The organism is Pseudohongiella nitratireducens, from assembly GCF_001642735.1.
Taxonomy (GTDB): domain Bacteria; phylum Pseudomonadota; class Gammaproteobacteria; order Pseudomonadales; family Pseudohongiellaceae; genus Pseudohongiella; species Pseudohongiella nitratireducens.
Genome location: NZ_LWHM01000016.1, coordinates 1 through 57,671, shown reverse-complemented (window position 1 = coordinate 57,671; position 57,671 = coordinate 1). Strand labels below are relative to the sequence as shown.

At 51.3% G+C, this 57,671-nt stretch carries 53 protein-coding genes, 1 other RNA gene, 1 pseudogene and 1 riboswitch (1 of these 56 running past the window's edge); of the genes and pseudogenes, 23 read left to right on the top strand and 32 right to left on the bottom strand.

The annotated features are described in order from the left end of the window. Positions 1–437, bottom strand: partial view of a TonB-dependent receptor domain-containing protein gene (locus tag PSCS_RS05640; RefSeq protein WP_068810817.1) — the 5' portion only. The gene continues 1,396 nt to the left of window position 1, outside the view; only the first 437 of its 1,833 coding nucleotides appear in the window; it begins with the start codon at positions 435–437; the stop codon falls past the left edge of the window. A gap of 91 nt (positions 438–528) precedes the next feature. Further along, positions 529–758, bottom strand: a riboswitch (cobalamin riboswitch). 254 nt (positions 759–1,012) lie between these two features. Between PSCS_RS05640 and PSCS_RS05635 the strand changes: the two genes are divergently transcribed. Further along, a complete protein-coding gene (locus tag PSCS_RS05635) occupies positions 1,013–2,824 on the top strand; it encodes a hypothetical protein (protein ID WP_229694644.1) in 1,812 nt (603 codons plus the stop codon). On the opposite strand, the gene PSCS_RS05630 is transcribed toward PSCS_RS05635, so the two are convergent. Next, positions 2,810–3,430 (bottom strand): glutathione S-transferase family protein, encoded by a 621-nt coding sequence (locus PSCS_RS05630; protein WP_317621785.1) that lies wholly within the window; start codon positions 3,428–3,430, stop codon positions 2,810–2,812. The two genes, PSCS_RS05635 and PSCS_RS05630, sit on opposite strands and share 15 nt — an antisense overlap. Before the next feature lie 41 nt (positions 3,431–3,471). After that, positions 3,472–5,283 (bottom strand): sensor histidine kinase, encoded by a 1,812-nt coding sequence (locus tag PSCS_RS05625; protein ID WP_068810816.1) that lies wholly within the window; start codon positions 5,281–5,283, stop codon positions 3,472–3,474. A 251-nt stretch (positions 5,284–5,534) separates the two neighbouring features. On the opposite strand from PSCS_RS05625, the gene PSCS_RS05620 reads away from it, so the two are divergent. Beyond that, positions 5,535–6,188, top strand: coding sequence for a response regulator (locus PSCS_RS05620; RefSeq protein WP_068810815.1), 654 nt, complete (start codon positions 5,535–5,537; stop codon positions 6,186–6,188). 196 nt (positions 6,189–6,384) lie between these two features. Continuing rightward, complete coding sequence (locus tag PSCS_RS05615; protein ID WP_068810814.1) at positions 6,385–8,523, top strand: TonB-dependent receptor plug domain-containing protein; 2,139 nt, start codon at positions 6,385–6,387, stop codon at positions 8,521–8,523. 65 nt (positions 8,524–8,588) lie between these two features. On the opposite strand, the gene PSCS_RS05610 is transcribed toward PSCS_RS05615, so the two are convergent. From PSCS_RS05610 to PSCS_RS05570, 9 genes are all read right to left on the bottom strand, one after another. Further along, positions 8,589–10,544, bottom strand: coding sequence for a NosR/NirI family protein (locus PSCS_RS05610; protein ID WP_068810813.1), 1,956 nt, complete (start codon positions 10,542–10,544; stop codon positions 8,589–8,591). Between the two features lie 78 nt (positions 10,545–10,622). After that, complete coding sequence (locus PSCS_RS05605; protein ID WP_068810812.1) at positions 10,623–11,606, bottom strand: calcium/sodium antiporter; 984 nt, start codon at positions 11,604–11,606, stop codon at positions 10,623–10,625. Positions 11,607–11,649: 43 nt separating this feature from the next. Beyond that, positions 11,650–12,054 (bottom strand): GtrA family protein, encoded by a 405-nt coding sequence (locus tag PSCS_RS05600; RefSeq protein WP_068810811.1) that lies wholly within the window; start codon positions 12,052–12,054, stop codon positions 11,650–11,652. Next, positions 12,051–13,337: an NAD(P)/FAD-dependent oxidoreductase gene (locus PSCS_RS05595; protein WP_068810810.1), complete on the bottom strand. Its 1,287-nt coding sequence runs from the start codon at positions 13,335–13,337 to the stop codon at positions 12,051–12,053. Before PSCS_RS05595 ends, PSCS_RS05600 begins: the two co-directional genes overlap by 4 nt. Continuing rightward, positions 13,338–14,270, bottom strand: coding sequence for an NAD-dependent epimerase/dehydratase family protein (locus tag PSCS_RS05590; RefSeq protein ID WP_068810809.1), 933 nt, complete (start codon positions 14,268–14,270; stop codon positions 13,338–13,340). Between the two features lie 76 nt (positions 14,271–14,346). Beyond that, on the bottom strand, positions 14,347–15,783 hold the full coding sequence (locus tag PSCS_RS05585) for a hypothetical protein (RefSeq protein WP_157885633.1): 1,437 nt from the start codon (positions 15,781–15,783) through the stop codon (positions 14,347–14,349). A gap of 290 nt (positions 15,784–16,073) precedes the next feature. Further along, positions 16,074–16,841, bottom strand: coding sequence for an SDR family NAD(P)-dependent oxidoreductase (locus PSCS_RS05580; protein WP_068810807.1), 768 nt, complete (start codon positions 16,839–16,841; stop codon positions 16,074–16,076). 21 nt (positions 16,842–16,862) lie between these two features. Continuing rightward, complete coding sequence (locus PSCS_RS05575) at positions 16,863–18,164, bottom strand: FAD-binding oxidoreductase (RefSeq protein WP_068810806.1); 1,302 nt, start codon at positions 18,162–18,164, stop codon at positions 16,863–16,865. Next, on the bottom strand, positions 18,161–19,639 hold the full coding sequence (locus PSCS_RS05570) for a UbiA family prenyltransferase (RefSeq protein WP_082866506.1): 1,479 nt from the start codon (positions 19,637–19,639) through the stop codon (positions 18,161–18,163). The genes PSCS_RS05575 and PSCS_RS05570 overlap by 4 nt, the downstream gene beginning before the upstream one ends. A 329-nt stretch (positions 19,640–19,968) precedes the next feature. On the opposite strand from PSCS_RS05570, the gene PSCS_RS05565 reads away from it, so the two are divergent. Next, positions 19,969–20,598, top strand: coding sequence for a helix-turn-helix transcriptional regulator (locus tag PSCS_RS05565; protein ID WP_082869571.1), 630 nt, complete (start codon positions 19,969–19,971; stop codon positions 20,596–20,598). Between the two features lie 88 nt (positions 20,599–20,686). Further along, positions 20,687–21,283 carry a YhgN family NAAT transporter gene (locus PSCS_RS05560; RefSeq protein WP_068810804.1) on the top strand — a complete coding sequence of 199 codons (597 nt, stop codon included), beginning with the start codon at positions 20,687–20,689 and terminating at the stop codon, positions 21,281–21,283. On the opposite strand, the gene PSCS_RS05555 is transcribed toward PSCS_RS05560, so the two are convergent. The 3 genes from PSCS_RS05555 to PSCS_RS05545 all read right to left on the bottom strand — a co-directional run bounded on the left by PSCS_RS05555 (position 21,277) and on the right by PSCS_RS05545 (position 24,090). Next, positions 21,277–22,806 (bottom strand): alanine/glycine:cation symporter family protein, encoded by a 1,530-nt coding sequence (locus tag PSCS_RS05555; RefSeq protein WP_068810803.1) that lies wholly within the window; start codon positions 22,804–22,806, stop codon positions 21,277–21,279. The two genes, PSCS_RS05560 and PSCS_RS05555, sit on opposite strands and share 7 nt — an antisense overlap. 84 nt (positions 22,807–22,890) lie before the next feature. Then, entirely contained in the window at positions 22,891–23,319 is a 429-nt protein-coding gene (locus PSCS_RS05550; RefSeq protein ID WP_068810802.1) for a hotdog fold thioesterase, read from the bottom strand. Positions 23,320–23,400: 81 nt separating this feature from the next. Next, complete coding sequence (locus tag PSCS_RS05545; protein ID WP_068810801.1) at positions 23,401–24,090, bottom strand: response regulator transcription factor; 690 nt, start codon at positions 24,088–24,090, stop codon at positions 23,401–23,403. Positions 24,091–24,423: 333 nt separating this feature from the next. Here PSCS_RS05545 and PSCS_RS05540 point away from each other — a divergent pair, with 333 nt between their 5' ends. After that, positions 24,424–24,909: an AtaL-like protein gene (locus tag PSCS_RS05540; protein WP_068810800.1), complete on the top strand. Its 486-nt coding sequence runs from the start codon at positions 24,424–24,426 to the stop codon at positions 24,907–24,909. A gap of 2 nt (positions 24,910–24,911) precedes the next feature. On the opposite strand, the gene PSCS_RS05535 is transcribed toward PSCS_RS05540, so the two are convergent. The 3 genes from PSCS_RS05535 to PSCS_RS05525 form a co-directional block, all read right to left on the bottom strand. Next, on the bottom strand, positions 24,912–25,535 hold the full coding sequence (locus PSCS_RS05535; protein ID WP_068810799.1) for a TVP38/TMEM64 family protein: 624 nt from the start codon (positions 25,533–25,535) through the stop codon (positions 24,912–24,914). A 1-nt stretch (position 25,536) separates the two neighbouring features. Beyond that, positions 25,537–26,160: a class I SAM-dependent methyltransferase gene (locus PSCS_RS05530; RefSeq protein WP_068810798.1), complete on the bottom strand. Its 624-nt coding sequence runs from the start codon at positions 26,158–26,160 to the stop codon at positions 25,537–25,539. Positions 26,161–26,254: 94 nt separating this feature from the next. Then, positions 26,255–27,274 carry an aldo/keto reductase gene (locus PSCS_RS05525; RefSeq protein ID WP_068810797.1) on the bottom strand — a complete coding sequence of 340 codons (1,020 nt, stop codon included), beginning with the start codon at positions 27,272–27,274 and terminating at the stop codon, positions 26,255–26,257. 222 nt (positions 27,275–27,496) lie between these two features. Here PSCS_RS05525 and yghU point away from each other — a divergent pair, with 222 nt between their 5' ends. The 4 genes from yghU to rmuC all read left to right on the top strand — a co-directional run bounded on the left by yghU (position 27,497) and on the right by rmuC (position 32,158). After that, positions 27,497–28,360: a glutathione-dependent disulfide-bond oxidoreductase gene (gene yghU / locus PSCS_RS05520; RefSeq protein WP_068810796.1), complete on the top strand. Its 864-nt coding sequence runs from the start codon at positions 27,497–27,499 to the stop codon at positions 28,358–28,360. Between the two features lie 216 nt (positions 28,361–28,576). Next, entirely contained in the window at positions 28,577–29,953 is a 1,377-nt protein-coding gene (locus tag PSCS_RS05515) for a PAS domain-containing protein (protein WP_068810795.1), read from the top strand. A gap of 32 nt (positions 29,954–29,985) precedes the next feature. Continuing rightward, positions 29,986–30,561: a DUF2058 domain-containing protein gene (locus PSCS_RS05510; protein ID WP_068810794.1), complete on the top strand. Its 576-nt coding sequence runs from the start codon at positions 29,986–29,988 to the stop codon at positions 30,559–30,561. A 40-nt stretch (positions 30,562–30,601) separates the two neighbouring features. Beyond that, positions 30,602–32,158, top strand: coding sequence for a DNA recombination protein RmuC (rmuC, locus tag PSCS_RS05505; RefSeq protein WP_229694643.1), 1,557 nt, complete (start codon positions 30,602–30,604; stop codon positions 32,156–32,158). Between the two features lie 69 nt (positions 32,159–32,227). On the opposite strand, the gene PSCS_RS05500 is transcribed toward rmuC, so the two are convergent. From PSCS_RS05500 to smpB, 4 genes are all read right to left on the bottom strand, one after another. Continuing rightward, positions 32,228–33,862, bottom strand: a complete 1,635-nt coding sequence (locus tag PSCS_RS05500) for a BCCT family transporter (protein WP_068810793.1) — start codon at positions 33,860–33,862, stop codon at positions 32,228–32,230. Positions 33,863–34,043: 181 nt separating this feature from the next. Next, positions 34,044–34,407, bottom strand: a transfer-messenger RNA (tmRNA) gene (gene ssrA / locus PSCS_RS05495). A gap of 144 nt (positions 34,408–34,551) precedes the next feature. Further along, complete coding sequence (locus PSCS_RS05490) at positions 34,552–35,235, bottom strand: HAD family hydrolase (protein WP_068810792.1); 684 nt, start codon at positions 35,233–35,235, stop codon at positions 34,552–34,554. A gap of 70 nt (positions 35,236–35,305) precedes the next feature. Further along, positions 35,306–35,788 (bottom strand): SsrA-binding protein SmpB, encoded by a 483-nt coding sequence (smpB, locus tag PSCS_RS05485; protein WP_068810791.1) that lies wholly within the window; start codon positions 35,786–35,788, stop codon positions 35,306–35,308. Between the two features lie 98 nt (positions 35,789–35,886). Between smpB and PSCS_RS05480 the strand changes: the two genes are divergently transcribed. The 6 genes from PSCS_RS05480 to PSCS_RS05455 all read left to right on the top strand — a co-directional run bounded on the left by PSCS_RS05480 (position 35,887) and on the right by PSCS_RS05455 (position 40,142). Then, on the top strand, positions 35,887–37,323 hold the full coding sequence (locus PSCS_RS05480; RefSeq protein ID WP_068810790.1) for a sodium-dependent transporter: 1,437 nt from the start codon (positions 35,887–35,889) through the stop codon (positions 37,321–37,323). Between the two features lie 44 nt (positions 37,324–37,367). Beyond that, complete coding sequence (locus tag PSCS_RS05475) at positions 37,368–37,799, top strand: type II toxin-antitoxin system RatA family toxin (protein WP_068810789.1); 432 nt, start codon at positions 37,368–37,370, stop codon at positions 37,797–37,799. Beyond that, entirely contained in the window at positions 37,792–38,121 is a 330-nt protein-coding gene (locus PSCS_RS05470; protein ID WP_229694642.1) for an RnfH family protein, read from the top strand. Before PSCS_RS05475 ends, PSCS_RS05470 begins: the two co-directional genes overlap by 8 nt. Before the next feature lie 56 nt (positions 38,122–38,177). Then, complete coding sequence (locus PSCS_RS05465; protein ID WP_229694641.1) at positions 38,178–38,486, top strand: cory-CC-star protein; 309 nt, start codon at positions 38,178–38,180, stop codon at positions 38,484–38,486. After that, positions 38,477–39,466, top strand: a complete 990-nt coding sequence (locus PSCS_RS05460) for an ArsA family ATPase (protein WP_068810788.1) — start codon at positions 38,477–38,479, stop codon at positions 39,464–39,466. Before PSCS_RS05465 ends, PSCS_RS05460 begins: the two co-directional genes overlap by 10 nt. A gap of 148 nt (positions 39,467–39,614) precedes the next feature. After that, positions 39,615–40,142 carry a hypothetical protein gene (locus PSCS_RS05455; RefSeq protein WP_068810787.1) on the top strand — a complete coding sequence of 176 codons (528 nt, stop codon included), beginning with the start codon at positions 39,615–39,617 and terminating at the stop codon, positions 40,140–40,142. Positions 40,143–40,213: 71 nt separating this feature from the next. Here PSCS_RS05455 and PSCS_RS05450 read toward each other — a convergent pair whose 3' ends face one another. Together PSCS_RS05450 and PSCS_RS15525 are read right to left on the bottom strand one after the other, a co-directional pair. Further along, a complete protein-coding gene (locus tag PSCS_RS05450; RefSeq protein ID WP_068810786.1) occupies positions 40,214–40,672 on the bottom strand; it encodes a Fur family transcriptional regulator in 459 nt (152 codons plus the stop codon). 15 nt (positions 40,673–40,687) lie between these two features. Continuing rightward, a pseudogene (locus PSCS_RS15525) lies at positions 40,688–41,113 on the bottom strand (outer membrane protein assembly factor BamE); the annotation flags it as partial. Between the two features lie 150 nt (positions 41,114–41,263). On the opposite strand from PSCS_RS15525, the gene fur reads away from it, so the two are divergent. Next, the gene (gene fur, locus PSCS_RS05440; RefSeq protein ID WP_068810784.1) at positions 41,264–41,686 is read left to right on the top strand and encodes a ferric iron uptake transcriptional regulator; all 423 of its coding nucleotides are present in this window, start codon (positions 41,264–41,266) and stop codon (positions 41,684–41,686) included. Between the two features lie 30 nt (positions 41,687–41,716). Here the strand turns inward: fur and recN are convergent, their stop codons facing one another. Next, entirely contained in the window at positions 41,717–43,411 is a 1,695-nt protein-coding gene (gene recN, locus PSCS_RS05435) for a DNA repair protein RecN (RefSeq protein WP_068810783.1), read from the bottom strand. Between the two features lie 177 nt (positions 43,412–43,588). On the opposite strand from recN, the gene grpE reads away from it, so the two are divergent. The 3 genes from grpE (at position 43,589) to dnaJ (ending at position 47,452) form a co-directional block, all read left to right on the top strand. Then, complete coding sequence (gene grpE / locus PSCS_RS05430) at positions 43,589–44,263, top strand: nucleotide exchange factor GrpE (RefSeq protein WP_068810782.1); 675 nt, start codon at positions 43,589–43,591, stop codon at positions 44,261–44,263. Between the two features lie 115 nt (positions 44,264–44,378). Continuing rightward, complete coding sequence (gene dnaK, locus PSCS_RS05425) at positions 44,379–46,310, top strand: molecular chaperone DnaK (protein WP_068810781.1); 1,932 nt, start codon at positions 44,379–44,381, stop codon at positions 46,308–46,310. A 20-nt stretch (positions 46,311–46,330) separates the two neighbouring features. Next, a complete protein-coding gene (dnaJ, locus tag PSCS_RS05420; RefSeq protein ID WP_068810780.1) occupies positions 46,331–47,452 on the top strand; it encodes a molecular chaperone DnaJ in 1,122 nt (373 codons plus the stop codon). Positions 47,453–47,554: 102 nt separating this feature from the next. On the opposite strand, the gene PSCS_RS05415 is transcribed toward dnaJ, so the two are convergent. From PSCS_RS05415 to hemJ, 5 genes are read right to left on the bottom strand one after another with little or no spacing between them, the layout of a single operon-like run. Beyond that, entirely contained in the window at positions 47,555–48,550 is a 996-nt protein-coding gene (locus tag PSCS_RS05415; protein ID WP_068810779.1) for an adenosine kinase, read from the bottom strand. A 25-nt stretch (positions 48,551–48,575) separates the two neighbouring features. After that, complete coding sequence (gene hemL, locus PSCS_RS05410; RefSeq protein ID WP_068810778.1) at positions 48,576–49,883, bottom strand: glutamate-1-semialdehyde 2,1-aminomutase; 1,308 nt, start codon at positions 49,881–49,883, stop codon at positions 48,576–48,578. A 12-nt stretch (positions 49,884–49,895) separates the two neighbouring features. Beyond that, positions 49,896–50,603: a thiamine phosphate synthase gene (gene thiE / locus PSCS_RS05405; protein ID WP_068810777.1), complete on the bottom strand. Its 708-nt coding sequence runs from the start codon at positions 50,601–50,603 to the stop codon at positions 49,896–49,898. A 53-nt stretch (positions 50,604–50,656) separates the two neighbouring features. After that, positions 50,657–51,430 carry a bifunctional hydroxymethylpyrimidine kinase/phosphomethylpyrimidine kinase gene (gene thiD, locus PSCS_RS05400; protein WP_068810776.1) on the bottom strand — a complete coding sequence of 258 codons (774 nt, stop codon included), beginning with the start codon at positions 51,428–51,430 and terminating at the stop codon, positions 50,657–50,659. Next, the gene (gene hemJ / locus PSCS_RS05395) at positions 51,430–51,852 is read right to left on the bottom strand and encodes a protoporphyrinogen oxidase HemJ (RefSeq protein WP_068810775.1); all 423 of its coding nucleotides are present in this window, start codon (positions 51,850–51,852) and stop codon (positions 51,430–51,432) included. The genes thiD and hemJ overlap by 1 nt, the downstream gene beginning before the upstream one ends. A 213-nt stretch (positions 51,853–52,065) precedes the next feature. Between hemJ and argC the strand changes: the two genes are divergently transcribed. Together argC and erpA are read left to right on the top strand one after the other, a co-directional pair. Then, the gene (gene argC / locus PSCS_RS05390) at positions 52,066–53,103 is read left to right on the top strand and encodes an N-acetyl-gamma-glutamyl-phosphate reductase (protein ID WP_068810774.1); all 1,038 of its coding nucleotides are present in this window, start codon (positions 52,066–52,068) and stop codon (positions 53,101–53,103) included. 16 nt (positions 53,104–53,119) lie between these two features. Continuing rightward, on the top strand, positions 53,120–53,473 hold the full coding sequence (gene erpA / locus PSCS_RS05385) for an iron-sulfur cluster insertion protein ErpA (RefSeq protein ID WP_068810773.1): 354 nt from the start codon (positions 53,120–53,122) through the stop codon (positions 53,471–53,473). A gap of 47 nt (positions 53,474–53,520) precedes the next feature. Here erpA and PSCS_RS05380 read toward each other — a convergent pair whose 3' ends face one another. Together PSCS_RS05380 and PSCS_RS05375 are read right to left on the bottom strand one after the other, a co-directional pair. Then, entirely contained in the window at positions 53,521–54,684 is a 1,164-nt protein-coding gene (locus PSCS_RS05380; RefSeq protein WP_068810772.1) for an anhydro-N-acetylmuramic acid kinase, read from the bottom strand. Continuing rightward, positions 54,681–56,075, bottom strand: coding sequence for a peptidoglycan DD-metalloendopeptidase family protein (locus PSCS_RS05375; RefSeq protein ID WP_068810771.1), 1,395 nt, complete (start codon positions 56,073–56,075; stop codon positions 54,681–54,683). Before PSCS_RS05375 ends, PSCS_RS05380 begins: the two co-directional genes overlap by 4 nt. Before the next feature lie 224 nt (positions 56,076–56,299). On the opposite strand from PSCS_RS05375, the gene tyrS reads away from it, so the two are divergent. Next, positions 56,300–57,589 carry a tyrosine--tRNA ligase gene (gene tyrS / locus PSCS_RS05370; protein ID WP_068810770.1) on the top strand — a complete coding sequence of 430 codons (1,290 nt, stop codon included), beginning with the start codon at positions 56,300–56,302 and terminating at the stop codon, positions 57,587–57,589. Positions 57,590–57,671: the final 82 nt, after the last annotated feature.

Sequence of the window (57,671 nt, the reverse complement as noted above, 5' to 3'; positions counted from 1 at the left end):
GCATCAGCGCCGTAGAGACTGGATTGAGGCCCTCTGGTCACTTCAATACGCTCTACCTGTGACAGTGGAATATTTTCCAGTCTCGCGGCACCTTCACTGGCCGTATTGATGCGGACGCCGTCCAGCAACACCAGTGTGTGGTCAGATTCAGCTCCACGTGTAAATAGACTGGTTTGTGCTCCCATCAGACCGGTACGGGCCAGCTGCAGGCCAGGTACCGCCTGCAGGACGCTGAACATATCCGGTGCGGCGCTGGCAATCAATGTCTCGCGATCAATCACAGTGACTGATTTCATGACATCGCTGTATGGCTGGGCAATGCGGTTTGCATTGACGATAACGGTAGTAAGCGATTGTTGATTTGCAGGGGATTGTGCGCTGGCCTGCATGGCCAGCAACGATGCTGTCAGTGCTGACAGCATGAACTGTGTTTTCATGTTGTTTCTCCCGGTGCGTTCTCACCCGAATGCACGGTCTGTGGTTGTATATGCGAACTGAACAGCTTTGCTTTGCAGGCGTTGCTGGACAGTGCATCTGAAGCTTCAGGCCGGTCTCCGGGCTTGCAGGGACGTGACAGAGTCACGGCCGTTGACTTCCTTCCCGTTCTAGGAACAGTGGATTAACAGTCAACGTCTTCCTGCTTACCGTTGCGGGGGCAGCGTCGGAATTTGTCACAGCATGACTTGCTGGGCAGCACCGACTTCCCGTTTCATTCCCTGTATTTAAGTGCAGGGAGCACCTGAGGCGCGTGCACAATAGGCGATGTCAGGTCTCAAGTCAATTTACAGATAGCCTGATCAGAGTCGTCGTCGCCGGGTGATGCCTGTATACTCCGAGACGCCGTTAACAATTTTTAACGCCCGAATTTCAAGAAACAGAGGTAGTTGTGCTTGAACGCTGGTTTCATCTACGCCAATCCTGGTCTGGCCGCCCAAGGCCACCGCGAAACGGTATACAGTTAAACCGGGACGATACTGAGCGAATTGATCAGTTGGCCCGGAGTGTACGCCGGGTGAGAGTATCGCGCAGCTTATTAGGTATTGCCTGGACGGCAGGCCCGGTTACTGGCCTGGGGTTGTATGGAGGCTATTTCATTGCCTATGGGCAAGCCCCGACAACCCAGCAACTGATTTACTTTATCACTTTCACTGTGTGCAGCGGTTTGCTTGGTCTGATCGCGAAGGTTGTGTATGACAGTGTCTGGGGATATACCTCGGAAAGAGCGCAACGACATGTAGATGAAGCAGTTGATAAACTGGGCGACTTGATTCTTTCTTCGCGTGATCTGTTGATTCAGACAATGGATGGGGAGACCCGCGAACGGGAAGCGGCCCAGCAACTGTTAATGCGGGTTAACTTGCCCACCTCTGCAGTGATCAGTGCCACCACTTCCATTACGGGGAATAAATCTTTTGGTCGTGTCCTCGCTAAAATAGACAGTTATCGCAGGGCGGGACTGTTTTCGCGTATCGGAGACATGCATCAGCAGTACGACGGGATGTTTAATGACGTAGTCTCCGAGCTGGAGATTGCACCGCAAATTCTGGACTCACTAAAGATGCGTTACAGCGGAGATATTGCCCGGCTTCGCCATGGGGTGCCCAGAACGGAGCATTTCATTTCGCGTGTACTGGCAGCCATCGAGCAGGATAATTTGTTGCTGATCACCATGCAGGACGTTGAATCCATGTTGGTGCTGGCTTTTGAATTAATCAATGGCCGTGAAATCCCTTTGCTGATTTTTGATTACCGCGGGCGCTGGCGTCTGGCCAAGGCACTGGATCGCATGGAGCGCAAACGGAGCCGCTACCGTATCGCTCAGGCTGCTGCCAGCAACCGTATTCGTGGTCTGGCTTCCTGGCTGGTAGAGATAGATGCGCTGGGGTATGAGGATGTGCCGGAAGGTGTTGGGGCTGGCGTGCTGAGTGAGCGTGTGGGCACTACGATTGATCAGTTGGCAGATGAATTGTTCAGTCTTGTCGAGAGCGCAGAAAACGGTGATCCGGGTATCTCGGCTGAATTGAGACAGCAGGCAGAGTATATGACAAATGCGCTGAGCCTGTACCGTGAGGCGCTGGAGTCTTACCGCCGGATCGGTGAGTATCATGCCGAGTTCCTTGAGGCAGCAGAAAACTGGAATACTCTGCTTGATGAGCTGCAGCCTGATATGGAGGAATTAAAAATCGGACCGCGTGGTCGTGGTATCCATATTCGTGAAAAAGTCATCACACTGGATGAAGATGAGCGTAAGGAAGTCGCGACTCACTTGACCCGCTACATGCGCTCGCAGCACCTGGAAACGCATGAAAATAAAAACCTGTTTGAGCGCAGAAGCGGTCAGGAAAACCCTCTGACGTTTGATGGTGCCCGTCAGCTGGCTATTGAGGTAGCTCTGGCGCTGGAGCCCTATATCCACCTGTCCTTACCCGAAGTCCAGCGGGGTATCGGTGCAACGTTAGCCAGCTACCTGGGAGATCTTGAGCCAGGCATGAGTGCCAGTGAGAAACGACGTCTCGGGGAGGCGATGGCAAATGATGTGGAAGAAGATAGCAGCCAGGCAGCAGAGCACCTGGCCGTGGCTCTGGTCAGGCATTACCGGGTTAATCTGAGCGATACGGCTTGCCAGTTCCTGTTTCAGACTTATGGTGCCAGGCAATCGGTCCTGGATATATTGAGTCAGTATCAGGCTGATGATGGCGGACCCCAGCAGAGCATGCTCACGATTCGGCCACCTAACCTGCCAAGCCCGCAGCGACGCTGGTACCGGGCTCTGGCAAGAGCCCGGCGCCTGGTGGAACAGGAAAATAATTCAGGCAGTTATTGATGGACGCTGATTGACCCGTTCATACCAGGCCAGCAGGTTGCTCTGATCATCCTGTATCTTCTGCTGAATCACCTTGTTGAAATCCAGCACACACACTGCGCTGATATCGGCAGCGGTGAACTGTTCTCCGCACAAAAAACGTCGACCTTCAAGTTGCTGATCGAGGAAGGCAAAGAATTTTTCAGCATCAGATTTGCAGGCTTCGCCCCATGCCTGATTGGGGGTCATGCGGTCTTTGAAATACCCCGTCAGGTGCTGAAATGCCATACCTGTTGGCATCATGTAGAAAAAATCTATCCAGCGGTTCCATTGCTCAATCAGGGCAATCTCTTTGGCACTTTCCCCCAGCAGTCTGGGTGTTTCCGGGTAGGCCGCTTCCAGATATCGGCAAATCGCCATGGTCTCGGAAATACAGGTGCCATCTTCCAGTTCAAGTACTGGCACCTTTTTCATGGGGTTTCGCTGTCGAAATTCTGGTGTCAGGTTTTCACCGGTCTGCAAGTTGACTTCAATATACTCTACCTGCTCCGTCAGACCCTTTTCTGCGATGAATACCCTGACCCGCCGTGGGTTCGGTGCGACACGCGTTTCGTAAAGCTTCATCATATGTATCCCCCTGTATGATGACAGTTTGTTGGTTGAGCGTTTTATTGTTCTGTTGTCGGGTTGACCTGTTGTCTGTTGCCTCGGGCGTGGCACCAGAAGTAAAGGCGTGTAATCGTTCCATTCGCCGAGCCGTGCCACTCGATATCTGCCTGGATTTCTTCCGCCCTTGAACGCAAGTGCTGTAGTCCGTTGCCAGGCGCTGCCTCCTCATCAAGTCCACAGCCGTTATCCCTGACTTCAATGCTGATGGCATCTTCGTTATGCGTCACGTTAAAGGTGACATGACTGGCCTGAGCATGCCTGATAATGTTGCTGACCAGTTCTTTACAGATTCGGTTCACATTAAACGCTGTTTCACTGGCAACAACAACCTGGTAGTTTCCCGGCTGATGTTGCCAGTGAAACTGGTGCCCGGAACCTTCCAGCCGCAGTGCTGACTCTTCACGAATGTCGGCGAGCAATGTTGCCAGTGGCTGGTCTGGTGTATTGGCTTTGGAGACAGTCTGACGAAGACTCTCCAGTGTTGCGCGCGCCATATTGGCTACCGGATTTCCCGGGTCAGCGTGAATGATCGACAGCAGCCTTGAGCCTACATCATCATGTAAGTCCCGGTAGATACGCATCCTTTCAGAAGAAGCGGCTTCTGACAGCTCAAGCTTGCGTCGCTCTTCGAAACTTTGCGTGATGATCTTGCGACTTTCCGCGACTTTCTTCTCCAGATCCTTATTCAGGATTTCTGCTGTATCCAGTGCTTGCGAGAACCGTCTCAGCAACACCCAGGCGAAGACCAGCAACAACACAGGTATCCCGAAATGCCCGAAATTCAGTGTTCTGTCCCAGCCTGAACCGTCCCCGAAAAACATCTGGAAGGCATTCAAAGCGAACAGCACTACCTGTGCGGAAACAGCGGTTGTTACGATAATTGATTCTGTTTGACGGGAACGAATCGCCATTCCCGCTACGCGCGCCATTACCAGGGCAAGCACCAGAACGCCGACCAGGTGAATCAGGTAGGCGCTGATCCAGAACCACTGCAATGGGATCAGGTTGTGGGTCAGTACAGCCAGGACTGTCCAGGCCACGAATAGCCGCTCCCGGCCGGGAATTCTGACACTGGCCAGTCGGCCAAGAAATCCATAAAGGCACAAAGTACAAATGTCCATGGCACTGTGAACCAGAGGGATCCAGGTTTCAAATGAGAAGGGGTTGTACAGTATGACCGTATGCGATGCCGCGAAAGCCCAACTGAAACACACCCCGCTGAACCATAAATAAATGGAATCCTTGCGGCGCATCATCCACAGCAGTAGCGTAAAGGTACCAACGGTGAACGCAAAGGCCAGCAGGATGCGATTGATTTCAACCTGCATAAACAAACGTGACTCATAACGCTTCTGTAACTCATTGGCCGGGCCCAGAATGACAGGGGCCAGATTGGCTCCCCAGGAAGAACCATGAAGCTCAATGAGCACTTCGTTGGGGCTGTCTTGTTGTGCCGGGATAATGGCTAACAGGGGATGATTCCAGGCAATAGTGGTTCGGTTATTGCGAAAGCCATTGCCTGCGATCTCGGTGCGGTTGAAATAAACAGTCAGTGCCCGGTTGTAACGCCACAGGAACAAGGCCTGTGTGTTATCTGTTGCAAAAGCGTTTTCCGGGAGTATTAGGCGCAACCACAGACTGCCTCCACCTGAGATATGTGCCAGCTCATCCGGGTTCAGGTCGCCACTCATCAGTGGTAACGTGATTTCCCGCCAGTTGCTATCCAGGCCTGAGATCTCTGAGACACTGGAGTCAGCCCCTGTTGTCAGTTGTGCCTGGGTCAACTCGATAATGTCGCTCTGGTTGATCACATCGGATTGTGATTGGGCTGTTGTAAAACCACAAAAGGCGAAAGCCCAAAGTGTTAGAGAGAAACAAATATAAATACGGGATGGGCGCACTGCGGGACAGTTCCGGGTAATATTATTCTTGATGTTGCGTGTTCCCCTCAATCTGGGGGTATACATTCATTTATGCATTGTCTACAGTCTGGCCAAAATTGCAATGATGTCATGGTTTTGGGTATTACCAGTTTTGAGGGTTTGCTAATGGAGTCAACTCGATGTGGTCGACAGACAACGCGTTTGCGCTAGTGGTCGAGGATAATCCGGAAACTCGGCAGTGGCTGACCACCTGTGTGAAGACAGCGTTCAGCGAACTGAGTGTCGTAGAAGCGGGAACGCTGGCGCAGGCGATGGAGAAAATCCCTCTCTATGAACTCAGCATGGCGCTGGTGGATCTGGGGCTGCCTGATGGCAGTGGCCTGGATGTTATCCGAACCTTACAGAATGAGCAGCCTGACTGTTATGTCGTGGTCGCCACAATCTATGATGACGACCGAAACCTGTTCACCGCGCTGAAGGCCGGTGCCAGAGGGTACATCCTCAAAGATCAGGATAGAGACCGGATTGTCAGCTATTTACAGGGTATCCGTAAGGATCAGCCGCCTTTGTCCCCGGCATCGTCCCAGCGTCTGATCAATCATTTTAATAATAAAGGCAATGCCCGGCGTGAGGTGCGACTCACTCCCAGGGAAGAGGAGGTGCTTTGCCTGATCGCTAAAGGTTACAGTGTAGATGAGGCAGCAGACCTTCTCTCGTTATCCGCTGATACGGTAAAAGGCTATGTCAAAAGTGTTTATGCCAAACTGGGCGTGTCCAATCGCTCAGAAGTGACACTTGAGGCGATTCGGCTGGGCATCATAGAGACCGAATAAGCGCAGTATTGGAATCACCCGGGTAAGGCAATGCCGGTGCGATAAGCAGTGCTTTTTATGCGTCTAATCGCTTTTCTCGATCGCCCTGATAGCATTTGTTGCAAATAATGACAAAAACAGCCGGTTCCGCGTTTGCCTGAATAGGCGTTTTCGCCTATTTTTATCGGTTTATTCAAATAATAATGAGTCACGTTCCATGAGATTGTCTGTATTTACCTCGGCCCTGGTGGTTTCAGGGCTGCTAGCCTCTGCTTCTGTGTTAAGTCATGCACAGCAAACCAATGAAAACGACTCCACCGTTGTCTATTCTGCCGAATACTTCGAACAGTGGGCGCCAGTCACGGCGCTGGACATGCTGAACCGGATTCCAGGTGTGGGTTCTGCTACTGGTGGCAACTTTGCCAGCAATAACAGCGGACGTGGCCTGGGGGGTGGTGGTGGCAACCAGATTCTGATTGATGGCAAGCGGGTTGCAGGTAAAAGCAACGAAGCCAACAGCCAGTTACAACGAATCGCTGCCGATAAAGTTCGTCATATTGAATTGATTCGTGGTACATCAGCAGACCTGGACGTGCGTGGCGATCAGGTCGTCAATATTGTTCTGACAGAAGCACTGGCCAGTCGCACCTATGCTTATGAAGTGAATACTGACCGTTACATGGATGGTCATGTTCAGCCCGGTGGTAAATTTTCGGTCAATGGCACTGAGGGGAGCTTCAATTATTTATTGAGTGCAGAACTGGAACCCCGGCACGATTATCGGCCGAGCTGGGAAAACAGTATCCTTGCTGATGGTTCACCCAATGACAGAATTAAAGAAGAGCGGGTTCGTGACCAGTATTCCAAAATTGTTTCTGCAAATCTCTCTTATCTGATAACAGATAGTAGCAGTGCGCGTTTGAATCTGCTGTTTGAAAATCATGACAACACGGTAGATATAGACCGTAGCATCACTGATTTGACGGGTAGTGCGCCCAGTACGCGCATAGAGCGGGAAGAAACACCGTCAGATGACCATAACTGGGAAATCGGTGGTGACTATGAGTTGAGATTCGACAACGATCACTTGTTCAAGCTTCTCTTTATTGCCAGTGAGGAAGTCGACAATAGCGAGCGTGAACGGTTTGTGCTGCAATCTGATGGTTCTGAAGAGAAGAATCTGTTTGTCGGTTCTGACTCCACACAAGAAGAGCAAATTGTCCGCACCTCCTATTCCATGGGCTTGTTTGATGGTCAGGATATTGAGTTTGGTGTGGAGCGCGCACAGACAACCCTCGACTCCAGTTTGCGACTCGGCCAGCCAGGTTCGGGGCCAGCCAGTGATAATCATGGTGGCCTAACGCCTGTGAACCTGAGTCTTGCTGACTCGGTTGTCGAAGAAATTCGCTATGAGCCGTTCCTGTTTCACAACTGGCAGTTAAGCCCGACGCTGGCACTGGAAAGCCAGTTTGTTTATGAGGCTTCTGAAATTACCCAAACCGGGGATGTATTTAACAAACGTGAGTTCAGTTTTGTTAAGCCTTCATTTGATTTGCGCTGGGATGTTCGTCCTGATGTTCAGCTTCGGGCTACGTTGGCAAAACGTGTATTGCAGCTTAGCTTTTCTGACTTTGTGGCATCCAGTGATACGCGCGACGATGACAACAACACCATGGCGGGCAATGCTAACCTGAGCCAGGAGCAAGTCTGGCGTTTGAACCTGGGCGGCGAGTATCGCCTGCCAAACGATGGTGGTGTTATCGACGGTATGGTCTGGTACATGCGCCACCTGGATGTGATTGAGCGTATTGATGTCACTCCGCCGGGAAGTTCAAACCTGCAGTCAGCCAATGGTAATATTGGTGATGGTGATATGTGGGGTCTGGAGCTCAATGGTAGCGTGCGGATGAACATGATCAACATGCCTAACCTGCTACTGACATCCAGCCTGCGTGTCCGTGACTCAGAAATTGAGGACCCCTTCACAGGTGAGACTCGTCGCTTCGAGAATTTTGAACGTGGCCGTCTGCAGCTTGGTTTCCGTCATGATATTCCATCCTGGCGTGTAAATTATGGCCTGAACTGGAACAACCGTTTCGAAGGTAATATTGAGCGGTACGATGTCAATAACGTCGAGAGTATGTATGGCGATCCGAACGTTACCGCATTCCTCGAGTTTGTTACCCGCAATGATATCCGTATCCGTTTTGATGCACGTAATGCGACTAACAATGATCAATGCCGTATACGTGAGCGCTATAACGGACGCATCGATACAGCCGCAATCACCGAGATTGAGGACTACTGTACGGATGCTGCCAGAGTGGTATCAATCAAGATAAATGGCACGTTCTGATAAATCATTTGCGCCATAATAAAAAGGCCGCTTCAAGCGGCCTTTTTATTGGGCGAAATGACAGGTTAGCCACCACGAACGATGACGCCTCTGTCTATCAAGCTGTCGACACTGTGTTTGCAAACCCCGGCTTTCTGGATCAGTTTGCTTTCACAGATATCACAACGAACGCATTCCTTGAAATCCACTTTCTCTTTTCGGATAGCACCTGTTGGACAGCTATGCTCACAAACTTTACAGACACTGCATTGCTCAACACGTTTAATTCGAGAGATGCTGATCAATGAAAGTACGCCCAGGGAAGCTCCCAGCGGACATACATATCGACAATAGAATCGTTTTACAGGAATACAGGCAATTAATATCAACGCCAGTATTGCCCAAAGCAACACGGAAGAACTGTAGAAGAACAGTGTGCCAAACGGCTCAAAATACTGGAAGATACTGATCTGACTGTATACCACAGCCATAACCATCAGTAATGCCAGAATCAGGTACTTCAGCCAGATAGCTCTGTCGTGAATCCAGGCTGGCACTGTGCGCTGCCATTTTTTGGGAGTCAGGTAGCTGATAATGTCCTGCAATGCCCCAAAGGGGCAGACTGAGGAACAAAATACACGCCCCCAGATCACAGTTGTGATGATTGTGAAGGCGACTATCAGGAGCAGAGCACTGTTGCCGGTGAAAAGTGAAACCCCCTGATTCATGCCATTGATGATATGTGAGACAGACAGGAAGCCACCATCAATAAACCCCAGCCACACCAGCGTTGCGCTCAATGCTACCCAACGCAATGGCGCACTTTTGCGCCAGAAAGCCACCATGACCAGTCCAAGCAAAATACTCAATGGAACCAGCCGTGACCAGTCATTATCAGAGGTTAGCGGTGCTGAAAACGGCGATGGTACGGGCTCTCCCAGAGCAAGATTTCTCTGAACACCGCTAATGCTGACGTCTATCACAAGCGGGGACAGTTCGTTTTCAGGATCATAGGAAACGGAGAAGGGTTGAGCGAGGTCCAGGGTGTCTGGCAATACCATGGCGACCGAGAAATTGCCTTTACCGTTAAGCTTGCCGGCATCTGCTGAGCCAGCGTAGACGGATTGTCGACGATCCAGATCGAAAATGGCATCGCCCTGACGGATACTCAGTCGCTCCTGCCGGAAGGGGTCCGAGGCATCGCCGGAGATTCCCACCAGGAACAGCTTGCCCTGGTCAAAACGGCTGCTGGCGGCACGCTCTGCCTGGGAATAGGCTTCACTGCCAACCAGTATGTCACCCAGTATCTCGTCCCCCATGTAAGTCAATGACAAAGTCAGGGCGGTACCATCTGCATAGTCCAGCGTGCCCTGCTGCACCAGGTCGGCTGCAATCATTTCTTCCCAGCTCATGGGGTTGAGTTGAGCGCGTACGTTTTCCATGCTGTCATTCAGGGAGCGAATGCCACTTTCAGGCAGGTAAACAGAGGCCACTTCTCTTGCTGCATTATAGATTCCGCGTGTCGTTGCCCAACTGGTGATCGTGGCCCTTGAAACACCATCAACATCCCGACCGACCCGAAACTCTTCCTGCAGCGATTTGCCGCGGAACTGTGGCTGGAATGTCGGGGTATCGAGGAAGTCACCGCGGCTGGAGCGAAACGACTCATTGTAGTCCAGGACGAAAACAGCATTGATCGTGGCGTTGGTATCAAGGCCGACCAGGACATCAATCGTCGAGCTGTAACCTATTTCCTCGGGAGGGTAGTCGGAGGTCTGAAACGCGTAACCTAGTAATTCAGGCTCACTGCTGTTGCTGCTAACTTCGCCATAGGCGCGGATGACTGGCGGTTCCCCGGTTTTTTCGCTGAAGTGTTCAGCCTGGGGGAATACCCGTTTAAGCATGGACTCATCGACGACTCGTGTAAAAGGCGTTTGTGCGAAGGATGCGGCAGTGAGCAAACACAGCAAGAGTGCTATGCAAATGGTGGCGATACGGATAGATACCTTGCCGCGCGAGTCGGCAAGCAGGCAGGAAGACATGATTATTATTATTCCCCGGTCAATTGGCTATCATAAGAGCGTAATATGATGGCTAGCTGCCTGACCTGACTGTTGTCTTCAGCCTGTGAGCAAGGAGCTTACCAGCCGTCCAGTGTATAACAAATAGACCAGAATCAGAATGCCGCCTTCCCAGCGATTGATACGACCCTGTTTGCCCTTGAAGCCGAAACCAAACAGGAAGAGTGAAGCGGTCAGCCCGAGCATCAGGCCGACATCACGGTACAACACCGTCGCCTCAACATTCAGGGGCTGAATCACCCCGGCCAGCCCGACAACTGCCAACGTATTGAACAGGTTTGAACCCAGGATGTTGCCGACGGCCATATCATGTTCACCTTTGCGGGCGGCTATGATCGATGAGGCAAGTTCGGGTAGAGATGTACCGACGGCAACAATGGTCAGACCTATCACCAGATCGCTGACGCCAAGGCTTTGAGCAACACTCACGGCGCCCCATACCAGAGCCCGGGAGCTGGCGATAAGCATAATAAGACCGACCACTACCCAGAAGATGGACCGGCCCAGTGGCATCAGGTTCGAATACTCCTGATCCACTTCGATACCCAGCTCATCCTGCTTGCCTCTTTTTTGGTCTTTGAGGCTCTGTCTGATGGTCCAGCCCATGATGATGATGAACAGAATAAGCAGGAAAACGGCATTGCCGCGACTGATCGCCAGATTCCAGAGCACGGCAGCAATGGCGAGCGTAGCCAGTGTCAGCATGGGCAGGGTGCGGCGCAGGATGTCTGAGGTGACGGCAATTGGTGCCAGCACGGCTGTGGTACCGAGAATCAGCGCGATGTTGCTGATGTTGGAGCCGAAGGCATTGCCCAGTGCAATCCCGGGATTACCCTGGCTGGCTGCCAGTACAGATACCACCAGCTCAGGAGCCGAAGTGCCGAAGCCGATGATCAGGATACCGATTAACAGGCTGGGCAGGGAGAAATGTTTTGCTGTGTTAGCGGCGCCATTGACGAAACGGTTGGCACTCCATACCAGAACAACCAGTCCTACCAGAATGGCAACGACAGGTAACAACATGCAATTTCTCCTGCGACAGTCTCGATAATTTCAGACAGCTTTATCAGCTTTTAAAAGACCAGAACTTGTGACCAAGGTAACTGGTAAAAACGGGCACGATAATACCACAGGCGTGTGCAATTTCAGGTGTGAAATGCGTGACAGCCAGTGCTGGCAGAACCTGGTGCAGCATCCACAGGCTGACCGCCCAGGTTTGTACGATGGCGAGCAAGTTGACGAGGGTAAAAAACAGGATTGAACGATAAAGTGTTTGCGTACTGCCTTGAAACACCAGCAACCTGGCTAGTATAAAAGCTGTCACCATGCCGCTCAGATAAGCGGCAATGACAGCTGACGAGAATCCCATCCACTGGCTGTAAACGATGCGGCTAAAAAAGTTCACCAGCGCGGCAATGCCGCCTGTCAGCAGAAAGGCCAGGAACTGCCTTGACCAGAACAGCCGCATCATTGCACTGACTCTCTGGCCAGTTTCCTGCCGAAGTCGATGCTTTCAGAAATACCCCGGTCATGCGGGTAGTAGTAGGATGTGTCTGCAATCCACAAGCCGGGGATTTCGGTGCGGTAATCCGGTAAGTCACTCATGAATCCGGGGCGACAGACGGGTTGAGCGAATCGATAGCGGCTGACTTTCAGGTCAAGTACTTCACTTTCTGTGAGTTCAGGGTTAATTCTCAGGAAGTAACCGAGTACTTTTTCTCTGAAATGCTCATCGGATTTTTGGTATTCCGGGTGCTCTGCTGGCATATAAAAGGGTACATAAACAATATGATCGTATCCCATGGGACGCAGATTAGTGTATTCCACCAGGCCTGGGATATCCATGTCAGGATCATTGATGTTAAGCCAGAACTTGTCAGTTAATGGGCGTGCGAGTTTGGCAATGACACAGGCAACAGCAATATTGGGCAATGCCTGATACTGCTCCCGGGTGACTTGGGATAATCCAGGAGCAAGTTGGGCAATGAAAGGCAAAGGAATGGTGCTGATCACCTTGTCGTAAGCTTCCACCGTCTCATTTGCTGTACGTAAACCACATAGCCGGCCTGATTCAATCACGATTTCCTGAACAGGTCGTGACAGATGAATGTCCCCGCCGTTTTTCCGGATCTGCTCTGCCATCGCCTGTAAAATTGTCTCAGAGCCTCCTTCCAGGTAGCCGAGCTTTTCTCTCATCATGCTGTATCGGGATCGACCGACACGCTGGATGCGACTCCATATCCATGCTGCGGATAGGTTATCAGCATACTGATAGAACTTGTAATCAAATAATGTTTGCCAGCAAACATCCCAGGCTTCCTGGCCGATCCAGCGCTGTATCCAGGTTTTGGCATTCAACTGATCTAGCGGTCGCCAGTCTTTGCGCTTGGTGCTGAGGAAGGCATGCAGCCCATAGCGGATTTTTGCCATCAGGCTCAGCCCGTCAAACCTTAACAGTGCTATGGGGTTGCCCCAGTCCTGTATTTTATTGCGATACCAGTAGCCCATGCGGGTTTCTGTCCACTGCATTTTTTCGCTTAGGTCCAGCTCTTCAAGCAGTTCCAGTAAACCGGCATCAGAGGTACAGTGGAAGTGGTAATAACGCTCAATATCAATGCCATTAAAATCAAAGCTGGCGCTCATTCCACCCAGACGGTCGTCTGCTTCGTAGAGCGTCACCTGGTGCCCGTCACGGGCAAGTTGATAGGCGGCAGCCAGGCCCATTGGGCCGGCGCCGAGTACCGCTACTTTCATTTAAAACTCCAACTTGATCTGACCGTACTTCGGGTCATGAAAGGTTTCTTCAATTGCCGTGGCATAGGGGGTGGCTGTTACCCCGAAGATGCCTGGCCAATCAATAATCTCGAATTCATCCCGCGCCACCAGTGCCGCTAACTGCTGCGTGGTAAAGGGTGGGTTGCGGTCAAACACAGCCCATGTTGCTAACAGTCGATGGAACAAGCCATAGGGAATTTTGGTAATCAGGCAGCGTGCGCCGATGCAGCGACGTATCTGACGAATCATGTCGATGTAATCGATATGCTCCTGACCTGAGATATTGTATATCTCATGGAAGTCACGCTGCTCCATACAGGCAATGATAATGTCGCAGAAGTCACCAACGTATAGCGGCTGCCTGATATAGCGACCATGACCGGGAATGGGGAAAACTGGCACTTTTTGCATGAACCGGGACAGCCATCCCAGGTGTTTGCGATCGAACCAGCCAAACATCAGCGTCGGCCTGAGAATCGGGCAGGCGATACCACTGTCCAGCACTAGCTGCTCCTGCCTGCGTTTGCTTCTGGAGTAAAAATCGTCGGCAACTGATTCAACCACGCTGGAACTGATATGAACCAGGTAGGGGGGCTGCGTCGACTCATGAATCGTATCAAGAATATACTGGCTAGCCTGCACATTGTTGCGCTCAAAGTCCTGGTAGTCCAGGCCACCAATCTGTGCCTGGAGCATGACAACCACATCCGCGTCACTGATAAGCTGCTGCCACTGTCCCGGTTCGGCCAGGTCCGCGAAATGGCAGTGGATATCGGGCTGGACTTTTTTGAGAGTGGTCAGGTTGCCCTGATGTTTGTCGATCACATGAATGTTCGTGTAACCACGTCGGCTGAGTCTGGCGCAGAGATTCTGGCCGACCAGCCCGGCGCCGCCAGGCAGGACGATTTTCATGTGTGACTTTCCCTGTTCTTGTATTTTGTCAGACATATTCAATTGCAATGATTATTAATAAAAGTTGCCATTTGCATTATTCTCCGCCCGGCAGTGTGATATTCATGGTGCATTGACTTTGTTCACCATAAAACGCAAGCACGGAGCCCGGGTCTGCTGGCTTGATATAGCCTCTGAATCCCGATAGTCCAGCGGAATCATGAACTGCCGCTTCGACGTCCGGGCGGGGCTGGCCTGTTAGTGCAAAACCAACAATTCGTCCAAGCCGATCCGAAACAATAACGCGTGAAGGCACACTTTCTTCCGCAGGATTAAAAATCCAGCCACTGATACGCAGTGCGTCAGGTTCCCGCTCAATTGTCTCCAAACTGTCCAGGGCTCCCTGGCATTCTGGGATATCAGAAGGCGGGGCAAAGCGTCCCGCCCACTTTTCCCGCAGGTCTTGCAAAGGGTATTGACCAAAAACGGTCAGATCCAACGCCGTGGCCTTTTCAGCAATACTTAGCAGGCCAGCGTTCATGACATAGACATGATTAATTTGTTGAGCATCGGCTACACTCAGCTCTAAGGCTAATGCGGCAACCTGTCGGTCAAAGATTTTTTGATGCTGAGGCTGTAGCGCAGGTAGCTGGCGCCAGAAAAGCAGTGCACATATTAATACCACTCCCGCTGTTGCTACCTTTTTATTTCTTCTTGCAAACATGGATAAGGTAGGCAGATAAAGCAGTAGCAAAGCAGCCCAGGCCATCAGTGCAGGTGTGGTATAGCGAAATGAAACAGCTTGTGCAACACCGAAAACGACACGGCCTGTTCCGGTGCCTACCGCGGTTCCACCCAGATAAAGCAGATAACCGAGTAAGGCAAGGGTTACTGGGTTGGTGCGATACGCCCTGAGTTCTATCATTAATCGCAGTAAACTCAGCAATACCAAAATACTTCCACTGAGTCCGGCAGCAAGCAGGCCGTTTCGTCCTTCTCCAGCTAATGCAAAAAAAGGTGAGCCCAGATATAGAACCACATATTGTAAAAGCTGTAAGGGTTGATAGCGAAGAGTATCGGTGATGGAGGCATGGTTGTCAGGGGAGTGGTATTCGCCGAAGTAGAGCGCTACTCCTAGTATCGTGCTTGCTACCAGTATTCCTGAGCGTAACCAACTTGCGCGCATGAAAATGGCGGCCACAGTTAACAATGGAAGTGCCAGCACACCATTGGCCATCGTGAACAGGCTCAGCGCTCCCAGAATGATTGAAGCACAAAAATAAGGCCATGCGTGGTTGTTACTGGCTGAAGCGGCCAGGCAATAAAAAGCAGCGAGAGGTAAACTTTGGGCAAGGAAAAATTGGCTTTGGAATCCCCAGGCAAGATTTTCCCATTGCATCCACTGGCTAAGCCAGGCAAGGATAAAGAGGGAGAAGATCAGTACGCTGCTCGCGTGCTCGGGTTTTAAATCTGGGTTTGTGCGGTACTGGAGTTTACTGAACCTCCAAAACATAAAAATGGCAAACGCCATCAATACATAATTGATGGTAATCAGAAAGTAACTCAGCCCATCAAAAATGGCATAGTCCAGCCAGAACAATATGCGTGATAGCAGGATGCGGTGTTCATTATGCTGAGCAAGCCAAAGTGCGCTATTACCCTCCGTTATTTGCAAATAGAAGTTTAGGGTACCGTCCCACATGTCCCAGTAAGGTACGGGTGAGTAACTATGAACCCCTCCAGCAATGGCCAGCAAAAACATCAATATGGCAAACACTGCCATCCAGGTTTTTCCAGAGCGAAACAGTTGCCGATCCATAGCTGCTAGATATCCATCTTGTTGAAAATAAAACGTGGCAGGTTCCGGATAACGAGCATGATTAATGCCCATTTACCGGGTGTGTAACAAACCGGTTTTTTGTGATCAATAGCACTGACAATGTCTGCTGCCACAGCTTGGCTGGTAGCCATTTTTTGACCTGCTGCTTTTAAATGAGCTGTCATCGGAGTGTCGGTCGGACCCGGTTTGATGATAACGACACTGACATGACTGCCGGCAAGTCGGTGCTGTAGCCCTTCAAGGTAGCGTGTCACCAGACCTTTTGCGGCCCCGTATACATAGTTGGACTTTCGACCACGGTCGCCAGCCACCGAGCCGATCACTGCCAAAGTACCTTTGTTGTTCTCCAGCATTTGCTTGATGAATGCTTCTGCCAGCAAGACGGGGGAAAGGCCATTGATTCGCACGGCCTGTTCCGCTTGCTTAATATCATCCTGACATTGCTGCTGATCCGGTAGTGTGCCATGAGCAATTAAAACGGTGTCGGGTTGACGGTCCGTCAGTGCTTGTTCTGTGAGTGCTTGTATCTCCTCAGCGTATTCCATCGCTGACATTTGTACATCAATCACTGACTCTGGACTTCTCACTTGCAGGTCCGCCTTGATGCTGCTCAGCGCTTCCGTATTGCGCCCTATCAACAACAGATTACAGGCCTGACGAGAGACCCAGATCCGTGCACATTGCTCCGCCATTGCGGAAGTGGCACCAATAATAATGATATTGGGTCTGTGGCTGGTTGAGGGCTGGCTCATAAGCTGAAATCCTTGCATCCGTTAACAGTCAATGGTCCGGGCAGAAAACGCAGAGGTGATGCCGGGGTCTCGATATGCCTGGAAGCGAGCAAGCTCAGGGTAACCCTGTTGAAACATGGCAGCACTCATGCGTGCGTCCTTGGCAGGGTAAAGGCGGCCGTTGGCCCTGGATACAACGCTGTCCATCGCGTCGAGTAACGCAGTGGTTTTCTGACCACGATTGGGAAAGTCCAGCGCCAGGGTGGTGCCGCTTTTAGGGAAACTGAGCAGTCCGGCGGGTTTTCTGTCCGAGAATGTTTTCAGTACGGCCAGGAAGGAGCCCTGACGGTACTTTCGCAATATCGACAATAATTCGCCAACCGCATCCTGGCTGACTGCCGGAGGGATGACGCATTGATACTGATAAAACCCTTTGGGGCCATACATTCGGTTCCAGTTAGAAATGGCATCCAATGGATAGGAGAACGGTTCATAGTGAACTGTGCTGATACCTGCTTTACGTTTGTTCAGCCAGTAGTACGCTGTATTAAACGGTTTCAACGTTAACCTGTTTACTAATGATACAGGCGGAACAACAGGGAAAGACAGTTGACGCTTTTTATCTGGCTCAGGTTTGAACGGTTGCTGGTTGTGATTGGCACGTAAGAAAATGCCACGCGGTTGATTACCGGACAGGCAATCGAACCAGGACACGGTATGTTCCCAGTCTGACTCTGATGTGCGGGACAGCGTAAAAAAATCGCTGAGTGACTGGTAGGGTATGGTCTCTGCTGTCAGCCATGGCCCTGTTACCGGTCGAAGTTTTAACACGGCGGATGTGATGACACCGGTCAGGCCCAGGCCTCCCACCGTTGCCTGGAACCAGTCCGGGTTTTCACCGTCAGGGGAGCAAATTAGTGTCTCGCCGTCAGTGCGTTGCAATGTAAGAGCAGTGACATTCTCACCAAACGTACCGAATACATGATGGTTTTTACCGTGTACATCATTGGCAATAGCACCACCGACTGTAATTTTCTGCGTACCAGGCGTCACAGGCAGCAGCCAGCCGCGCGGGAGTAGCAGGCGCTGTATATCTTCGAGCAGAGCCCCGCTTTCGCAATGCAGCGTTGCGGTTTTGGTATCCAGGCTGATCAGCCGGTCGAGGTTTCTGGTTAGCCATGCTGTGCCACCGGGATTGAGGCAGCTGTCGCCATAACTGCGTCCCATACCGTAGCAAATTCCGGGTGAGGTGGACATGATCTGCTTCCCCAGGCTTTGGCTGCTCAGGGCGACTGTATGGTGTTCGGCCTGGCTCAACCGGCCCCAGGATTGCAATTGGCTCATGGGATAACCACAGCCAGAACAAGCACCAGCATGAATCCGGCTCCCGTGAGCAGACTGACGCCGTCTTTAACAGCAAATACCAGTGGGTCGTCATGCATATTGCCTCGGCAGGCTTGTAGCCACATCCAGCTGATCCAGAACAATAAAAAGGGAATGGCCGCCCACACCAGCAGGACATGGGTGTACAGTTGCTGAACCGCTTCACTGTTCAGGTACAGGGCCAGCACCAACGTGGCTATCATGCCGGCACAAAGCCCCAGGTTCTGAACCAGCAAGGTATCAGCGGTGGAGTAACCGCGACCGTGCGCATGAGACTGGCCACTGTCGGACTGGAGGCGGAGTTCGGCGTAGCGTTTGAGAAATGCAAGTGACAGGAACAGGAACACAGACTCAGTTAGCAGCCAGAAGGTTACTTCGGTGTTGGCTGCCGCGGCACCGGCTATCACTCGCAAGGTGTATAGCATGGCCAGTGCAATGCAGTCGATAATGGCGATCCGTTTTAAGACAAACGAATAGCTGCAGGTCAGCAGGAAATATACGCCCAGCCAACCCAGAAAAGCCATACTGACTGAGGCAGCTGTCAGTACACTGACGCCTATCAGAATCGGAATGGTGATAACGCCTTTCCAGGCCGGTACAGTGCCTGAGGCGAAGGGGCGGTGTTTTTTCCTGGGGTGACGTCTGTCACTCTCCAGGTCGAACAGGTCATTGGTGATGTAGACTGCTGAGGCGCAAAGGCAAAATGCGACAAAAGCAACAACTAACTGGCCCCAGGTGTGCAGGGACTGCCATTGGTGAGCCGCCAGCATAGGGACAAACAATAGCAGGTTTTTTAACCACTGATGCGCTCGGACAGTGTGCACCCAGGTTCGCCAGGTCTTCACAGGAGAAGGGAATTCGCTGACAACATTCGCTGTGGCATTCGCTTTTGCCCGGGTTTCTGCGGAGGCATTGACCACAATGGCCTGGCGAGCTTTCGCCCAGACCGGGAGGTCTTTGATGGAATCACCAACATAGTCAAAACCGGTCTCATCAAACTTTTCTGCCAGGGCGCGTGCCTTGTTTTCCCCTGAGAGGTTAGTTGAACCGTCGCTGGCAATCACATCATCGAAGAGGTCCAGGTGTTCCGCAATCGCGTGAGCAATGCGCTGATCAGAGGCCGTACAAAGGATCAGTTGCCTGCCTTGTTCTCGTTGTGACTGAAGCCAGGTAATCAGCTCCTGGTTGTAAGGAAGTACATCCGGAGCGATCGGTGTGCGCTGTGCCAGCTTCTCTTTCAGGTTGGCGCGACCGTTTAGCAACCAGGCAGGCAGGAGAAATAAAATCCATGGGGTGTCCCGGAAAGCTTTTAATGTGCTTTCGTGCAACATATCAGTAAAGATCAGTGTGCCGTCCAGGTCTACGACCAGGGGCGGCTCGCTCTGTAGGTTGTGATTGCTGCTTTGCAAATTTGTGGTGTGGCTAGTCTGTTGCATGGACGGCATCATACCAGTTTAAGATGTGGCGTGGGAATTTTTATCAGTTTCTCGCATTTCTTGTGATCACCGTCACCTTATCGAGGTGCTATGGCGATAGTGATCATTGGAAGTTAAGCTTAACACCTTGATACCATGGATAGGCAGAGCAGACTTAATAACATGCACGAAATGACTGAAAACCTCATGCCCCTGACTTTGAATCAGTTGCCCGAATCTGGGATCGGCTAGCTGATTTCGAGGTTGCCAATACTGGCCAGGCCCTGACCCTTTTGCTACGAATCCTTTGTCAGCAATTGGGATGTAAAAATGCCTACTGGCTCGCTGCAGTGCGAATAAGTCAGCGGGATAAGAAAGATCCATTGCTGGGGTGGCGACCGGCTGCTACTCACCACCTCTATAAACCTGAGCCGCTGGTAAAGTTGGTCAAGCGAAAGGTGCGGGCTCTGAACAATGGAGATATCAGTGAATCAACACGCAATCACGTCAGGCAGGCGGGTCGTTTCCGTGTGGTCACTCTGGCGGAGCACGTTTCTGATGAGTACTTTGTGTCTGATGAGTACCATGACAGTTACCAGGCAATGGGGCTGGCAGACTCCATGTGGTGCATTATTCCGGTTAATGATGACTGTGAGTCGTATTTTTGTGTCCAGCGTGGGGCTGGGGAGAAACCATTCACTCAGGAAGATAAACGTTTTATGGCGATGGCATTGCGCGGGGTGAAATGGTTTCATCGTCAGTTGATGTTGAGTTATGGTTTGCTTGTTGCGGATAGCCCCATTACAGCCTCAGAGAGGCGAGTTGTAAAAGGGTTGTTATCAGGCAAGTCCGAGCTGGAGATTGCTGAAAAACTGGGTTGGACCAAGGCTACCACACACGGCTATGTCACCCAGGTTTACCGCAAATTTAATGTGCGTGGACGTCCGGAATTTGCTGCGCTATGGTTAGGGAACAAGTAATCGCACGCGACCTGATCTTTGCAGCGTCTTTTTAATCAGGCTAGCTCGCTGATTCTTTCTTTTTGTTTAAACACTGGAGTTCTGTCTTTTGGAAACCTTCGCCGCAGCGCTGACGCTTTTCCTGATCATGGACCCTTTGGGTAATATTCCCATCTTTCTAAGCGTTCTGTCGCGGGTTAACCATTCGCGGCGGCGAAAAGTGTTGTTGCGAGAACTGCTGATTGCCTATGGCCTAATGCTGGTTTTCCTGTTTGCCGGACCCGCATTGCTGGGACTGCTAGGGTTGTCACGAGAGGCTATATCCATTGGTGGTGGCCTGGTATTGATGATTATTGCCATACGCATGATATTCCCTTCACGTGGCGGGATTATGGGCGATGATGAAGATACGGATGAGCCCTTGATCGTACCTTTGGCAATGCCTTTGATTGCCGGACCTTCAGTATTGGCGACGCTAGTGCTTTTGGCTGAAACCGGCCCTGATCGCAGTGTCGACTGGTTGATTGCCATGTCAGCTGCCTGGGGCGTATCGGCGGTGATACTGCTGCTGTCGCAGCAGCTTTATAATGTCTTGGGCGCCAGAGGGCTGAAGGCAGTTGAGCGACTGATGGGGATGATCCTGATTTCAGTTTCTGTGCAAATGCTGCTGGACGGCATTAAAAGTTATCTCAGTGTCGCTCAATGATGCGTTGCTTCGCTTGCCTGCTCTTCAGCCAGCTCAACTTCGAGTGAGCGGCGTTTCTCCCAGAAAGTTGCATTGCGGATACCCAGTCTGACAGGGTCAAAATGAATGGGTGTGCCCAGCCGTCGCTGCTCTTCGTAATCGCGTAAGCAGGTAATGGCTGGTCCGGAGATGAAAAATATGGCCAGAATGCCCAGGATATTGATCCAGGCCATTAAGCCAACACCGATATCGCCAATAGTCCAGATATAGCCGGCATTATTGACCATGCCATAGGCAACCATCAGCATGATGAGCATTTTGACCAGGGTCTGGGAAATTCGCAGGTTGAAATATCGGTTGAGATAGGCGGTATTGGTTTCGGCAATATAGTAATAAGCCAGGATAGTGGTGAACGCAAAAAAGAACAGCGACACACCAACAAAAGCCTGCCCAAAAGCCCCGAATACACTGTTGAGTGCTAATTGTGTGAATGCTGCTGAGGAGATGACTGTCTCAGGGGCGACATTCTGTAATATGAACTGGCCGTCGGGCAGTGTGCCCTGAATATTATATTGCTTGGTGATCAGGATCATAAAGGCGGTTGCCGTGCAGACAAATAGCGTATCGACATAAACAGAGAAGGCCTGTACCAGACCTTGTTGAGCAGGATGTTCTACTTCGGCTGCCGCAGCGGCATGGGGGCCAGTACCCTGACCAGCCTCATTTGAGTAGATGCCTCTTCTGACACCCCAGCCTACGGCTGCACCCATGCCGGCCTGAGCTGTGAAGGCATCGGTGATAATCAGCGTAAAAATACCGGGAATCTGATCAAAGTTCACAAATACGATGATCAAGGCCATAATCATGTAACCCAATGCCATGAAGGGCACGATGATCTGGGTGAAGTGAGCAATACGCTTGATGCCGCCAAAGATAATGAAGGCCAATACCATCAGGATCACTGCCAGGGCAACCAGCTTATTGGTACCGACCTCGCCGAAGTCAGTGACAACCATGGAGCCCTCGCCAAACACTTGGGTGACAGCGTTTCCGACTGCATTCGCCTGAACGCCAGGAAGGAAGAGGCCGCAGGAGATAATGGCTGATGCCGCGAACAGCATGGCGAGCCAGCGCTGCCCCAGGCAACGTTCGAAATAATAGGCCGGGCCGCCCCGATATTGCCCATCCTCTTCTACTTTGTAGAGCTGGCTGAGTGTGGATTCTACATATGCCGTGCTGGCGCCCAGGAAGGCAACGGTCCACATCCAGAACACTGCGCCTGGGCCACCAAATCCGATAGCGGCGGCAACGCCGGCAATATTACCGACTCCCACTCGACCCGAGAGCGAGACAGCCAGCGCCTGAAAAGAAGAAATGCCTTCAGGAGATTCTGATCCATTGAAAAGAAGGCGCCACATCTCCCTGAAATGTCTGAGCTGAGCAAAGCGCGTCAGTATCGAGTAGAACAGGCCGGCTCCAAGGCAAAGAACGACAAGCGCCGGGCTCCAGATGATGTTGTTCAGTGTTGTTACCAGCGCTTCCATGACATTCCTCGACTGTTCAAGCCCTTTCGGCACGAGGTTTTACAATAACCGAGCCGCTGGCGGGATTCAACAAAAAGCACAGGGTTAGCGGCGAGGAACGATGGCCATGGTAATTCGCGACGCGCATACCAGTTTATCTTTATCGTTGGTAATATTGATTTGCCAAACTTGCGTTGTTGCGCCGATGTGCACGGCGGTAGCAGTACCATATACATGCTGGCCGGCCGGTACAGGCCTGATGTGATTAGCGTTGATGTCCAGGCCGACTGCCATCAGATTATCTCGAATCAGGCAGTGGTTCGCAGCGACACTACCTAGTGTTTCGGCCAGCAGCACAGACGCACCGCCATGTAATATGCCAAAAGGTTGCACCGTGCGTTCATCAACAGGCATGCGGGCACGCAGGTAGTCGTCGCCCACTTCCGTGTACTCTATTCCCAGTCGGGCAACAGCTGTATTTTCAGCGTTGCGGGCGAGGCTCTCTAGTATCGGTTGTTTTTTCCAGATCGACATAAGCGTGATTTTCCCTGTGGTGATAATGGGGTTAATAATAGCAAGTCGTCTGCTGCCTGGGTAAAGAGGCTGGAGTTAAACTTATACGCTATGCTCAGAACCGCTGCCGGGGAAATGATGACTGTTCTTCTGCGCAAAAGCATAAAGCTCTACTCTGCCGCTAATGGCAAGTTTGGCATATATGTTACTAAGATGATTACGTAAAGTATGCTCACTAATATTCAACTGTTCTGCCAAAGACTGGCCAGAAGCTGAGGGTTGTTCTCCAACCAGGGTAGTGATGGTCCTTTCTTTGCGGGTCAGGGTCGATAACTTTTGCAGGTCAGCACTCGCTTCATTATCGATACGGCTTCTGGCCATTTTCTGGAAGATTCTTCCGGTCGCCGCTCGGTCCAGCCACAGTTCGCCTTCAGCAACGCGCATTATTGCTTTAGTCAACAATGCAACAGGCTCGTTTTTGTGAATGATGCCATTTGCACCATATGCCATCAGGGCATCGGCAAAGGTCTGATCTGTTCTTGAGCTGATAACCAAAGATGGCGGGAGTGATTCATCATTAAGTTGTTTGAGCATTCGGGGTTGCTCAATGGTATCCAGCTCTATTAGCAGAATGTCTGCAGGGGTACAGAGTTGCTGCCTAATGGTTTTGTCCGGGTCAAAATGCACTGCGCTGGCATGCATTGGCAAATCATTGTGATGCAATAAAGATGCATAAGCCTGCGCACTTAATTGATGCTGTGAGAACACACAAATATGAATAGTCTGTGTCATTGTCGTGCGCCTGTATTATGGCACCCGGGCTGTTGAAGCCGTCGGCCGATGTAAGCTGAGTTCGAGCGCCGGTGCTGTTCATTTATCATTGTTGTTAATACGCTGTTTCCAGCCCGTGTGAACAATCGTCAGCCATGACATTGTTGCGGACGCATTTTTACTTATGTGTGATTACCTCTATAGAGATTTTTTACATAGTAATGCGTGTCAGGTCAATGAGAGTTGTGAAAAAAAGCCTGCAAGCTTGAACGAGATCAAGGTCTGGCGTTTAATAACATTTCACCTATACAGGTTTCATTGCAAAAAGGACACAGCAGGAGTTATTCAGTTCAGATGGCACGACTGGAAATGATCGAATTTGAGCATGTGATACACATTAACTCACCAGATAAACCTCGGGAGTGGATTAGTCGCGAATCCCTGTGGCAGGGATTGGTATATCGTGCAAGGCATCCCGGCCATTTCAGCCAGGGGCTGGAAAGTGAGATTGAACAGGAGCATGACCAGGGATTTATCCGTGTCATAAAAGCAGGTGCGATGGAGTTACGGGACCAGGTAACGTTGTATCCGGATATGGAAATTCAGACACTGATTGATGGCCGGACAGAGGCGATGCACGCAGAGAGTAAAACATTGATTGAAGAACCTGGTGCAGACCAGCTTCAGGTCAGGTTTTATTATCGTCGAAGCGGGTTACCAAGTGTTAGCGGAGTGGATGCTGAGGCAGTATTGAAATCAGCCTATGTGCAAAATGATGAAGCAGCCATTGCTGCGATTCGGCAGATGGTGCTGGACGGGTGGTCTGACACCCCGGGTTAGCATTACAGGTTTGGTGCCAGATCAAGAAACCAGTTCATACCGGTGCTGCCGCCAAATATGTAGATGGCACAAATGATCCCTTCCCCAATCGAGACTCCCAACAGGGTTTTCCACAGTCTTATGCGTAATATGCTGCAAACATAAACAATCATGTCTGTTGGCACGAAAGGCGCAAATCCCCAGACCGAGATCACCAGCAATTCCCGCTGCTGTAAAAGCCTGGTCAACTTTTCGATTTGTTGCGGGTAACGTTGGTGAAAGAATTTATCAAACTGAAATTCCCGTGCCATGAGGTAGACAATGGCGGAGGAGCTGTAAACGGCTAATTGATTGACTACCCACAACGGCAACGGCGGAAATACCAGAACGCCGGCCAGCACAATCGGTGTTGACGGGATGAGAGTAAAGCCACGCAACGTGGAGATAATAAAGTAAACGAATAGCCCCAGGTACAGATTATCACTGAAGTAGTTGCGGATCTGCTGGGGTGAGAAAAGGTCCGGGTGGAAAAAATAAAAATACAGGCAGGAGGTTATCAATACCGCCCAACCGAACAGCGCGATGCGATGGACACGATCCAGGTTTGGCTGTTGGTTCTTTCTGCTCAGATATGGCTTTTCTGTCATATCAGGCGATACGTGAAGTGTTGACTGGCATTGTTACGGGCGTTTGCAGTGCAGCAGCTTGTTTGCGGATCTGATAAACAAAAGCGGGCAGAATGTTCAGCGGGATAAAGCTGACCTCATCCATGGCCTTGCCAAATATCCGCTCAATATCTTTCTGGTTGCTGCGAAAATACTGATACTGCAGGTAGGTGCCGTTATTGACCAGGCTGTGCTGGACACCTTTGATGATTTGATTCAGGAAAGCATTGTCGCTATGGCTGTCTTCAAAATTCTTCAACGGCAAAGAAGACAGAACGAAATCATAGTGGTTGGGGCGTGATAGCAGGGTGGTTACACAACAGTTATGCAGTACGACTGATTTGTCGGGGTGCTGCTCGATCAACGACTCGATATAGGGGTTGTATTCTTGCTTGATTTCACAGATATCAAGGTGTGATTCTCTGTCTAATCGCTGCAATAGCTGGCTGGTGAAAGCGCCTCGGCCACTGCCTATTTCCAGCACCCGGATCGGCCTGTCGAAGTCAATACAGCGAATCATGGCGTTAACCAGAAACGAAGAGCTGTCTACGATTAACCCGTCTTCACGAATATTTCTTCTGATTTTCTGGTACAGCTTTAGCAACATGATTTCTTTTGGTTATCCTGTCTCTTACCGGATCATAGCTGGAAAAGGGGCGGTATGGAATTAAACAACCACCCCTTCGAGGCAAAATGATTCTTTAACCCATCGGATAAGGGAACTCTTTATGAACGGCATTGCAAGCCGACAGGACCTCGTCAGACAGTGTGACATCAAGCGCAGCCAGTGATTCATCCAGTTGATCAGCTGTGCGGGCACCAATGATGGTGGATGCCACGAAATCAAAGTTCATGCTCCAGGCGGTGGCCAGTGTGACAGGCGACATGCCAGCCTGCCTGGCGATTTCGACATATTTTTCGGTTGACGCCAGTGTGCCGGGATTGACAAAGCGGTCAGCCATTGCCCGCTGACGTGGGTTGTCCAATTCAAGGTATTCACCAAAACGGCTGTTGGCAGGTACCTGTCCGCCGTTATATTTGCCGCTCAACACGCCGCCCCCAATAGGTGAATAAGGTAGCAGAGAGACCTTTTCCTGGCGGCAGACTTTGGCCAGTTCGTCCAGGAAACGGCGGTTCAACAGTGAGAAGTTGTTCTGGATTGACTCAAAGCGGGCAAGCCCTTCGTATTTGGCGACGGTATTGGCTTTGGTCAGACCGTATGCGTCATCATTGGAGGTGCCCAGGTAACGCACTTTACCGGACTCAACCAGCCTGTCGAGTGCTTCCATGGACTCTTCAATCGGCACAACCGTATCGGGCCAGTGCACCTGATACAAGTCGATATAATCGAGGCCCAGGCGTTTCAGGCTGCCTTCAACTGCCCGCTCGATATGGTGACGGTCAATCGCGGTCAGACCTGCCCGGATTGGCGGTACAAACCACCCGGATGCAGCGCCAGCGACTTTTGTCGCGATAATCAGTGAATCCCTGTTCTTTTGCTTGATCCACTTGCCAAATATGGTTTCTGTGTCTCCAACTGTCTCAGCTCTGGGGGGGACGGGGTATACTTCAGCGGTATCGTAAAAGTTGATGCCTCGTTCGTAGGCTATATCCAGGATACGGAAGGATTCTTTTTCATCACTCCAGCTACCAAAGCTCATAGTGCCCATGCAAATCGGGCTGACTCGCAGTCCGCTGCGTCCAATATAACGATGTTCCATAGCTGCTCTCTCTGATCATTGGGGTGGGTTGAGATGGCCTGATGATAACGCAGAAATGCAGTAAGTGGGACAGCTGAAAGTCATGAGCATAGTCATAAGCTTAGTTCTAAGCAAAGGTGATTGAGAGGGGGGAGGGAAAGGTGTTTGCGCTCACCAGAGCGCCGACGTAGACTCCAGTTCCGTATCCGAATTTATGCTGTTGTTGAAATAAAGGAGCCCAACATGAGTGAACCCAGTGGTGCCATATATACACCCCCAGAGGTCTGGCAATGGCAGGGAGAAAGCGGTGGGCAGTTTGCCTCTATTAACCGTCCGATTGCCGGCGCGACTCATGAGAAAGCGTTGCCGACAGGCAGTCACCCATTGCAGCTTTACTCGCTGGCTACGCCAAATGGCGTAAAAGTCACCATAATGTTGGAAGAATTGCTGGCAAAAGGGCACAGCGGCGCTGAATATGATGCGCACTTGATCCGTATCACTGAAGGAGAGCAATTCAGTAGCGGGTTTGTCGACATCAACCCGAATTCAAAGATTCCGGCACTGGTGGATCAAAGTGATAAAGCTGCGCCGTTGGCTGTTTTTGAGTCAGGTGCCATCTTGACGTATCTTGCCGAAAAGTTTGCTGAGTTTTTCCCTGCAGAGGCAAGGCCTCGGGCGCAATGTAATGCCTGGTTGCACTGGTTAATGGGCAGTGCTCCTTATCTGGGTGGGGGCTTCGGTCATTTTTATGCGTATGCACCAGAGAGATGGCAGTATCCCATTGATCGCTACACCATGGAGGTCAAGCGCCAGCTGGATGTGCTGGATCGTCAATTGGCCAAATCGGAATATGTTGCGGGCAGTGCATATACCATTGCTGATATGGCCATCTGGCCCTGGTACGGGCAACTGGCTCAGGGCAAGCTTTATAACGCTGAAAAATTCCTTGATGTGACTACCTATCAGCACGTTCGCCGATGGGCGGACCAGCTAAATCAAAGGCCAGCCGTGCGCCGTGGTGTCGTGGTTAATAAAACCTGGGGTGATGAAAACCGGCAACTGCCAGAACGTCATGACGCCAGTGATTTTGAGGGTCTGGATATTTAAGCTGGACTTCGCGGAACCTCAGGAGTTCAAGCCTGTCTTGTTGTTAGGGGCGGGTTAAAGACCCTGGGTCAGTGGAGTGGCCCTGTAAGCCTTGGCGATGACCTGGATTGCTCGGGATGGTAACTGAGTCATGTTACAATCCGGGTTTATGTCATGGTTGTCGGATTAGGCCATGAATTTCATCGTCAATACGTTGTTTTAACTAGGAATGGTTTCATGAAGCAGCTCCTGGCCCTGGTCACTTTGCTTGGCATCAGCTTAAACGCATATGCTGATATTTTTGCTGTCTTTCGTTATGAGGATGGTCGCACCAACTGGCAATACATCGCCAATACCAGTGCCAGTCTGTTAATTATCATTCTTTTGGTGGTGCTTTTTTTCCTGATTCGAGCGAATTTGCGAGCTGGCAAGTCGAATCGTGCGCTTAAGGAAATCAAAGCTACGCTGGAAGAGCGGGTAGCACAGCGAACTGAAGTGCTGCAAAAAACAGCGGAACAGCTTCGCAAACGCGAGGCCTACATTTCCCGTATTGTGAATTCCATGCCTGTGATGCTGATTGGTATTAATGATCAGATGGAGGTCACGCAGTGGAATAAAACGGCAGAAGACGTCACCGGTCGTCTGGTTGATGATGTGCTGGGTCAGAACCTGTGGAAGGCTTACCCTGCGATTACGCTGGACGAGAACCAGGTCCGGGATGTGCTCGAGAGCGACAAGCCGCAGAATTTCAAGCATACCCAGCCTGGGCAATACAGCTACGATCTCACTCTGTACCGCCTGAAAGACAGGGATGAGACGGGGCTGATTATTCTGATTTCTGATATTACCAAGCAGGTCAATGCCGAAAACAAGGTGGCTGAGCGGGATAAACTGTCAGCGCTGGGTGAGCTGGCTTCAGCGATGGCTTATGACCTGAACCGCCCTATCAGTACTATCTTTCAGCGTGTCTCTGACTCGCAACGGAAAATAGAGGCGGTCGAACTGGGTGATGTCAAAGCTCAGTTGCTGAAAGAGGTTGAGGCTATCCAGCAAAGTGCACAACAGGCGACAGCCATTTCCCAGCACCTGCTGGACTTGTCAGCCAGTCCGGGTGATACCAAACGACAGGCGGATGTGACTGAGCTGATGGAGACCAGCATTGCCCTGGCAACCGAGCTTTTTGCCGATGCCGATGAGCTGGCGTTTCGTGATGTGGAGATAGACCGGCACTACGATACTGATCTGCCGCAGGTATCCTGTTATCCGGCCGAGCTGATTCAGGTCTTTACGCGTTTGCTGCGCAGCGCTTTCTACGCATTGAAAGAGAAAAACAACAAAAATGATGAGCAGCCACGAATCCATGTGGAGATTGGCCGCTTTTTCGACTCTATGTGGATCAAAGTAGCGCATCAGGGGCAGCCTTTGAGCCCGGTGGCGCAGGTTTGTATCTTTGAGCCGTTCTTCGCTTCGACAGAAGAGGCAGAAGCTTGCCCGGTGGAACAGCGACTGTCTTATCCTTACTTCATTGTCACAGAGCACCATCTTGGGCATATGTCGGTAACATCCGACGAAAAGCTGGGCACCTGTTTCAATATTCAGCTTGGCCTGAATTAATATTGCACTGACAGTCATCAGGTACATAACAAATGGGTAAATCACTCGCAGATCAACTGCTGAAAGCAGGTCTGGTCGACCAGAAAAAAGTCAAAGACGCACAAAAAGCACAGCGCAAGCAGGCCAAGCAACAAAAGCAGAGTAAAGCTGGCAAAGCTGCACAGGGAAGCAATGACGCTCAGGCTAGAATTGCACAACAACGTGCAGAAAAAGCGGAGCGTGACCGACAGCTCAATTTACAACGCCAGGCTGCTGAAAAACAAAAAGCGCTGCAGGCAGATATTCGCCAGATGTTGGAAACACATGGCACACGCCCGGAAGGTGATATTCGTTTTAACTTTACGGAAACCCAGACGATAGACGGCAAAGTGACCAAGAAAGTCAAGCAGGTGTATGTCAGCAAGAAAGATCAGGACAAGCTGGCAGCGGGTGTGCTGACGATATGCCGTGACAGGAACCGCTTTGTGCTGGTGCCTGCCGAAGTGGCCGAAAAACTGCTGGCGCGTGATGCCTCGGTTGTGGTGTTTCGGGCTGAAAAAGGGAGTGATCAGCCTGAAGCAGATGACCCCTATAAAGATTATGTGGTACCCGACGACCTGATGTGGTGAGCATCGCCAGCCTATTTTGAGTGTATAGAAAACCATGGATATGACGTTAATCATTGCAACCGTTATCAGTGTACTGGCCGGGATCGTTGTCGGTGTCCTGGTGCAAAGCCGTAAAACGGCTCAACTGGAAGCCAGGCTCGGTAGTGCTCAAGATACGGTTCAGCGGCTGTCCGACGAGCTCACCGAGAACCGTCAAATACGGCAGGAACTGGAACAAAGGCTGGACCGGACGCGTGAGCAGCAACATGCGGCTGAAAAGCAGTTTGAAGCGGCGAAGGTTGATGCTCGTTCGCTGGGCGAACAGGCCCGGGATCTGCGAGATCGGCTGGCAAGTCAGGTTGATGCGTTCCAGCAGTTGCAGGCACGTTATCAGTCATTAAGCAATGACCATACGGAGCTCAGAACGACACTGGAGCGCAAAGAAGAACATTTTGAGCAGCAACTGCAACAACTCAGCGATACCCGCCAATCCCTGACCAAGGAATTTGAAAATCTTGCCAACAAGATTTTTGAAGAAAAAGGGAAAACGTTTACGCAAACCAGTCAGTCGAGCATTGATCACTTGCTCAAGCCCTTCCGTGAGCAAATTTCCGAGTTCCAGAAGCGTGTGAATGAAGTACATGACGCTTCTACCAAAGAGTCCACCAATCTCAATGCAGAGATTCGCAAAGTGCTGGATGTCGGGCTGGCCATGAGTAAAGAAGCCAGCAACCTGACTTCTGCACTGAAAGGCGACTCCCAGCAGCGCGGTGCCTGGGGTGAGGCACAGCTACGTCGCACACTGGAAATGAGTGGTCTGATAGAAGACGCGCACTACGAAGTGCAATCCTCATTTAAAGATAAAGAGGGCAAGCGCAAGCAAACTGATTACCTGGTTAAACTGCCGGATGGCAAACAAATCATTATCGACAGCAAAGTCTCGTTGAATGCCTACGATGAAGCGGTGAGTGCAGAGTCTCCAGAGGCGTATCAAGTCGCCATGGCACGGCACCTGAAAGCGGTGCGGCAGCATATCAATGACCTTGCCTCAAAAGACTATACCAACCTGGTGGGTATGCGCAGCCCGAGTTTCGTGTTGATGTTTATGCCAATCGAACCAGCTTATATTGAAGTACTCAAGGCCGACAAAAGCTTATTCGAATTTGGCTACTCCAAAAATATTGTCCTGGTCTCACATACCACGCTGATTCCTATCCTTCGAACCGTCTCCAATCTGTGGATGATGGAGCGCAGCAATGCGGAAGCGCGGGAGATCAGTGAAAAGGCCGGTGATATCTACAATCAGGTTTGTACGGTGGCTGAGCGTCTGCACAAGCTGGGCAATACGCTGAATACCGTGAGCAACCAGTTTAATGGCACCGTGACGGCTCTGGCAGGTAAGCAGGGGTTGATCGGCAAAGTCGAGCGCTTTGGTCAGCTATCTGCGAAAGTCAGCAAGTCGCTGCCGGAGTTGGAGCCCATTCATGTCGATCATGAAACGGAGCGGTTGTCTTTGATTGTTGAAGAGATTCCGGAAACTGAAGAGCCAGAGGCAGAATCTGTAGAAGAGGCAGGGAACCAAACAGTAGAAAAGGACGCTGCTGAAAAGCAGGAATGAACTGCTTTTACGCTGCTCCTTTTTGCGCTGACCTTGGCATATTCACTCTTCCGGCCTTCATCTTCTTTGCTACGTTGGGGGTGTTTCAGGTTCCATCTGTAATCCTTTGAGCAGGCTCCAGCACATGATCAGTACCACTGCCGTGAACAGAATACCCGTGGATAACACCATGGACTGCAGTGAGGCCAGTCCTCCCCCCAGCAGCAATGCAATGGCAACTGCACCCTCGAAAATGCACCAGAACACACGCTGCGGCGTGGGCGACTCAACCTTCCCCCCGGCGGTGATGGTATCGATGACCAGTGAACCCGAGTCTGAAGATGTGACAAAGAAAATGATGACCAGCACAATGCCAATGAAGGATGTGATCGAGGCCAGTGGTAACTCCCCGAGCATTTTGAATAGCTGAAGCGGCAAAGCGGCTTCCTGTACTGCACTATGGCCTTGTTCCAGTAGCTGGTGAAAAGCCGCACCCCCAAAAATAGCCATCCAGGCTGCACAAGCCAGGGTTGGCACGATCATCACGCAAATTAAAAACTCTCTCACGGTGCGTCCCCGACTGACACGCGCGATAAACATGCCAACGAAGGGAGACCAGGAAATCCACCAGGCCCAGTAAAAGGCAGTCCAGTCCTGGCTGAAGTTGACATCTTCACGGCCAAAAGGATTGGACAGTGGGATCATGTATTGCCCGTAGGCCATCAGGCTGTCCCAAAAAAACGTCAGCAGATAAAGTGTGGGGCCAGTGACGAGAACGAATAACGCCAGCAGAACAGCCGCACTCATGTTGATTTCAGATAGGACTTTGACCCCGCCCTCCAGGCCTCTGAGGACGGATACCATGGCAATGGCAGTGATGCCAAGAATGAGCAGCACTTCCGTGGTTGTGCTGATGGGGACACCGAACAGTTCATTCAATCCGGCGTTAGCCTGGGCGGCCCCCAGGCCCAGTGAGGTAGCCAGGCCGAAGAGTGTGGCAAAAACTGCGATAGTGTCGATGACATTGCCCCAGAAGCCCCAGACACGATCACCCAGTAAGGGGTAGAAAGCAGACCGGATGGAGAGCGGCAGACCTTTGTTATAACAGAAGATGGCCAGCGACAATGCGACCATGCCATATACCGCCCAGGCGTGTAATGACCAGTGGTAAATGGCAGAAGCCATACCTATGCGCAGTGCCTCGTTTGTGTCACCTGCGGCACCGCCCAGTGGTGCTACATCTATCCGAGTACCATTTTCTGTGATTTCACCTGACAGCGCGTTGGAAAAATGTGTCATTGGCTCGGCGACGCCGTAGTACATCAGACCAATACCGACACCGGCTGAAAATAACAGGGCCAGCCAGCTCGGGTATGAGTGATCCGGAGTCGCATCGGGGCCGCCAATACGAATCTTGCCGTAGGGGGAAAACACCAGAAACAGCGCAAAGATCACGATGATGTTGACTGCTGTCAGAAAGTACCAGTCAAATTGCTGGGTCGCGAGGTTGAACATGGCCTGAAAAAGCGACTCAGCCTGGTTGGGAAAAAGCAGTGTGTAGAACACAAACAGGACTATGGCGATGGCAGAAATAACAAATACCGGGTTGTGGATATCGAACCGCACACCAGCAATTTTTCCTTTCAGGTTGTCCTGGCCAATCGTGTAATCAGTCTCGATCTGGCCGGGCATTGCCTCGGTATTCTCTGTTGCGTCATTTGCCATGCGGAAGTTCAAGAGCCCCTCTTGTGTGATCTATTATGATTTGTCTGAGTTAGTCTTTATACCTTACTGGTTTGTGCCGGGAAGGTCTAATGAGTGGCAAATTGAGCCCAGCGCTGGTCAGAGTTACAAAAGGATGGAAAAAGAAAAGGGGTACCAAATGGTACCCCTTTTCTTTTTTAACTGGTGGAGCTGGCGGGAGTTGAACCCGCGTCCGCCAATCCGCTGTCCTCGGATCTACATGCTTAGCGTCGTCTATTCAGTTAACCCTTGACGACCCGACGGGCAGGGTGTCTACGGGCGAGCCTGGTAAGTTTTAACCGCTTCGCGCCAGGCGCGCTTAGCTAGCGATCCTGTTCTATATGACGATTGCGATCACTGGTTTACAGGCATCCCGGTGGCAATCGCTCACAGCTCTATTTAGGCTGCGAGAGCGTAGTTTTCGTCGTTGGCAACTATATAAGTTGCATAGATTGATTTACGAGAGTCTATACCCTCTCGACATGCACCTTGGAGTTTGATATCGGCGTCGAATCCAAATCAGCCCCAGGTAATGTGCTATTTGTCATAACACAGTAACAGTGTAGCACAGAAGGAGGAAAGCCACTAAGTAATTGCACTCGAACTGCAGCGTCTGTGCTGGCGGGTGAGGGACGGCCTGGCAGACCCTGGCAGAGACATAGTGGGACGATCTAATTATCTGTGGCCATCCGTGCATGCAGTGTTTGAGCAAGTTCGCTGGCAGAATCCACAATCGCTATCGGCGAAAAGGCGCTCAGAGTCTCTGGCGGGTGCACGCCCCACTTGACGCCTATGGCTGGCATATCAATGCGTTGCGCCATTTCCAGGTCGTAACTGGTGTCGCCGATCATGATCGCTGCGCAGGGCGGCAAGTCCAGCTCAGTCAGGATTTCATTTAGCATTGCCGGGTCAGGTTTGGAGCGTGTTTCGTCAGCGCATCGGGTCAGGTCAAAGTGGCCAGACAGGCGGGATGACTCCAGCGCCAGGTTCAGCCCTTTACGGCTTTTCCCAGTGGCAACGGCGCAGTAAATGCCAGCATCTTTTAATGTTTGCAGAAGATCCGGAATGCCGTGGAAAGCGCGTTGGTGAGACGCTGATGTGGCCATGAAATGCTTACTGTAGGCATTTCTCATGCTTTGCATCTGGTCCTGAGTGATTTGGGGATACAGGCTGCGCAATGCTTCCACAAGCCCCAGGCCGATGATATTCCGGTACTGCTCCCGCGCAAGTGCAGGCAGGCCAATATGTGTGGCGGCAAAGTGGAGGCAATCTGTGATGTGCTCGACCGAGTCGACGACTGTGCCGTCCCAGTCAAAAATGGCGACTTTTAAAGGCCGGTTTTTTGCAATGTTCACTGATTGACGATCCCTGTGCGACTGAGGAGGGCGCTATAGACTGAGTGCAGCAACCGCGGGCGCAAGGCTGTTAGCGATTGTGCTGGCGCAGTACACGGTTCTTTTCGATATTCCACTCGCGGTCTTTCACTGTGGCGCGCTTGTCATGGTCTTTCTTGCCCTTGGCCAGCGCAATTTTGCACTTTACCAGGTGGTTCTTCCAGTAAAGGGTAGTCGCGACGCAGGCATGACCTTTTTGCTGCACGCTGGAAAACAGGCGTGCCAGTTCTTTCTTGTGAAGCAGCAGTTTTCGCGTCCGGTCAGGGTCGGCAATAACATGGGTGCTGCTGGTCTCGAGCGGGTTGATCCGGCAGCCAAGCAGGAATGCTTCACCATCTTTGAGCAGGACATAGCTGTCCACCAGCTGCACTTTCTTTTCGCGCAGCGCCTTCACTTCCCACCCTTCAAGCGCAATGCCGGCCTCAAAACTGTCTTCAATAAAGAATTCGTGTTGCGCCTTTTTATTGCGAACAATGGTATTGTCTGGAGTTTTTGATTTCTTGGATTTTGCCATAACCGGGCATTATACAGGGAATACATAGGATATACTCAAATTGACCGTCTATTTTTCGCATTGCTAGAATCGGCGGATTGATAATAAGAGGGAAGCGTATGGCTATTGATCGCGGTCAGTTCAGTTCGCGTTTGGGGTTTGTGCTGGCAGCGGCGGGTTCAGCTGTCGGTTTGGGTAACCTGGTTGCCTTTCCGGTAATGGCCTCCAAAAATGGAGGGGCTGTTTTTTTACTGGTTTACCTGCTGTTTGTGGCTTTAATCTGCTTCCCGGTGCTGCTGGCTGAGATTGCCATTGGGCGCCATACCCGTCGAAATCCCGTAGGCGCATTCACGGCATTGTCGGGTGGTTCACAAGGCTGGCAATTGGCAGGCATGCTGGCCATTCTGACGCCATTTATGATTGCGGTATTTTATACCGTCGTGACTATCTGGATTCTGATTTTCCTGTTCCGCACCGTTACCGGTGGCCTGGATATGCTGGCCACGGCATCGGCCTTCCCGGAAATGACCGGCTCCCCTGGTATCTTCCCCTGGTTTATTTTGCTGCAGGTGGTGGTGTTTGGTGTATTGCTGGGTGGGGTAAAGGGCGGTATTGAACGCCTGGCTCGCGTGCTGATGCCGACATTGGCGGTGATGCTGATCGGTTTGATCGCTTTCGTGCTGACACTGGATGATGCGGGTCTCGGGGTCAGCTACTATCTGATCCCTGATTTCAGTCGTTTTAACGGTGGGGTGATTAATGCAGCGCTGAACCAGGCATTCTTCTCACTTTCGCTGGGCATGGGCATCATGATTACCTATGGCTCATACTTTAATAAAAATGATCATATCGTCGGTTCCGGGAAAATGGTCGCTATCGCCGATACGTCGGTCGCTTTCATGGCTGGCTTGCTGATTCTGCCAGCCATTTTCGCTTTTAACCCGGAAACCAACCCTGACGATCTCTCGACCAGCAGTGTCGGCCTGATTTTTACCTACTTGCCACAGATATTTCTGTCCATGCAGGATGGAGTAGGCTATTTCGGTGCCAGTCTGGCAGCAGCGGTGTTTTTTGCGCTGGTATTTTTTGCCGCTTTGACTTCCCTGGTCTCCATCCTGGAAATCCCTATTTCCTACATGATCGACGAATGGAACTTTTCGCGGAAAAAAGCGGTGCTGGTACAGGCCGTTGCCGTGACAGTTTGCGCTTTGCTCGCTTCACTGTCGTTTGGCATGTCACCCGGGCTGACATCGTTCATTGATTATGGTGGTGGCACCAAATCCCTGTTCGATCTGATTGCTGATACTTTCTCTGAAGTCATTCTGCCGTTGGTTGGTCTGTTCGCCTGTATGCTGTGTGCGACTCGCTGGAAAGAGGGCTTTGTTGATGAGTTGACTGATGGTGATGCCACTTTTAAGGGGTCGGTCTTACAGCGTTACCTGAGCTTTTCACTGCGGACCTTTGTGCCGGTTGTGTTACTGTTCGTGTTTATAAACTCTGTGGCGGCTAAGTACTTTGCAGTGGACCTGGTCAGCCTGATAACCGGTGCCCTGTAGGCTCTGAAATACATCGAAATAGCCGGACATGAAATTTAGTTGATATGGTGACGATAGAGAGAAGTGCGCTGGTAGAATATTCTGCTGAGCAGATGTTTGCCCTGGTGAATGACATAGAGCATTACCCGGAATTTATGCAGGGATGTATTAATGCCGAGGTGCTGGAAAGAACCGATGCGCTGCTTACTGGGCGACTGACACTGGGGAAGGCTGGTTTGAAATACAGTTTCACCACACAAAACCAGCTTGAAGCGCCAACAGCAATGTATATGACCTTGCTGGATGGACCCTTCCGGCATTTTGATGCCATCTGGCGATTCCGCCCGTTGTCGGATACGGCTTGCAAAGTCAGCCTGGACATGAAGTTTGACTGGGCGGGTGGCATGTTGGGTGCAGCAATGGAAAAGCTGTTTCAGCACTCGGCGAATAACCTTGTGGATGCGCTGGTTGAGCGGGCACGAAAAGTCTATGGCTGATCAGGTGCTGGATAATATGTCGGGTATTGCTGTCAGCGTAGTCTATGCGCTGCCTGAGAAACAGGATGTCAGAAAGGTGGTAGTTCAGCCTGGTACTACGGCAATGGGGGCCATCCTGGAGAGCCAGATACTCAGTGATCATCCTGAACTGGATGCAGATGAGTTGAAAGTGGGTGTCTTTGCCAGTTTGCTGGACGGTCGCAGTCGTCCTTTGCCAGCGCAATATGAAGTAAAATCAGGAGATCGGCTGGAGATTTACCGGCCGCTGTTGATTGATCCAAAACAGGCGCGACTGCAGCGTGCCAAAAAGCGCCGTTCATAGTGCTGTATGAAATAGCCCAATAAGATTAGCGTGCCCCAGAGTAGGAGTCGGGAACAATGACAGATTCAGATGATAGTCAACCTGAAGAATTATCTGCTATCGCCAGGGCAGGGCAGTTCTGGCGTAAAGTGGAAAGAGGTGTTAAAGAATTTTATGTGGCTCCATACCGGCAGTCTTTCGCGAGAGCTCAGCGAGAGGAAGATGATTTGTTTATGCTGATGGTTTTTTCAGAGTCACTCGGAGTCCCGAATCCTGCGACCTATTACACAATGGAATTACTGCCGGTGGTTTATGACCGTTTCCATGATTGGCACCATCGCATGGGTATGGAAAAGTCCCCTTTGGATCATATCTCATGCTGTTAAGTCTGGCGTCACAACGCAGCGTGCTTTTCTTTGGTGGTAAAGGCGGTGTGGGCAAAACAACGGTCTCGTCGGCGACTGCCCTGGCAATGGCTGATGCCGGCAAGCGAGTCTTGCTGGTTTCCACTGACCCTGCTCACAATCTCGGTCATCTGTTTGGGCGTAAAATTGGCCCCAAAGCGGTACGCCTGGCGCCAGGTCTCGATGGAATGGAGCTGGATCCGGAGAAGACGGTGGAGTCCCACCTGCAGGAAGTTTCTTCTGCATTGCGCCGGTTGATGCCTGCGGGTATGGCGGGAGAAGTGGATAAGCATATAGAGTTGTCTCGTGAAGCACCCGGCATGCAGGAAGCAGCGATGCTGGAGAGAATTGCTGAGGTGGTAGAGCAGCATGATGACTATGATCTGGTGATTTTCGATACTGCGCCTTCGGGACACACTGCCCGGTTGATGGCTCTTCCGGAAATGATGTCCGTATGGACTGAAGGATTGATAAAGCGTAGAGAAAAAGCGGATAAGTTCACTGCTGTTTTGAATACGCTTGGCAAGGACCGTTCAGTGGGCAATAACATGCTTGGAGCTGAGCCGGCAGCGCATGATGAGGACCGTGAAAGTAAAATTCGTCGTATATTGAATCGCCGTAAACAGCGGTTTGCCAACCTGAGAGAAAAGTTACTGGACCAGAACTACAGTGGTTTCGTGATAGTACTGGCAGCAGAGCGACTTCCGGTGCTGGAAAGTATTGAGCTGGCCAAACAACTCAAACGAACCGGAGTTGATGTGGCTGGACTGGTTGTTAACAAGCGTTTGCCGGCAGAGGGTCTGACGGGTTTTCTCGCAGAAAGAAAGGCACAGGAAGAGATACATTTGCAGGATCTTAATACGCAGCTAGGGCATATTGAGCGACAAGACCTCACGCTCAGTGCACATGATGTGCTTGGCGTTGATGATTTGCGGGCTTTCGCACGGCAGTTCGCCAACTGACCGTCACTGTCTGATCACATTGTTGTGCTATTTTTGCGTCATGGCACGGATGTGATAAAACATGAGTTCATTTCCGCAGTTGTCTTTAGCATGGCTTGCGCATACGATTAAGACACTGCATGATCAAAAACAATAACAGGAGCTGACAATGATTGACCTGAAACAAACCATAGCGAAGCATGGCAGACCAATGACCGTGGCAGTTTTGTCGGCACTGATGCTAAGTGCCTGCGGTGGTGGTGAAACGACAACCTCGCAAACTGTCGAACGTTTGCCTGTCAGCCATGAGGAAATCATGGTTTCATTGGTCAATCTGGCTGCAGACCCCTATTGGGCGGCTACCTGGAATAACCCTCAGACAGACAGGGACTGGCGTGAGCTGGAGCGGGCGACGTTTCAGATTCAGGTAGGTGGCACTTTGCTGACCGTTCCGGGTACCGGTAGCATGGATGCCGAGCATGCTGGCAACCCGCGGTGGCGAGCCCTGGCTACACAGTTGAGCGAAGACGGAGCCCGTGCCCTGAATGCTGTCAAAGCGCGTAATACTGAGTTAATGGTTCGTGCCGGCGGGCAGTTGATTCAAACCTGTGAAACCTGTCACCGGGAGTTCAATCCAGGGATGTCGACACTGGAGCAGATGAGCCGCTCCCAGCAATTGCCGGCGGTGTCTTTATAATATCCTGATACGGTTGCGATATACTGAAAGTGATACGTCAAGCTCAAAAAGGTTTGATGTATCACTGGCGTTCATGAGGACTGGCATTGCTCGCAAAGGCCGTGAAACTCCAATTGCTGTTCGGCCAGTTTGAAGCCACTGCCTTCGATATTGGCACTGAGTTCCTGTAATACCTCGCGTCGAATACCGATTTCACTGACATTCCGGCATTTGTCACAGATGAGGAACTGTGGGATTTCGTGTGGGTGACGACAACTGATGTGTGAACAGGGCAGATACTGGTTTGTCGTCTCAAGCCGGTGAACCAGCTCATTGTCTTTCAAAAAATTCAGCATTCGGTAAACAGACATTACCGAGAGGGACTGGTCAAAGCGTTCACGGTATAGGTCTGCGACTTCATAAGCAGAGAGTGGGCCGGGTGCTGTCAGGACCACTGAAAGTACCCGTTTGCGCTTCTCAGTCAGGCGCGCCCCTTGTTGCTGACAGATGTCGTGGGCTTTCTCTATGGTTTTACTGATTGTCGCTTCCATAAGGGGGTATCAACTGGCGTCAGTATCAGAGGCTTCTGCGGTATCCTGGCTAACGCTGTACCATGCCGCACCTTCAGCCGGCTCGAAATCACCTTCAAAGCGTGTCAGGGCGTCGTTTTCGAAATGCAGGCTGATACGTTCCTGGCCACGTTCTTCGCCGCCTGGCTGGTAGTTGAAGACATAGTCCCAGCGATCCTGGTTATATGGGTCACGTACCAGCGGAGTCCCCATGACATAAATGACCTGGCGACGGGTCATGCCTGGCTCAAGCTGGTCTATCATCTCCTGGGTGATGATGTTGCCCTGCGCAATTGGTATCTTGTAAACGCCGGGAAAGTTGGGTACAGGTATGGAGGAGCAGGCGCCAAGCGTTAGCGCGAGTAAACATGCCGCCGCGCAAGAAAGAATACGCGGAGCGCCTTGTTTGCCTAGTAAATTCATCATAGTTGAGCTTCAGTTGCTTTCATCATGTGACATTAGTGTGCATAATACCCTAGCCGGATACATGGGTAAAACAGCTTACCTGTTTTACCATGAAGTTATCAGCCTATCCATTCAATTGAACCATCTAACAACGATCAGAGAAGGATTATGTCTTCGGAGAATCAGGAACTAAGAAAAGCCGGCCTGAAGGTCACACTGCCTCGGGTGAAAATTCTGCAATTGCTGGAAAATTCTGAGACCCGGCATCTCAGCGCCGAAGATGTGTACAAAGCGCTGATTGACCAGGGTGAAGAAGTAGGGTTGGCAACAGTCTATCGGGTACTGACCCAGTTTGAGTCTGCGGGCCTGGTAATGCGCCACCGTTTTGAAGGCGGTCATTCGGTCTTTGAACTCCACACAGTGGAGCACCACGACCATATCGTCTGCAACAAATGTGGCAAAGTGGAAGAGTTTTTTGATGAAATCATCGAAGAACGTCAGGACAAAATTGCTGCTGAATACGGCTTTGAAATTACCGATCACTCGCTGTATCTCTATGGTATCTGCGGAGATTGCCAGAAAGCCAGCTAGTGACCGCGGTACGCCCAGGTTAAGGTTATCTTAACCTGATTGCTCCAGCGTGACCTCTCTGGCATGAGCCAGAGATTCTTCGCTGGGGTTCCCTTGATTATCTGTTTCCCCGCCCAGCATTCGTGCAACCTCCTCCAGTCTTTCCTGCTTGCAGAGGGTGTTCACTTGCGACAAGGTTTGTCCGGCACTGGTGTTCTTGCTGACATGTAAGTGCTGGTGTGCCTGACCGGCGACCAGCGCCTGGTGGGTAACACACAGAATCTGACTCCGCTCACCCAGTTGTCGTAGCAGCTTGCCCACGGTTCGAGCCACTGCTCCGCCTATACCGACATCCACCTCGTCAAACACCAGGGTTGGCGTTTGCGTGGTTTTGGCTGTAATGACCTGAATAGCCAGACTGATTCTCGATAATTCGCCGCCCGAAGCTATTTTGCTAAGTGGTTTTGCCGCCTGACCGGTGTTGGTGGCAATGTAGTATTCCGCTTGCTCAAGCCCCAGTCCGCTGGCCCGCTCCGCATCAATGTCAGTAAATACAATGCTCAGCCTGGCATCGGGCATGGCTAGTTCAGCCAACTGAGCGTTAATGTCCCTGGACAATGACTTAGCAGCCTTGCGGCGCTGTTTACTGATGCCGGCAGCCCGTTTTTGCCACTCTTCTTTCAGCTTCTCCAGCTCTTGTTGCATGCTGGTCAGGGACTGGTCCAGTTCAACGCCCTGAGCCAGCTCTGCTTCCAGCTCTGTTTGCAGGTGTGGCAGGTCACTGGTGCCGACTTTGTGTTTACGAGCCAGTTTCTGAATGTCGGCAAGACGTTGATTGATCATATCCAGCCGTTCCGGATCGACTTCGATTTTGTCCAGATGCTGCCTGAGTTCGCTGCTGGCTTCCTCAACGTTGATTAAGGCGGTGGCAAGCAGCTCCTGGCTGGAGGACAGCCCGGTTTCATTGATGCTCTGGATCTGCTGGTTAGCCAGTTGCAGCATCTGGCAAAGATTCCCTTCTTCGCTCTCCTGGCACAGGTTGATCAACCCGCTTAGGGTGCGTATGCGGTCTTCGGCGCTATCAAGTTGCTCTAGTTCCGTTTCCAGTTTTACCACTTCGCCGGTTTCAAGTTCCAGGTTCTGCAGTTCTTCCAACTGGTAGCTGACCAGTTCTAGCTGTGCCTGTTTCTCTTTTTGCTGCTGCTGGCGCTCATCCAGATCTCGCTGAATTTGCCGGATTTGATCACTCAACGTCTGTAGTGAGGCGCTATCGCTGGTTAGACCGGCATAACCGTCGAGCAGCCGTAGTTGGGTCGCTCTTTGCAGTAGAGAGTGGTGCTCATGCTGGCTATGAATGTCCATCAGCAGCTTTCCGAACGCAGACAGTGCTTGCAGGGTCATCTGGCTACCGTTGATCCAGGCGCGGGAGCGGCCATCAGCGCTGACTGTGCGCCGGATGAGGCAGGGGGCGGCAACATCGTTCTCTTCCAGCAATTCCTGTGAAATGAGCCAGTTAATGGCCTGAGGCAGGCGGCTGATGTCAAATTCAGCGCTGATGTCGGCTTTGCTGGCGCCACTTCTGACCACGTCACGGTCAGCCCGGTCTCCGAGGATCAGGCCCATGGCACCTAGAATAATGGATTTACCTGCTCCGGTTTCACCGGTAAGCACCGTCAAACCAGGCTGAAATTCAATGTCCAGAGATTCAGCGATTGCTATATTCTTTATCGTCAGGTGTCTGAGCATGTTGTTCTCACCAGCCTATCCAGTCGATCTAGCCTGTCTGCAATGTCCGTTTGCCGTTCTGAAGAAGAGCGGTTGGGGTGTTGTGAAAAATACTGAAATTAACACTTGAATCATAGCATGCCGTCCCCATATTCAGCACACAGTGGCAAGAAACATCGGTTTGAAGGTAATTGGACTATGAGCGAAGAATCGACAAAGCGACCTGAAGCAGAAGAGCAAAATACAGAAAGCCCCTCTTTTGAAGAGGTTAGCGAAGATCAACAAGAAGCTGAGACAGCAGCAGGCAACGCCAATGCTGGTGATGATAGCCCGGAAACTGGTGAGTCTGCCGGTGAGGCTGAGTTGGACATGGCGGGCAAATTGGCTGCAACTGAGGCCGAATTGGCAGAGAAGCAGAATGAAGTCCTGCGATTGCATGCGGAAGTCCAGAATATCAGGCGCCGTGCTGAGCAGGATGTGGAAAAGGCACACAAGTACGGCCAGGAGAAATTGATTTCTGAGTTGTTGCCGGTCATTGACAACCTTGAGCGCGCCTTGCAGGCAGCGACGGGCAATGATGAGCAGGTGGTGGCACTGCGGGAAGGGGTTGAGCTGACATTGAAGAGCTTCCTTGACTGCCTGAAAAAATCCAACGTAGAGGCGCTTGATCCAACGGGTGAGCCCTTTGATCCGCAATTCCACCAGGCAATGAGTCTGGTCGAGAGCGATACCGCTGAGCCTAACTCTGTGGTTGCTGTGATGCAGAAAGGCTACTCGCTCAACGGCAGGGTGCTTCGTCCTGCGATGGTGATGGTGTCAAAAGGGCCTGCGGATGGCCCGGCACAAGGTAATAACGTGAATACCAGTGCCTGAATTCATCGCCAGCCTTGAATTTACGAAAAACGAACTTATATAGAAGACAAGATTGAATATTTTATCGCCGGCTGGCATTTGACTTTGCCGGTGCCGGATAAACGGAGAGGATATTATGGGTAAAATTATTGGTATTGACCTGGGTACGACCAACTCCTGTGTCGCAATCATGGAAGGTGGTAAGGCCAAGGTAATTGAAAATGCTGAGGGTGATCGCACAACCCCCTCCATTATTGCCTACACGAAAGACGGCGAAACCCTGGTTGGTCAGCCGGCAAAACGCCAGGCAGTGACTAACCCGGAAAACACCCTGTTTGCGATCAAGCGATTGATCGGTCGTCAGTTTCAGGACGAAGTGGTTCAGAAAGACATCAAAATGGTGCCTTACAAAATCACAAAGGCCGATAATGGTGATGCCTGGGTGCAAGTGAACGGTGAGGACATGTCTCCTCCCCAGATCTCTGCTCAGGTTCTGAAGAAAATGAAGAAAACGGCAGAAGAGTACCTGGGTGAAGAAGTCACCGAGGCAGTCGTAACTGTGCCGGCATATTTTAATGATTCCCAGCGTCAGGCGACTAAAGACGCAGGTCGTATTGCTGGCCTGGAAGTGAAACGTATCATCAATGAGCCGACGGCAGCCGCCCTGGCTTATGGTATGGACAAGAAGTCAGGTGACAGCACGATTGCTGTGTTTGACCTGGGTGGTGGTACTTTCGATATCTCGATCATCGAAATCGCTGAGACCGATGGTGAGCACACCTTCGAGGTGCTGAGCACCAACGGTGACACATTCCTGGGTGGTGAAGACTTCGACCTGCGTCTGATTGACTACCTGGCTGACGAGTTCCACAAAGAAAGCGGCATGGATCTGAAGAGCGATCCGCTGGCACTGCAGCGTTTGAAAGAAGCCGCAGAGAAAGCCAAGATTGAACTGTCTTCCGCCCAGCAAACAGAAGTTAACCTGCCTTATATCACGGCAGATGCGTCTGGTCCGAAGCATTTGGTGCAAAAGCTGACACGCGCCAAATTTGAATCCCTGGTGGAAGATCTGGTTGATCGGACGCTGGAGCCTGTTCGTGTTGCCCTGCAGGATGCTGGCCTGGATACAGGCAAGATTAACGACGTTATTCTTGTCGGTGGTCAGACACGTATGCCATTGGTACAGAAGAAAGTCGCGGAGTTCTTTGGCAAAGAGTCGCGTCGTGATGTAAACCCTGACGAAGCCGTTGCTCTGGGTGCATCCATTCAGGCTGCGGTACTGGCCGGTGATGTTAACGACGTGCTGTTGCTGGACGTTACGCCGCTGTCTCTGGGTATTGAAACGTTAGGTGGTGTGACCAGCGTGTTGATCGACAAGAACACAACCATCCCCACCAAGAAAACACAGGTATTCTCTACTGCGGACGACAATCAGACCGCTGTGACCATTCACGTGGTACAGGGTGAGCGTAAGCAGGCGGGTCAGAACAAGTCGCTTGGCCGCTTTGACCTGGCTGATATCCCGCCAGCGCCGCGCGGCATGCCTCAGATTGAAGTTGCCTTTGACCTGGATGCCAACGGTATTTTGAATGTGTCTGCGAAGGACAAGGCGACTGGCAAGGAGCAGTCCATTGTCATCAAGGCATCAAGCGGTCTGTCGGATGAAGAAATTGATCGTATGGTGAAGGATGCTGAAGCCCACGCTGCGGACGACAAAAAGTTTGAGCAACTGGTAACCGCTCGCAACACTGCAGATGGCCTCATCCATGCGACACGCAAGACGTTGACCGATGCGGCTGACAAAGTGGAAGCTGATGAGAAAGAGAAGATCGAATCAGCGATCACTGAACTGGAAGAAGCGCTGAAAGCTGGTGACCTTGAGCAAATCGAAGCGAAGACCAAAGAGCTGACTGAAGCGTCCTCTGGTCTGGCTCAGAAAATGTATGCTGAGCAAGGTGGTGCCGGTGATGCTGCGGGTGCCGCAGATGATGCAGCAGCAGGCAGCGAGTCTGGTGGTGCTGATGATGCCGTAGACGCTGAGTTCGAAGAAGTGAAGGATGACAAATAATACAGACTGGCTGACTTAACATGTCAAAACGAGACTACTATGAAGTGCTCGGTGTAAGTCGTGACGCGTCGGAAGCTGACATCAAGAAAGCTTACCGGCGCGTTGCCATGAAACACCACCCGGATCGTAACCCGGGAGACAAAGCATCAGAAGACCGCTTTAAAGAAGCCAATGAGGCTTTCGAGGTACTTTCTGATGCAAACAAAAAAGCTCGTTACGACCAATACGGTCATGCGGGAATGGAAGGTCAGGCAGGTGGCCATGGCGCTGGCGACTTTGGTGACATCTTTGGCGATATCTTTGGTGATATCTTCGGTGGTGGTGGCCGGGGTGGTCGCAGTGGCGTGCGGAAAGGCGCTGACTTACGCTACAACCTGGAACTTGATCTGGAGGAAGCCGTACGAGGCACCACCGTCAAGATTCGTATACCGACGACTGTTTCTTGTGAAACCTGTGATGGCAGTGGGGCCAAGAAGGGCTCTGCCCCGATCACTTGTTCCACCTGTAATGGTATGGGGCAGGTAAGGATGCAACAGGGCTTTTTCTCTGTGCAGCAAGCCTGTCCGCGCTGTCACGGTAGCGGTAAGCAGATTAAAGATCCTTGTGGCAGTTGTCATGGCCGTGGCCAGGTTGAGGAGCAGAAGACTCTCTCAGTCAAAGTGCCTGCCGGCGTTGATGATGGCGATCGTATCCGCCTGACCGGCGAAGGACAGGCAGGTAGCCAGGGTGGACCAGCCGGCGATTTGTATGTTCAGGTTCACATTCGCCCTCACAAACTGTTTGTCAGAGATGGGCGTGACCTGCATTGCGAAATTCCGATTAGCTTTGTCGATGCGGCTCTTGGTGGTGAATTGGAAGTGCCAACACTGGATGGCCGTGTCAAGCTGAAGATTCCGGCGGAGACACAAACCGGCAAACTGTTCCGTTTGCGTGGTAAAGGCGTGACGTCAGTTCGCGGTGGCGGCCCAGGTGACCTGCTGTGTCGTGTGGCACTGGAAACGCCAGTGAAATTGACCAAACGTCAGAAAGAGCTGCTGCAGGAATTTCAGACCATCGGCGACAATGAAGGCAATAAACAGTCACCGAAGAAGAGCAGCTGGTTCGACGGTGTCAAAAAATTCGTCGACGACCTGCGAGCCTGATTTACTCCAAAGGTAGCAGAGCCTCACAGATCAAATTAAAGCTTTGTTAAAAAATACCCCCGCAACCTTCAAGTTGCGGGGGTATTTTTTATAGCAAGAAAATTATGAAAACTGTTGCAGTAATGATGTGTGTTCATCAGGCGTCAATCTCGGACCAAATGACGTGACGACAGTAGCGGACGCAAAACTGGCCAGTCTTCCGGATTGTTCAAAGCCCATGCCTTGAGTCAGTCCGTAAAGAAAGGCGCCGGCGAACATATCACCCGCACCGTTGGTATCGACGGCCGTGACTTTGTTGCCAGGGATCTGAATATAAGACTGGCCGTCAAACAGCAGGGCGCCTTTTGCGCCTCGGGTGACGACAAATTGCGTGGCGCTTTTTTTCAGTATTTCGCAAGCTGCGGAGAAGTCGTCCGTTTCAGCCCAGATACAAGCTTCCTGCTCGTTGCAGAACAAAAGGTCAACACCGCCATCCATGACTTCTTTTACGCCGTCTTTGAAGTACTCCACCATGGCTGGGTCTGAAAACGTGAATGCTACTGGAATGCCGGCGTCTCTTGCTGCCTGTTTAAGGGTCAGTACGGCTTGGCGCGCTGAATCGGAACTGACCAGATAACCTTCCATGTACACGTATTTTGCAGTGGTAGCGATATCCAGATCCAGGTCGGCGACCGATACATCAGAAGACACACCCAGGTGAGTCAACATGGTGCGCTCAGCATCAGGTGTTACCATGACCAGACACTGACCGGTATTGCCGTTTGGCTTGCTGTCGGTCTGGTTGGTGCGGATGTTGTGGTCACCCAGCTCGGACAGGTAGTAATCACCCGTCTCATCCCCAGCGACGCGACAGGCATAGAAAGCATGACCACCAAACTGGCTGATGGCATAAAGTGTATTTGCGGCCGAGCCGCCACCAGCTTTCTTTTTCACCGGGTAGTTAGCTGAAAGCATACTCAGAATATTTTTCTGCTGCTCTTCCTCAATCAACGTCATGAAGCCTTTCTGAATGCCCGCTTCCTCAAAAAAACTGTCATCCACTTCAAACTCAGTATCGACCAGTGCATTGCCAATTCCGTATACATCAATCTGGCTCATTGTTGCTGTTCCTTGTTAATGAGTGTTACAGCGCCGCAAATGCTTTGTGGGCCGCCGCGATAGTTAATTCTATTTCGTTGTCTCCGTGCGCGGCTGATACAAAGCCTGCTTCAAATGCTGACGGGGCCAGGTTCACCTGGTTTTGCAGCATAAGATGGAAGTACTGTTTGAAACGTTCAGCGTCGCAGGACATGACCTGATCAAACCGGTGTATGTCTTTTTGCTCGGTAAAGAAGCAGCCAAACATGCCTCCAACCTGGTTGGTGGTAAAGGGGATGCCGGCTTTGTCAGCCGCTGCCTGTAAGCCGCGGGTCAACTGTTCAGTTCGCTCGGTCAGGGATTCGTAAAAGCCGGGTTTCTGTATGGCATCCAACATGGCCTGGCCCGCGGCAACCCCCAGAGGGCTGCCTGCCAGGGTGCCTGCCTGGTAAACGGAGCCCAGCGGGGCGATGCAGTCCATGATTTCTGCTTTACCGCCAAATGCGCCGATTGGAAGGCCCCCGCCAATTACCTTGCCAAGTGTGGTCAGGTCCGGAGTAATGCCATAAATTGATTGCGCGCCGCCTAATGCGGTTCGGAACCCGGTCATGACTTCGTCAAAAATCAAGACGCTTCCGGACTGTGTGCAGACTTCACGAAGAGTGGCCAGGAACTCGGGGCGTGGTGGGACGAGGTTCATATTGCCTGCAACCGGTTCAACGATGGCGCAAGCGATCTCATCACCGTGTTTTTGAAACAGGGCTTTTAAGGCGTCGGTGTCATTGTAGGGTAAGACAAAGGTCTGGTCGGTGTATGATTTCGGAACACCTGAGGAATCTGGTTCACCTAATGTCAGTGCGCCAGAGCCTGCTTTGACCAGCAACCCGTCCACATGACCATGGTAACAACCTTCGAACTTGAGGACTTTGTCACGTTTGGTATAGCCTCTTGCTACCCGGATTGCACTCATGGTTGCTTCAGTACCTGAGGTAACCAGCCTCACTTTTTCTATGGAGGGCACCAGTTTGCAGATGGTTTCTGCTATGACCACTTCACCTTCAGTGGATGCACCGTAACCGAGGCCATTTTTCAGTTGTGCTTCCAGGGCAGCAATGACGCCAGGATCTCTATGCCCGAGGATCAATGGCCCCCATGCGCCGATGTAATCAATGTACCGGTTCCCGTCTTCGTCAGTAATCCATGCGCCTTCGCCATGGTTGAAGAATAATGGCGTACCACCAACACCGCGGAACGCGCGTACTGGAGAATTGACGCCGCCGGGGATAACCTTTTGGGCGCGTTCAAACAGGTTGGCGGACTGGTTAGTGCGATATGCAGCTTGTTCTTGCGTCATGTTCTCTCCGTTTCAATCACGTGAAGTCGTATGTAGCGTTGTATCTTTGGGTTCGTTTGCCTGCCCGAACAGGTCATGCAGGGCAGAGGCGTGCTGGCGAATGTTTTTCTGCCCGAATACCCCGTGTATGACTGCCAGCATGTCTGCGCCGGCGCTGATCAATTGCCGGCCATTGTTCTCTGTGATCCCGCCAATAGCGACAATGGGCAGGGAGGTTTGCTGGCGAATCTGTTTCAGTATTGCAATACTGGCAGCAGGTGCTTCCGGTTTGGTCTGTGACGGGAAAAAGCGGCCCAAGGCGACATAGTCTGCGCCTGCTCTCTCTGCCGTTGAAACCATTGTCTCGCTATCATGGCAGGTCACGCCAATAATGGCTTCGCTGCCAAGTCTGTGCCGGGCATCTGCCAGTTTGCCGTCTTGCTGACCAAGGTGAACGCCATCGGCTCCGCTTTTCAGGCAAAGCTGCACATCATCATTAACGAGAAAGATAACATTGTGCTGGTGGCAGAGTTTGCGCAAGGCTGTTGCTTCCTCCTGCTGTCTGGCGACAGTTGCCGTCTTGTTACGATACTGAATGACTTTGGCGCCACCAGCAATTGCCAGTGCGACACCACTGAGTAATGTTTCACCAGGCAGTAACTTGGGGTCGGTTATTGCGTAAAGACCATGCAATGCTGCACTGTAGGCTGCATGCACGTTTTGACTGTCGTTTGAATTCATTGCCTGATCAGTGGTGAAAAGGGCTATAGTAACAAACCCGGCTGAGTGTTGCGTTAGCGGTTAGGCACTAACTGACCCTGGCCAATTCGGTAAGCGCCGGATAAAGCCTGTTGTGTGTATTGCTGGCCACGAAAACAGGCCTCTTCAATATGGTAGCCAAGACCAACATAGGCAGCGATGGCAGACGCCAAGGTGCAGCCACTGCCATGAAATATGCCGGGCAGGCGGGGCCATTGCCACTGTGTCAGTAAACCGTTGCTGGTATAAAGCGTATTCGTCACCAGTTCGTCGCTGTCATCCCCCCGAGTTACCAGGATTTGCTTGCAGCCTCGCTCAGCCAGTTGCTTTGCCGCGCTTTCGTCATCTGTGCTCGGTGCTAGCCGATGCAACTCTTTGATGTTGGGTGTCAAGATGGTGCATAGCGATAAAAGGCGTTGGCAATAGGCGTCAACCAGGTCGTCACCACTGAAATTATAACCGCCACTGGCACCCAGTACGGGGTCTGCTATCACGGGTATGGAGGGGTGTTCAGCCAGAAACTCGGCTATGACCCCAATGGTATCAATGTGGTCGATCAGCCCCAACTTAATGGCTGCAGGTTGGCAGTCATCCATGATGGTAGCCAGTTGCGCCTTGAGAATTTCTGCATTAACCGGGTGGCAGGATTTGACGTTGCGGGTATCCTGGTCGGTCAGTGATGTGATGATCGGCAGGCTGTGACACTTGAGCCGCTGAATGGCCGTGATGTCGGCCTGAATGCCAGCTCCGCCACTTGGGTCAAGCCCGCTGATGCAAAGAATCGCTGGTGGTGCGGTTTTATCAATCATCAGAATGGTTTCACAACAGCCAGGATGACAATGGCGATCAGCGCGAATACAGGAAGCTCATTAAAAACCCGGAAATACACATGGCCATGCGTGTTGCGGCCCTCCTTGAGCTTTTTCATGTGGACGCCACAGACAATGTGATACACAACAACCAGTGCGACCAGCAATAATTTGGCATGCAGCCAACCCATTGGCAGGTAATAATCAGGGGCTGTGGCAATAAGCCAGGCACCAAAGATGATGGTCGCAATGGCAGAAGGCGTCATGATGCCGCGGTATAGCTTACGCTCCATAATCACAAAACGATCCTTGCTGATCTGGTCTTCGCTCATGGCATGGTAGACAAAGAGGCGTGGTAAATAAAATATGCCAGCAAACCAGCAAATAACAGAAATCAGGTGAAAGGCTAGAATCCAGCTCATATCAGGCTCGCATCCATCAGTATTTATCAGTATTTGGTATTGCGATGATTATCATCGTTGGTATGACGTGTATTATGCCGTTGTGAATTCCACAGGTACAGCAAGGTTGTCGGCGTTGGTGCTTGAAAAATGCTAAAATAGCCGCATTATTGATGATGAATGACATCATAGATTTGAAATCCAGGCCAGGAGCCTAAGTTTAGGAGAAAGTGAGTGATTAAGGCAGGAATTATCGGGGCTACCGGGTATACAGGGGTTGAGCTGATGAGATTGCTGGCGCCACGCAAGGATGTCAGCATCGAGGTTGTTACTTCCCGTGAACTTTCAGGGACGCCTGTTGCAGACGTATTTCCAAACTTGCGTGGTTACCTGGATGTTGTTTTTACTGAGCCTGATACGGAGACGTTGGCGGCATGTGATGTGGTCTTTTATGCCACCCCTCATACGGTTGCTATGAATACGGCGTCTGAATTACTGGCACGTGGTGTGCGGGTGATAGATTTGTCAGCTGATTTTCGCTTGCAGGACCAGGCGGTTTGGGAAGCGTGGTACAAGACAGCCCATACCTGCCCGGAATTGATTGATCAAGCTGTATACGGTCTGCCGGAAGTGAATCACGAAAGTATCACTGATGCCAAGCTGATCGCGGTGCCGGGTTGTTATCCGACAGCGGTGCAGCTTGGTTATTTGCCTTTGCTTGAGGCAGGGTTAATTGATACCAGCAGCTTGATAGCCGACTGTAAGTCCGGTGTTAGTGGAGCTGGTCGCAAGGCAGCTGTGGGGAGTCTGCTGTGTGAATCCAGCGAATCCATGAAGGCTTATGCTGTGGCTGGGCATAGGCACCTGCCGGAAATTCGGCAGGGTTTAACGAAATTTAGCGGTAAGGATGTTGGATTGACTTTTATCCCGCATTTGACACCGATGATTCGAGGCATTCATGCTACGCTGTACGCAAGCCCGATTGCAGAGGTGAGTCAGGAGCAGTTGCAGGCTCTGTTTGAGTCGCGCTATGCCGATTCACCTTTTGTCGACGTCTTGCCGGCGGGAAGTGAACCGGCAACGCGGAATGTGCGTGGCTCGAACCGGTGCCAGATAGCAGTCCACTATTTGCCTGAAAGCCAGAAAATTGTGGTTCTGTCAGTCATTGATAACCTGGTAAAAGGTGCTTCTGGCCAGGCCGTGCAGAATATGAATCTGATGTTCGGCCTGACTGAGACGGCAGGCCTTGATGTGGTAGCGTTACTACCATAAGGAAGTATCTATAATTATGTCAGCAGTTCAGACCCACGATCCGGTTATTATCGATTTAAGCGATAATGCCGCTGAAAAAGTTAAAACCCTGATTGAAGAGGAGGGTAAGCCTGCTCTGAAATTGCGTGTCTATGTGACGGGCGGCGGCTGCTCTGGTTTTCAATATGGTTTTCGATTCGACGAGTCTGTCTCCGATGAGGACACTGTCATAGATCGCCATGGTGCCACATTGCTGGTGGATCCGCTGAGCTATCAGTATCTGGTAGGCGCTAAAGTTGATTACGTGGAAAACCTGGAAGGTGCTCGCTTCGTTGTTAACAATCCGATGGCCACCACAACCTGCGGCTGTGGTGCTTCGTTTTCGATCTGATGTCCGGAGGGCTGTAGTGCTCAGCGTTTAGTTTGAGGGCTACAGCTTTACGCTGTATAAATGCCACCCAGTATGATATTTCCTTGAGCACCAGTCAGCCTCTGGTTGTTAAACCGCCGACCTTTCAGTGTTTCGCTGGCCAGCCAGGCAAAGGTTCCGGCTTCAACCCAGTCAGGGTCAATCCCGAGTACTCGAGTAGAGCAAACTTCCACCTTGGGCAGTAAGGCCGCTAACCGATCCATCAACAGCGGATTGTGTGCACCGCCGCCGCAAACTGCCAGTTGGGGGTATTTTGCCTTCCCCTGGTTTTCTATTTGTGACTCAAAAGCCTGGCAGATGGTCACGGCTGTCAACTCCAGCAATGTACGCTGTATATTGGCCTGGCTTTGTGCTTCTGTCTGACTGATGCTGGTGGAAGCCTGCAATACCTCTTGAATCCATACCAGGTTGAACAGTTCCCTGCCTGTACTTTTTGGTGCAGGTAATTGTAAATAAGGTTCCTGGAGCATGTGCGATAACAGCGATGGAATCACCTCCCCCTGTCTCGCCCAGTCACCATTATGATCGTAAGCACGTTGCTGGCAGTGATTAATCCAGCAGTCCATCAAGACATTGCCGGGCCCGGTATCAAAGCCGCTTGGGCAGTCCTGTTTCTGATCGGCGAGGGTAGTCAGGTTCGCTATCCCGCCGATATTGACGATAGCCGCCTGATTATCTGGGTGGTAAAAACAGTGCTGGTGAAACAATGGTGCAAGTGGAGCACCCTGGCCACCTGCGGCCATATCCCTGCCACGGAAATCTGCAACAGTCGTTATGCCAGTCAGATGTGCAATAGTGTTGGGATCGCCCAGTTGCATGGTAAATGGCGTATCAGAGTCAGGTTCATGCCAGACGGTTTGACCATGGCTGCCAATGGCAGTGATATCAGAGGTTGTCAGGTTGTTTGCTGAGAGCAGGTTGAGGGCTGCTTGCGCAAATGCCCTGCCTACCTGAATGTTGATGGCACCCAGTTGGCTGGGTTTAATTGTCTGGTTCAAGCATAACCTGGCTAACGCTTCGCTTAATTCTTGCGAATACGGTGTTGCCAGGGTGGAAATGATTTCAGGTTGAGCGTCACGGTGTAATTGAATCAGTGCGGCGTCAATGCCGTCCATGCTGGTCCCAGAGATCAAGCCGATAAAGAAAGATCCGGTACCGGCACTGGCTGTCATTGACTTGCCATAGTCAGCAGAGGCTGCCGGGGATTCGCCTGCGCAAACTGTTCGATGATGGGCATCGTACTGGATCTGAATCTTTCCATTTCGGCTTCTTCCAGTGAGACAACCTGCGGAAGCTGGTCGACGACAGTGCGCGGGTTTTTATGCACGCCGTTTATAAGAAACTCATAATGTAAATGAGGGCCTGTTGCTGAGCCGGTTGATCCCACGTAACCGATTATCTGGCCTTGCTGAATACGGCTGCCTTTTTTAACACCGTTGGCATAGGCGTTAAGGTGAGCGTATTTGGTTTCGAACGCGCCATGGTGCTTGATGACAACCAGGTTGCCAAAAGACCCATTGCGGGCGGCCCAGGTTACAGTGCCATCTGCTGTTGCCCGGATGGGTGTTCCGGTTGGCGCTGCATAGTCGGTGCCTTTGTGCGCCCGAATGGTGTTGAGTACTGGGTGGCGACGGTTCGGGTTGAAGTTTGAGCTGATGCGGAAGACATCCAGCGGATTGCGCAAGAAGGCCCTTTGCATGCTTTCACCTGCCGGACTGAAGTAACCAACTTGGCCAGCTTCGTTCTGGTAACGCAGTGCCAGGTATTCGCGTCCCCGGTTAATAAATTGTGCACCAATGATCTCACCGGTACCTACCCGCTCATCATTAAGGTACTTTTCCTCATAAATGAGGCTGAATTGATCGCCTTCACGTGGGTCCAGCAGGAAGTCGATGACGCCGCCGAAAATGTCAGCCATTTCCATAATGACGCCCGCCGGGATTTCTGCCTGATCAGCCGCCAGGAACAGGCTGGCTGCAATTTGACCGTGTTTTTGTACCTGGCGTACTTCGGGTTCAATGACTATTGGTGTCGCTTCATACGTATCATCGAGGCGAGTAAACAAAAAACCTTCCAGTGGCGATGTCATGACTTTTAAAGCGTCTAACTGGCCTGGTTCGGAAATATGGAAGCTCAATTCATTGCCTGGATAAAGGCGGTTGAGAATGTTGGCTTCTTCGGAGCTGTTAACAACGCGATACAGTTCGGTTGCGCTCAGTCCGACCTCTGAAAACATCGCGGATAGCGTATCGCCGGAGCTGACCGTCAGATCGGACCACTGGGGCAGGGTACTGTCAGGGGTTGCGTTTTCGAGGTCTGGTGTGTTGGCGGCGCTGTTAGTGCTTGCTGTGACGGGGTCCAAGGAATCGGGACTGGTATTGATTTGATTGGGAAAATCGGCATTTACCAGGCTATCCGCATCATTTAGGCGGTCACCTCTGGCATTTTGCTCAGGGTAAAGAGCAACGCCTGTCAGTAAAATGCCAAGGGCACTGACGGCGAGTAGGTGTTTGCGAGGGTAGTGTGACGCGATAAAATGGCGAGCTTTGCTGATCAAATCCATGGATGTTCTTATTAAATATCTCGGGTGCTGCAATAGACTTGCTATTACGACATAAATGAAAAAACGGTGTTTTGATACGATATATTATTGCGCCTTGAAATCGCTGGTCAGCGGGACGCACCCAAAGCATCTTAATGCATTTACTGATCAGGTCAAGTTAAATTCAGCGCATTGGTGTAGAATGCGCGATCGTTATAAATCGAAACCAGATGGAACCTTTAGACATGTCAGAATCTAACGTCGATATCATATCGGATCTCGAGTCCAGAGGGCTTATTGCACAAACCACATCAGGAGATGAGTTGCGCGAGCACTTATCCGGTGGCAGCCGTACTCTTTATAGCGGCTTCGATCCGACAGCTGACAGTCTGCATATTGGACACCTGGTTCCGCTTTTAGTTCTTCGCCGGTTTCAACTGGCCGGACATAAACCGATTGCTTTGGTTGGTGGTGCTACCGGTATGATTGGTGACCCCAGTTTTAAAGCTGCTGAGCGACAATTAAACTCAGTCGAGGTGATTGGAGGATGGGTTGACAGGCTGCAGGGGCAGCTGTCGCAATTTCTTGATTTTGACTGTGGTGATACGTCTGCGTCCGTGGTGAATAACCTGGACTGGATCAAGTCGCTTAACGTGATTGATTTTTTGCGAGAGGTTGGCAAGCACTTTTCAGTCAATGCCATGATTCAGAAAGAATCAGTAAAGCAGCGCATCGATCGTGAAGGTTCGGGTATTTCATTTACCGAATTCAGCTACATGATTCTGCAGTCGTACGATTTTGCCGAGCTATATCATCGTCACGAATGTACCTTGCAGGTGGGGGGGAGTGATCAGTGGGGAAACATCACTGGTGGTATCGATCTTTCGCGTCGCCTATATAAGGGACAGACTTTTGGTTTGACTGTTCCCTTGGTGACCAAGGCGGATGGGCAGAAGTTCGGTAAGACGGAAACGGGTACTGTCTGGCTGGATCCTAAAAAGACATCGCCTTATGCGTTTTATCAGTTCTGGCTGAATACGGCTGATGCCGATGTGTATAAATTTCTGCATTACTTCACTTTCCTGGAGCCGTCCGAGATTGCTCGTATTGAAGAAGAGGATAAGGCAGCACAAGGTCGGCCTCAGGCTCAGGGTGTCTTGGCGACAGAAGTGACGAGGCTTGTACATGGCCAGGAAGGGCTCGATGCATCGCAGCGTATTAGTGAGGCGTTGTTCTCAGGAGAGTTAAGTCACCTGACTGAGTCGGATTTTGAGCAGCTTCGCCTGGACGGCTTGCCTGGTACATATATAGAAGAGAGTAAGTCGGGGTTAGTCGATGCGCTCGTCAGTACCGGGCTCGCCAAGTCGAATCGTGTGGCGCGTGAATTCATTTCAAATAACGCTGTCGCTATCAATGGTGAAAAGTGTGATGACCTGGAAGCGCAGCTGACAAGTGAACAGGCGTTATTTGGCAAATATGTACTCCTGAAACGCGGTAAAAAGATGTTCCATCTGTTGACTTTTGCCGGAGTGTGACTCTTTCATAACAAACCCGAAAAAATTTGCAAATTATGCTTGCGGTAATCAGATTCTGTGGCATAATGCGCGCCCTTGAGAC

Excerpts from the sequence above, each read along its gene's own strand:
- PSCS_RS05630 (WP_317621785.1), bottom strand. The coding sequence starts at position 3,430 with ATGATGAAGCTTTACGAAACGCGTGTCGCACCGAACCCACGGCGGGTC.
- PSCS_RS05620 (WP_068810815.1), top strand. The coding sequence starts at position 5,535 with ATGTGGTCGACAGACAACGCGTTTGCGCTAGTGGTCGAGGATAATCCG.
- PSCS_RS05615 (WP_068810814.1), top strand. The coding sequence starts at position 6,385 with ATGAGATTGTCTGTATTTACCTCGGCCCTGGTGGTTTCAGGGCTGCTA.
- PSCS_RS05610 (WP_068810813.1), bottom strand. The coding sequence starts at position 10,544 with ATGTCTTCCTGCCTGCTTGCCGACTCGCGCGGCAAGGTATCTATCCGT.
- PSCS_RS05605 (WP_068810812.1), bottom strand. The coding sequence starts at position 11,606 with ATGTTGTTACCTGTCGTTGCCATTCTGGTAGGACTGGTTGTTCTGGTA.
- PSCS_RS05600 (WP_068810811.1), bottom strand. The coding sequence starts at position 12,054 with ATGATGCGGCTGTTCTGGTCAAGGCAGTTCCTGGCCTTTCTGCTGACA.
- PSCS_RS05595 (WP_068810810.1), bottom strand. The coding sequence starts at position 13,337 with ATGAAAGTAGCGGTACTCGGCGCCGGCCCAATGGGCCTGGCTGCCGCC.
- PSCS_RS05590 (WP_068810809.1), bottom strand. The coding sequence starts at position 14,270 with ATGAAAATCGTCCTGCCTGGCGGCGCCGGGCTGGTCGGCCAGAATCTC.
- PSCS_RS05580 (WP_068810807.1), bottom strand. The coding sequence starts at position 16,841 with ATGAGCCAGCCCTCAACCAGCCACAGACCCAATATCATTATTATTGGT.
- PSCS_RS05575 (WP_068810806.1), bottom strand. The coding sequence starts at position 18,164 with ATGAGCCAATTGCAATCCTGGGGCCGGTTGAGCCAGGCCGAACACCAT.
- PSCS_RS05570 (WP_082866506.1), bottom strand. The coding sequence starts at position 19,639 with ATGCAACAGACTAGCCACACCACAAATTTGCAAAGCAGCAATCACAAC.
- PSCS_RS05555 (WP_068810803.1), bottom strand. The coding sequence starts at position 22,806 with ATGGAAGCGCTGGTAACAACACTGAACAACATCATCTGGAGCCCGGCG.
- PSCS_RS05550 (WP_068810802.1), bottom strand. The coding sequence starts at position 23,319 with ATGTCGATCTGGAAAAAACAACCGATACTAGAGAGCCTCGCCCGCAAC.
- PSCS_RS05545 (WP_068810801.1), bottom strand. The coding sequence starts at position 24,090 with ATGACACAGACTATTCATATTTGTGTGTTCTCACAGCATCAATTAAGT.
- PSCS_RS05540 (WP_068810800.1), top strand. The coding sequence starts at position 24,424 with ATGGCACGACTGGAAATGATCGAATTTGAGCATGTGATACACATTAAC.
- PSCS_RS05535 (WP_068810799.1), bottom strand. The coding sequence starts at position 25,535 with ATGACAGAAAAGCCATATCTGAGCAGAAAGAACCAACAGCCAAACCTG.
- PSCS_RS05530 (WP_068810798.1), bottom strand. The coding sequence starts at position 26,160 with ATGTTGCTAAAGCTGTACCAGAAAATCAGAAGAAATATTCGTGAAGAC.
- PSCS_RS05525 (WP_068810797.1), bottom strand. The coding sequence starts at position 27,274 with ATGGAACATCGTTATATTGGACGCAGCGGACTGCGAGTCAGCCCGATT.
- yghU (WP_068810796.1), top strand. The coding sequence starts at position 27,497 with ATGAGTGAACCCAGTGGTGCCATATATACACCCCCAGAGGTCTGGCAA.
- PSCS_RS05515 (WP_068810795.1), top strand. The coding sequence starts at position 28,577 with ATGAAGCAGCTCCTGGCCCTGGTCACTTTGCTTGGCATCAGCTTAAAC.
- PSCS_RS05510 (WP_068810794.1), top strand. The coding sequence starts at position 29,986 with ATGGGTAAATCACTCGCAGATCAACTGCTGAAAGCAGGTCTGGTCGAC.
- rmuC (WP_229694643.1), top strand. The coding sequence starts at position 30,602 with ATGACGTTAATCATTGCAACCGTTATCAGTGTACTGGCCGGGATCGTT.
- PSCS_RS05500 (WP_068810793.1), bottom strand. The coding sequence starts at position 33,862 with ATGGCAAATGACGCAACAGAGAATACCGAGGCAATGCCCGGCCAGATC.
- smpB (WP_068810791.1), bottom strand. The coding sequence starts at position 35,788 with ATGGCAAAATCCAAGAAATCAAAAACTCCAGACAATACCATTGTTCGC.
- PSCS_RS05480 (WP_068810790.1), top strand. The coding sequence starts at position 35,887 with ATGGCTATTGATCGCGGTCAGTTCAGTTCGCGTTTGGGGTTTGTGCTG.
- PSCS_RS05475 (WP_068810789.1), top strand. The coding sequence starts at position 37,368 with ATGGTGACGATAGAGAGAAGTGCGCTGGTAGAATATTCTGCTGAGCAG.
- PSCS_RS05470 (WP_229694642.1), top strand. The coding sequence starts at position 37,792 with ATGGCTGATCAGGTGCTGGATAATATGTCGGGTATTGCTGTCAGCGTA.
- PSCS_RS05465 (WP_229694641.1), top strand. The coding sequence starts at position 38,178 with ATGACAGATTCAGATGATAGTCAACCTGAAGAATTATCTGCTATCGCC.
- PSCS_RS05460 (WP_068810788.1), top strand. The coding sequence starts at position 38,477 with ATGCTGTTAAGTCTGGCGTCACAACGCAGCGTGCTTTTCTTTGGTGGT.
- PSCS_RS05455 (WP_068810787.1), top strand. The coding sequence starts at position 39,615 with ATGATTGACCTGAAACAAACCATAGCGAAGCATGGCAGACCAATGACC.
- PSCS_RS05450 (WP_068810786.1), bottom strand. The coding sequence starts at position 40,672 with ATGGAAGCGACAATCAGTAAAACCATAGAGAAAGCCCACGACATCTGT.
- fur (WP_068810784.1), top strand. The coding sequence starts at position 41,264 with ATGTCTTCGGAGAATCAGGAACTAAGAAAAGCCGGCCTGAAGGTCACA.
- recN (WP_068810783.1), bottom strand. The coding sequence starts at position 43,411 with ATGCTCAGACACCTGACGATAAAGAATATAGCAATCGCTGAATCTCTG.
- grpE (WP_068810782.1), top strand. The coding sequence starts at position 43,589 with ATGAGCGAAGAATCGACAAAGCGACCTGAAGCAGAAGAGCAAAATACA.
- dnaK (WP_068810781.1), top strand. The coding sequence starts at position 44,379 with ATGGGTAAAATTATTGGTATTGACCTGGGTACGACCAACTCCTGTGTC.
- dnaJ (WP_068810780.1), top strand. The coding sequence starts at position 46,331 with ATGTCAAAACGAGACTACTATGAAGTGCTCGGTGTAAGTCGTGACGCG.
- PSCS_RS05415 (WP_068810779.1), bottom strand. The coding sequence starts at position 48,550 with ATGAGCCAGATTGATGTATACGGAATTGGCAATGCACTGGTCGATACT.
- hemL (WP_068810778.1), bottom strand. The coding sequence starts at position 49,883 with ATGACGCAAGAACAAGCTGCATATCGCACTAACCAGTCCGCCAACCTG.
- thiE (WP_068810777.1), bottom strand. The coding sequence starts at position 50,603 with ATGAATTCAAACGACAGTCAAAACGTGCATGCAGCCTACAGTGCAGCA.
- thiD (WP_068810776.1), bottom strand. The coding sequence starts at position 51,430 with ATGATTGATAAAACCGCACCACCAGCGATTCTTTGCATCAGCGGGCTT.
- hemJ (WP_068810775.1), bottom strand. The coding sequence starts at position 51,852 with ATGAGCTGGATTCTAGCCTTTCACCTGATTTCTGTTATTTGCTGGTTT.
- erpA (WP_068810773.1), top strand. The coding sequence starts at position 53,120 with ATGTCAGCAGTTCAGACCCACGATCCGGTTATTATCGATTTAAGCGAT.
- PSCS_RS05380 (WP_068810772.1), bottom strand. The coding sequence starts at position 54,684 with ATGACAGCCAGTGCCGGTACCGGATCTTTCTTTATCGGCTTGATCTCT.
- PSCS_RS05375 (WP_068810771.1), bottom strand. The coding sequence starts at position 56,075 with ATGGATTTGATCAGCAAAGCTCGCCATTTTATCGCGTCACACTACCCT.
- tyrS (WP_068810770.1), top strand. The coding sequence starts at position 56,300 with ATGTCAGAATCTAACGTCGATATCATATCGGATCTCGAGTCCAGAGGG.